The organism is Devosia sp., from assembly GCF_014860165.1.
In the GTDB taxonomy this organism is placed as follows: domain Bacteria; phylum Pseudomonadota; class Alphaproteobacteria; order Rhizobiales; family Devosiaceae; genus Devosia.
Window position 1 is genome coordinate 1 of the sequence record NZ_JACZKG010000027.1, and the last position, 55,499, is coordinate 55,499.

57 protein-coding genes and 1 pseudogene (1 of these 58 running past the window's edge) are annotated in these 55,499 nt (G+C 63.3%); 25 read left to right on the forward strand and 33 right to left on the reverse strand.

Features of this window, described 5'->3' with window-relative positions; all coding sequences use genetic code 11:
* The 4 genes and pseudogenes from IH615_RS05910 to IH615_RS05925 form a co-directional block, all read left to right on the forward strand.
* A pseudogene (locus IH615_RS05910) lies at positions 1-607 on the forward strand (cytochrome b); the annotation flags it as partial.
* 17 nt (positions 608-624) lie between these two features.
* A complete protein-coding gene (locus IH615_RS05915) occupies positions 625-1,497 on the forward strand; it encodes a cytochrome c1 (RefSeq protein ID WP_291360615.1) in 873 nt (290 codons plus the stop codon).
* A 143-nt stretch (positions 1,498-1,640) separates the two neighbouring features.
* Positions 1,641-1,835 (forward strand): hypothetical protein, encoded by a 195-nt coding sequence (locus tag IH615_RS05920; RefSeq protein WP_291360616.1) that lies wholly within the window; start codon positions 1,641-1,643, stop codon positions 1,833-1,835.
* 35 nt (positions 1,836-1,870) lie between these two features.
* Positions 1,871-2,404, forward strand: coding sequence for an adenine phosphoribosyltransferase (locus tag IH615_RS05925; protein WP_291360617.1), 534 nt, complete (start codon positions 1,871-1,873; stop codon positions 2,402-2,404).
* A 156-nt stretch (positions 2,405-2,560) separates the two neighbouring features.
* On the opposite strand, the gene IH615_RS05930 is transcribed toward IH615_RS05925, so the two are convergent.
* The 3 genes from IH615_RS05930 to IH615_RS05940 form a co-directional block, all read right to left on the reverse strand.
* Positions 2,561-2,965, reverse strand: coding sequence for a GFA family protein (locus IH615_RS05930; protein WP_291360619.1), 405 nt, complete (start codon positions 2,963-2,965; stop codon positions 2,561-2,563).
* A gap of 87 nt (positions 2,966-3,052) precedes the next feature.
* Positions 3,053-3,445: a VOC family protein gene (locus tag IH615_RS05935; RefSeq protein ID WP_291360620.1), complete on the reverse strand. Its 393-nt coding sequence runs from the start codon at positions 3,443-3,445 to the stop codon at positions 3,053-3,055.
* A 92-nt stretch (positions 3,446-3,537) separates the two neighbouring features.
* Positions 3,538-4,761 carry an MFS transporter gene (locus IH615_RS05940; protein ID WP_291360621.1) on the reverse strand — a complete coding sequence of 408 codons (1,224 nt, stop codon included), beginning with the start codon at positions 4,759-4,761 and terminating at the stop codon, positions 3,538-3,540.
* 128 nt (positions 4,762-4,889) lie between these two features.
* Between IH615_RS05940 and IH615_RS05945 the strand changes: the two genes are divergently transcribed.
* The gene (locus IH615_RS05945) at positions 4,890-5,498 is read left to right on the forward strand and encodes a TetR/AcrR family transcriptional regulator (RefSeq protein ID WP_291360622.1); all 609 of its coding nucleotides are present in this window, start codon (positions 4,890-4,892) and stop codon (positions 5,496-5,498) included.
* A gap of 45 nt (positions 5,499-5,543) precedes the next feature.
* Here IH615_RS05945 and IH615_RS05950 read toward each other — a convergent pair whose 3' ends face one another.
* The 5 genes from IH615_RS05950 to IH615_RS05970 all read right to left on the reverse strand — a co-directional run bounded on the left by IH615_RS05950 (position 5,544) and on the right by IH615_RS05970 (position 8,670).
* Positions 5,544-5,714: a hypothetical protein gene (locus IH615_RS05950; RefSeq protein WP_291360624.1), complete on the reverse strand. Its 171-nt coding sequence runs from the start codon at positions 5,712-5,714 to the stop codon at positions 5,544-5,546.
* A 346-nt stretch (positions 5,715-6,060) separates the two neighbouring features.
* Positions 6,061-7,080, reverse strand: coding sequence for a TerC family protein (locus IH615_RS05955; RefSeq protein ID WP_291360625.1), 1,020 nt, complete (start codon positions 7,078-7,080; stop codon positions 6,061-6,063).
* A gap of 179 nt (positions 7,081-7,259) precedes the next feature.
* Complete coding sequence (locus IH615_RS05960; RefSeq protein WP_291360626.1) at positions 7,260-7,604, reverse strand: hypothetical protein; 345 nt, start codon at positions 7,602-7,604, stop codon at positions 7,260-7,262.
* Positions 7,605-7,636: 32 nt separating this feature from the next.
* A complete protein-coding gene (locus IH615_RS05965; RefSeq protein WP_291360627.1) occupies positions 7,637-8,194 on the reverse strand; it encodes a MaoC family dehydratase in 558 nt (185 codons plus the stop codon).
* Positions 8,191-8,670 (reverse strand): MaoC family dehydratase, encoded by a 480-nt coding sequence (locus IH615_RS05970; RefSeq protein WP_291360628.1) that lies wholly within the window; start codon positions 8,668-8,670, stop codon positions 8,191-8,193. Before IH615_RS05970 ends, IH615_RS05965 begins: the two co-directional genes overlap by 4 nt.
* 160 nt (positions 8,671-8,830) lie before the next feature.
* On the opposite strand from IH615_RS05970, the gene IH615_RS05975 reads away from it, so the two are divergent.
* Positions 8,831-9,751, forward strand: a complete 921-nt coding sequence (locus tag IH615_RS05975) for a homocysteine S-methyltransferase family protein (protein ID WP_291360629.1) — start codon at positions 8,831-8,833, stop codon at positions 9,749-9,751.
* Positions 9,752-9,755: 4 nt separating this feature from the next.
* Here the strand turns inward: IH615_RS05975 and IH615_RS05980 are convergent, their stop codons facing one another.
* On the reverse strand, positions 9,756-10,628 hold the full coding sequence (locus tag IH615_RS05980; protein ID WP_291360632.1) for a helix-turn-helix domain-containing protein: 873 nt from the start codon (positions 10,626-10,628) through the stop codon (positions 9,756-9,758).
* Positions 10,629-10,765: 137 nt separating this feature from the next.
* On the opposite strand from IH615_RS05980, the gene IH615_RS05985 reads away from it, so the two are divergent.
* A complete protein-coding gene (locus IH615_RS05985; RefSeq protein WP_291360633.1) occupies positions 10,766-12,220 on the forward strand; it encodes an alpha-glucosidase/alpha-galactosidase in 1,455 nt (484 codons plus the stop codon).
* Positions 12,221-12,315: 95 nt separating this feature from the next.
* Positions 12,316-12,909 (forward strand): LysE family transporter, encoded by a 594-nt coding sequence (locus tag IH615_RS05990; protein WP_291360635.1) that lies wholly within the window; start codon positions 12,316-12,318, stop codon positions 12,907-12,909.
* Positions 12,910-13,125: 216 nt separating this feature from the next.
* Here IH615_RS05990 and IH615_RS05995 read toward each other — a convergent pair whose 3' ends face one another.
* The 5 genes from IH615_RS05995 to IH615_RS06015 form a co-directional block, all read right to left on the reverse strand.
* Positions 13,126-14,493, reverse strand: a complete 1,368-nt coding sequence (locus IH615_RS05995) for an alpha-glucosidase/alpha-galactosidase (RefSeq protein ID WP_291360636.1) — start codon at positions 14,491-14,493, stop codon at positions 13,126-13,128.
* 12 nt (positions 14,494-14,505) lie between these two features.
* Positions 14,506-16,176: an ABC transporter ATP-binding protein gene (locus tag IH615_RS06000; RefSeq protein WP_291360638.1), complete on the reverse strand. Its 1,671-nt coding sequence runs from the start codon at positions 16,174-16,176 to the stop codon at positions 14,506-14,508.
* A gap of 10 nt (positions 16,177-16,186) precedes the next feature.
* Complete coding sequence (locus IH615_RS06005; protein ID WP_291360781.1) at positions 16,187-17,320, reverse strand: ABC transporter permease; 1,134 nt, start codon at positions 17,318-17,320, stop codon at positions 16,187-16,189.
* 59 nt (positions 17,321-17,379) lie between these two features.
* A complete protein-coding gene (locus IH615_RS06010) occupies positions 17,380-18,390 on the reverse strand; it encodes an ABC transporter permease (protein ID WP_291360640.1) in 1,011 nt (336 codons plus the stop codon).
* A gap of 68 nt (positions 18,391-18,458) precedes the next feature.
* Positions 18,459-20,540, reverse strand: coding sequence for an ABC transporter substrate-binding protein (locus IH615_RS06015; protein ID WP_291360641.1), 2,082 nt, complete (start codon positions 20,538-20,540; stop codon positions 18,459-18,461).
* A 161-nt stretch (positions 20,541-20,701) separates the two neighbouring features.
* On the opposite strand from IH615_RS06015, the gene IH615_RS06020 reads away from it, so the two are divergent.
* From IH615_RS06020 to IH615_RS06040, 5 genes are all read left to right on the forward strand, one after another.
* Positions 20,702-21,625: a helix-turn-helix domain-containing protein gene (locus IH615_RS06020; protein WP_291360642.1), complete on the forward strand. Its 924-nt coding sequence runs from the start codon at positions 20,702-20,704 to the stop codon at positions 21,623-21,625.
* A 131-nt stretch (positions 21,626-21,756) separates the two neighbouring features.
* Complete coding sequence (locus IH615_RS06025; protein ID WP_291360644.1) at positions 21,757-22,317, forward strand: hypothetical protein; 561 nt, start codon at positions 21,757-21,759, stop codon at positions 22,315-22,317.
* A gap of 54 nt (positions 22,318-22,371) precedes the next feature.
* The gene (locus IH615_RS06030) at positions 22,372-22,710 is read left to right on the forward strand and encodes a hypothetical protein (RefSeq protein ID WP_291360646.1); all 339 of its coding nucleotides are present in this window, start codon (positions 22,372-22,374) and stop codon (positions 22,708-22,710) included.
* A 263-nt stretch (positions 22,711-22,973) separates the two neighbouring features.
* Positions 22,974-23,669: an HAD family hydrolase gene (locus IH615_RS06035; RefSeq protein WP_291360647.1), complete on the forward strand. Its 696-nt coding sequence runs from the start codon at positions 22,974-22,976 to the stop codon at positions 23,667-23,669.
* A 196-nt stretch (positions 23,670-23,865) separates the two neighbouring features.
* A complete protein-coding gene (locus IH615_RS06040; RefSeq protein ID WP_291360650.1) occupies positions 23,866-24,240 on the forward strand; it encodes a hypothetical protein in 375 nt (124 codons plus the stop codon).
* Between the two features lie 280 nt (positions 24,241-24,520).
* Here the strand turns inward: IH615_RS06040 and ychF are convergent, their stop codons facing one another.
* The 12 genes from ychF to lgt form a co-directional block, all read right to left on the reverse strand.
* Positions 24,521-25,618, reverse strand: coding sequence for a redox-regulated ATPase YchF (ychF, locus tag IH615_RS06045; protein WP_291360652.1), 1,098 nt, complete (start codon positions 25,616-25,618; stop codon positions 24,521-24,523).
* A 93-nt stretch (positions 25,619-25,711) separates the two neighbouring features.
* Complete coding sequence (locus IH615_RS06050; protein WP_291360653.1) at positions 25,712-26,242, reverse strand: dihydrofolate reductase family protein; 531 nt, start codon at positions 26,240-26,242, stop codon at positions 25,712-25,714.
* A gap of 5 nt (positions 26,243-26,247) precedes the next feature.
* Entirely contained in the window at positions 26,248-26,946 is a 699-nt protein-coding gene (gene pth, locus IH615_RS06055; RefSeq protein ID WP_291360655.1) for an aminoacyl-tRNA hydrolase, read from the reverse strand.
* 75 nt (positions 26,947-27,021) lie between these two features.
* The gene (locus tag IH615_RS06060) at positions 27,022-27,648 is read right to left on the reverse strand and encodes a 50S ribosomal protein L25/general stress protein Ctc (RefSeq protein WP_291360657.1); all 627 of its coding nucleotides are present in this window, start codon (positions 27,646-27,648) and stop codon (positions 27,022-27,024) included.
* A 127-nt stretch (positions 27,649-27,775) separates the two neighbouring features.
* Positions 27,776-29,014, reverse strand: a complete 1,239-nt coding sequence (locus IH615_RS06065; protein WP_291360783.1) for a DUF6596 domain-containing protein — start codon at positions 29,012-29,014, stop codon at positions 27,776-27,778.
* Complete coding sequence (locus IH615_RS06070) at positions 29,014-29,364, reverse strand: YciI family protein (RefSeq protein WP_291360659.1); 351 nt, start codon at positions 29,362-29,364, stop codon at positions 29,014-29,016. The genes IH615_RS06065 and IH615_RS06070 overlap by 1 nt, the downstream gene beginning before the upstream one ends.
* A 91-nt stretch (positions 29,365-29,455) precedes the next feature.
* A complete protein-coding gene (locus tag IH615_RS06075; protein ID WP_291360661.1) occupies positions 29,456-29,818 on the reverse strand; it encodes a hypothetical protein in 363 nt (120 codons plus the stop codon).
* A 9-nt stretch (positions 29,819-29,827) separates the two neighbouring features.
* A complete protein-coding gene (locus IH615_RS06080) occupies positions 29,828-30,169 on the reverse strand; it encodes a YciI family protein (RefSeq protein WP_291360663.1) in 342 nt (113 codons plus the stop codon).
* 222 nt (positions 30,170-30,391) lie between these two features.
* On the reverse strand, positions 30,392-31,324 hold the full coding sequence (locus tag IH615_RS06085) for a ribose-phosphate pyrophosphokinase (RefSeq protein WP_291360665.1): 933 nt from the start codon (positions 31,322-31,324) through the stop codon (positions 30,392-30,394).
* A gap of 202 nt (positions 31,325-31,526) precedes the next feature.
* Positions 31,527-32,297 carry a peptidoglycan editing factor PgeF gene (gene pgeF, locus IH615_RS06090; RefSeq protein WP_291360667.1) on the reverse strand — a complete coding sequence of 257 codons (771 nt, stop codon included), beginning with the start codon at positions 32,295-32,297 and terminating at the stop codon, positions 31,527-31,529.
* Complete coding sequence (locus tag IH615_RS06095; protein ID WP_291360669.1) at positions 32,294-33,379, reverse strand: SAM-dependent methyltransferase; 1,086 nt, start codon at positions 33,377-33,379, stop codon at positions 32,294-32,296. Before IH615_RS06095 ends, pgeF begins: the two co-directional genes overlap by 4 nt.
* Positions 33,372-34,199: a prolipoprotein diacylglyceryl transferase gene (gene lgt / locus IH615_RS06100; RefSeq protein WP_291360670.1), complete on the reverse strand. Its 828-nt coding sequence runs from the start codon at positions 34,197-34,199 to the stop codon at positions 33,372-33,374. The genes IH615_RS06095 and lgt overlap by 8 nt, the downstream gene beginning before the upstream one ends.
* A gap of 110 nt (positions 34,200-34,309) precedes the next feature.
* Between lgt and IH615_RS06105 the strand changes: the two genes are divergently transcribed.
* The 4 genes from IH615_RS06105 (at position 34,310) to proC (ending at position 36,834) form a co-directional block, all read left to right on the forward strand.
* The gene (locus tag IH615_RS06105) at positions 34,310-34,564 is read left to right on the forward strand and encodes an accessory factor UbiK family protein (RefSeq protein ID WP_291360672.1); all 255 of its coding nucleotides are present in this window, start codon (positions 34,310-34,312) and stop codon (positions 34,562-34,564) included.
* 2 nt (positions 34,565-34,566) lie between these two features.
* Positions 34,567-35,295: a metallophosphoesterase family protein gene (locus IH615_RS06110; RefSeq protein ID WP_291360674.1), complete on the forward strand. Its 729-nt coding sequence runs from the start codon at positions 34,567-34,569 to the stop codon at positions 35,293-35,295.
* Positions 35,296-35,512: 217 nt separating this feature from the next.
* On the forward strand, positions 35,513-36,013 hold the full coding sequence (locus IH615_RS06115; protein ID WP_291360675.1) for a YbjN domain-containing protein: 501 nt from the start codon (positions 35,513-35,515) through the stop codon (positions 36,011-36,013).
* A gap of 29 nt (positions 36,014-36,042) precedes the next feature.
* Complete coding sequence (proC, locus tag IH615_RS06120; protein WP_291360785.1) at positions 36,043-36,834, forward strand: pyrroline-5-carboxylate reductase; 792 nt, start codon at positions 36,043-36,045, stop codon at positions 36,832-36,834.
* A gap of 77 nt (positions 36,835-36,911) precedes the next feature.
* Here the strand turns inward: proC and IH615_RS06125 are convergent, their stop codons facing one another.
* Positions 36,912-37,121 (reverse strand): cold-shock protein, encoded by a 210-nt coding sequence (locus IH615_RS06125; protein ID WP_046105238.1) that lies wholly within the window; start codon positions 37,119-37,121, stop codon positions 36,912-36,914.
* A gap of 529 nt (positions 37,122-37,650) precedes the next feature.
* Here IH615_RS06125 and IH615_RS06130 point away from each other — a divergent pair.
* Positions 37,651-38,622 carry a methyltransferase gene (locus IH615_RS06130; protein WP_291360679.1) on the forward strand — a complete coding sequence of 324 codons (972 nt, stop codon included), beginning with the start codon at positions 37,651-37,653 and terminating at the stop codon, positions 38,620-38,622.
* A 65-nt stretch (positions 38,623-38,687) separates the two neighbouring features.
* Positions 38,688-39,707, forward strand: coding sequence for a low-specificity L-threonine aldolase (ltaE, locus tag IH615_RS06135; protein WP_291360680.1), 1,020 nt, complete (start codon positions 38,688-38,690; stop codon positions 39,705-39,707).
* A gap of 141 nt (positions 39,708-39,848) precedes the next feature.
* Here ltaE and IH615_RS06140 read toward each other — a convergent pair whose 3' ends face one another.
* The 3 genes from IH615_RS06140 to IH615_RS06150 form a co-directional block, all read right to left on the reverse strand.
* Entirely contained in the window at positions 39,849-40,646 is a 798-nt protein-coding gene (locus tag IH615_RS06140) for a phytanoyl-CoA dioxygenase (RefSeq protein WP_291360682.1), read from the reverse strand.
* 212 nt (positions 40,647-40,858) lie between these two features.
* Positions 40,859-44,170 (reverse strand): carbamoyl-phosphate synthase large subunit, encoded by a 3,312-nt coding sequence (gene carB, locus IH615_RS06145; RefSeq protein WP_291360684.1) that lies wholly within the window; start codon positions 44,168-44,170, stop codon positions 40,859-40,861.
* Positions 44,171-44,377: 207 nt separating this feature from the next.
* Positions 44,378-45,361 carry an AraC family transcriptional regulator gene (locus IH615_RS06150; RefSeq protein ID WP_291360686.1) on the reverse strand — a complete coding sequence of 328 codons (984 nt, stop codon included), beginning with the start codon at positions 45,359-45,361 and terminating at the stop codon, positions 44,378-44,380.
* A 238-nt stretch (positions 45,362-45,599) separates the two neighbouring features.
* Between IH615_RS06150 and IH615_RS06155 the strand changes: the two genes are divergently transcribed.
* The 4 genes from IH615_RS06155 to IH615_RS06170 all read left to right on the forward strand — a co-directional run bounded on the left by IH615_RS06155 (position 45,600) and on the right by IH615_RS06170 (position 50,444).
* The gene (locus tag IH615_RS06155; RefSeq protein WP_291360687.1) at positions 45,600-46,973 is read left to right on the forward strand and encodes an FAD-binding oxidoreductase; all 1,374 of its coding nucleotides are present in this window, start codon (positions 45,600-45,602) and stop codon (positions 46,971-46,973) included.
* A 144-nt stretch (positions 46,974-47,117) separates the two neighbouring features.
* On the forward strand, positions 47,118-48,470 hold the full coding sequence (locus tag IH615_RS06160; RefSeq protein WP_291360688.1) for an HD domain-containing protein: 1,353 nt from the start codon (positions 47,118-47,120) through the stop codon (positions 48,468-48,470).
* Positions 48,471-48,533: 63 nt separating this feature from the next.
* A complete protein-coding gene (locus IH615_RS06165; protein ID WP_291360690.1) occupies positions 48,534-49,202 on the forward strand; it encodes a helix-turn-helix domain-containing protein in 669 nt (222 codons plus the stop codon).
* A gap of 96 nt (positions 49,203-49,298) precedes the next feature.
* Positions 49,299-50,444 (forward strand): epoxide hydrolase family protein, encoded by a 1,146-nt coding sequence (locus IH615_RS06170; RefSeq protein ID WP_291360692.1) that lies wholly within the window; start codon positions 49,299-49,301, stop codon positions 50,442-50,444.
* 57 nt (positions 50,445-50,501) lie between these two features.
* Here the strand turns inward: IH615_RS06170 and IH615_RS06175 are convergent, their stop codons facing one another.
* Positions 50,502-51,605 carry a class I SAM-dependent RNA methyltransferase gene (locus tag IH615_RS06175; protein WP_291360694.1) on the reverse strand — a complete coding sequence of 368 codons (1,104 nt, stop codon included), beginning with the start codon at positions 51,603-51,605 and terminating at the stop codon, positions 50,502-50,504.
* 158 nt (positions 51,606-51,763) lie between these two features.
* Here IH615_RS06175 and IH615_RS06180 point away from each other — a divergent pair, with 158 nt between their 5' ends.
* Positions 51,764-52,813, forward strand: coding sequence for a TIM barrel protein (locus IH615_RS06180; protein ID WP_291360695.1), 1,050 nt, complete (start codon positions 51,764-51,766; stop codon positions 52,811-52,813).
* 9 nt (positions 52,814-52,822) lie between these two features.
* Entirely contained in the window at positions 52,823-53,956 is a 1,134-nt protein-coding gene (locus tag IH615_RS06185; protein WP_291360696.1) for a Gfo/Idh/MocA family oxidoreductase, read from the forward strand.
* 4 nt (positions 53,957-53,960) lie between these two features.
* Here IH615_RS06185 and IH615_RS06190 read toward each other — a convergent pair whose 3' ends face one another.
* Both IH615_RS06190 and IH615_RS06195 read right to left on the reverse strand, forming a co-directional pair.
* Complete coding sequence (locus IH615_RS06190; RefSeq protein WP_291360698.1) at positions 53,961-54,692, reverse strand: hypothetical protein; 732 nt, start codon at positions 54,690-54,692, stop codon at positions 53,961-53,963.
* Positions 54,689-55,499: the 3' portion of an aminotransferase class IV gene (locus IH615_RS06195; protein ID WP_291360700.1), read on the reverse strand. Its footprint extends 119 nt past the window's final position; only the last 811 of its 930 coding nucleotides appear in the window; its start codon lies off the right edge, out of view — the gene reads right to left on this strand; it ends in the stop codon at positions 54,689-54,691. The genes IH615_RS06190 and IH615_RS06195 overlap by 4 nt, the downstream gene beginning before the upstream one ends.

Genomic DNA, 55,499 nt, shown 5'->3' on the forward strand with positions numbered 1-55,499 from the left:
GCATGTCCCCGGCAACAACAATCCCACCGGGATCGATGTAAAGTCGCCTAAGGAGACAGTGCCGTTCCATCCCTACTACACGATCAAGGACGGCTTCGCGCTGGTCGCCTTCATCCTCGTGTTCGCGGCAATCGTGTTTTATGCGCCGAACATCCTCGGCCATCCCGACAACTACGTCCCGGCCAACCCGCTCCAGACCCCGCCGCATGTCATGCCGGAATGGTATTTCCTGCCGTTCTACGCGATCCTGCGCGCCATCGACTTCAACATCCTGTTCATCGACTCCAAGCTCGGTGGCGTGATCTTCTTCGGCGGCTCGATCCTGATCCTGTTCTTCCTGCCCTGGCTGGATACGTCCAAGGTTCGCTCGGGCAATTTCCGCCCCATGTTCAAGTGGTTCTACTGGCTCTTCGTGGTCAACTTCGTGGCGCTCACCTATCTGGGTGCGGCACCGGCCGAAGGCATCTACGTGGTTCTAGCCAAGATCTGCACCGCCTATTACTTCATCCACTTCCTCGTCATCCTGCCGCTCCTGGGCCGCATCGAGACGCCTCGGCCTTTGCCGACCAGCATCTCCGAGAGCGTCCTCGGCAAGTCGCACGCGTGATGGGAGGGGCAGGAACCATGTTCAACACCAAGACTATCCTCGCCTCGCTGGCTCTTTGTGCCGGCCTCGTGTTCGGTGCCCAGGCACAGGCCGCCGAAGCCGGCGTCACCATCCAGAAGCAGAGCTGGTCGTTTGCCGGTATCTTCGGCACCTATGACGAGCACCAGCTGCAGCGCGGCTTCCAGGTGTTCCGCGAAGTGTGTTCGAGCTGCCATGGCGCCCGCCTGATCGCCTTCCGCAACCTTGCGGAAGAAGGTGGCCCGGGCTTCTCGGAAGAGCAGGTCAAGGCCCTGGCGGCCGAGTATGAAGTGGCCGATCCGACTGCCGATGGCGGCGTGCGCGCCGGCGTCCCGGCCGACCGCTGGCCGTCGCCCTTTGCCACCGAACAGGATGCCCGCGACGCCAATGGCGGCGCGCTGCCGCCGGACTTCTCGGTGCTGGCCAAGGCGCGCGGCGTCACCGATGCCTTCCCGTTCTGGGTGTTCAACTACTTCACCGGCTACTCGGAAGGCGGCCCGGATTATATCCACGCGCTGCTCACCGGCTACCATGAGGAAGTTCCGGAATCGGCGCCGCACAATTCGGACGGCACGCCCTTCCAGTTGCCGGAAGGCAAGTATTACAACGACTACTTCCCCGGCCACGCCATCGGCATGGCGCCGCCGCTGTCGGACGAGCAGATCAGCTACGAAGTGGGTGAGGGCGAGACCGCCGTCCCGCTCACCGTAGACCAGTATGCCACCGACGTCGCCGCCTTCATGATGTGGATGGCCGAGCCGCACCTGGCCGGCCGCAAGCAGACCGGCTTTGTCGTGCTGCTGTTCCTCGTGATGTTTGCTGGCCTGATGTATGCCACCAAGCGCCGCATCTGGCAGGGCATCGAGCACTAGTCGTCGGTTTTGCCGTGATTGATTGAAAGGGCCCCTTGCGGGCCCTTTCGCTTTGCGGCGTTCACGGGCGTATCAACCCCTTGCCATTCGGCGCGCGGACCGCAATATTCCATCCTACCAAATCAGGTGACGAGGGAGCCGACATGTCCGCCATTCGCATTGCAGTGACTGTCATGGGCGCCGCCATCACCATGAGCCGGCATCCGGTGGTCCGTGCAGGCATCAATGCCGTTGCCACCAATCCCAAGGCGCGCGAGACAGCGATTAGCGTAACGCGCAGCGCCGCCTATAATGCCGGCGTGATTGCGCGGCATCTGGTCGGCCGCCGCCAGGGCTGACTGTTCGTCCTTCCACTCCCCTCCCAAGGCTTGCCATGTCGCTCGACCTCAAGGCTCTCGTGCGCACGATTCCGGACTATCCCCACAAGGGCATCCTGTTTCGCGATATCACCACGCTGATCGAGCATCCTGAAGGGTTCAAGGAGAGCATCGAGCGCATTGCCAGCCAGTATCGCGGCAAGGGGTTTACGCATGTGGCGGGCATCGAGGCGCGCGGCTTCATCTTCGGCGCAGGCGTCGCCATTGCGCTGGGCGTCGGCTTCATCCCGGTGCGCAAGAAGGGCAAGCTGCCCGGCGAAACCATCGGGCAGAATTACGCGCTGGAATATGGCGTCGACACGATCGAGATTCATGCCGGCGTGCTCGACAGCGATGACAAGGTATTGCTGGTGGACGATCTCATCGCCACTGGCGGCACCGCCATTGCCGCGGTTGGCCTGCTCCGGCGCACCGGTGCCACGGTGGACGACGCCGCTTTCGTCATCGACCTGCCCGACCTGGGCGGCGCCAGCAAGCTCAAGGCCGAGAATGTTGCCGTCACGGCGCTGATCGCGTTCGAGGGGCATTGAGGGGCCAAGCCTTGCCAATCTCCCCACGCCCACCGGTCGCACCCTCGGGCATGACCCGAGGGCACCGTACTTGCCGGGCGATCGTTTTGGTACAGAGCCCTGGGGTCAAGCCCGAGGGTGACGTGCGGTGGGCTTTGCGGCGTCGGACGAAAAGCCCTACCAGCTCGCCCGCCCGTCCACCTTTTCCACGGCAATGGCCGACCAATCCAGCTCATCGATCAGCCGCAGGTTGACCGCATAAGTGCGCTCGGTCGGCATGCTGCCTTGCGTGTAGCCTGGCTTGGGCGTGCCGTCATTGTTGTAGACAGAGGCCCAATCGGGTGAATCGCCCCAGGTCTGCATGCCGCATTGGCCACAGAAATGGTGCTGGTTCATGCCGTCGCTGGCCGAATAGGTCTTCTCGTCCTGCTGCGACAGGAAGTGCATTTCGCCGGGGCCGTAATAGCCCCAGACAGCGCCAGTGCGGCTGCAATAGCTGCAGTTACACTCCTTGGCATGAGCTGGCGGCTGCGGCAGCTCTATCCTGGTGGCGCCGCAATGGCAGGAGGCGATGAGGGGCATGACGGAACTCCGGTCTTGTCTGCGCTAAGCATGCGCAGGGCCGCTGACAGGCCCTGTCAGCATCGGCACACCGCCCTGTACGGAGTTTCAGGCGGCCATGGCTTCGCGGATATCGACCAGGCAGAACTGGTTGCCCTCGGGGTCGCGCATGACGGTATAGGTGGGCAGCACCCGCACCGTCTCGGCACCCTGTTCGCGCAGGTGCTCCACCGTACCGGAGCGATCGGTCACCTCGATATCGAAATGCACCCGGTTGTTGTCGTAGCGGCGGCCCTCGACATTCTGGAAGCAGATCGAGGGGCCGGGGCCGTCGACCATGACGGTGGGGTCGGTTTCCGGGGTGAAGCCGAGCGCTGCCAGGCGGGCGATCTCGGCCTCGTCATAGGCACGGATGGCATAGCCATCGAGCAGGGCTACCCAGAAGGCAGCGAGCCGGGAGGGTTTGTCGCAGTCGAATACGATCTCGTGGATCTTGCCCATGGGTCGTCTCCTTGATGTCACAATCGGACGGTTAACGGCCAATTGCGGCAAGACTGGGCACTCCGTGCGCCCAGTCTGCAGGCAGTCGGGCTCTACTCTGCCGCTCGGGGATGCAGTTGTGGCGCCGTGGGCGTTTCGGGCTGGCCCGAAAGCGTTTTCTGACTCAACAGCACAGTGAGTAGCGCCAGAGTCCCCGCGACCACCGAGACCCAGAAGCCATCGCTAGCGCCGAAGGTGTCGACAACCCAGCCCGAGGCGAAGGCGCCCAGGGCGACGCCGATGCCGATACCCGTCATCACCCAGGTCACGCCTTCGGTCAGCATGGCGGCCGGGACGCGCCGTTCGATCAGGCCGAAAGTGGTGATGAAGGTGGGCGAGATGGCGATGCCGCTCACGAATACTGCCAGGGCCAGCAGCGGCACCGAATTGACCATCAGCAAGGGAATTGTCGTGATCGCGATCACCGCCACGGCGATGGCAAGCTGCTTTTGCAACGCCAGCCTGAGGTTGAGGGCGCCGATGATCAGGCCCAGCACGAAGGAGCCGATGGCGTAGACGCCGACGACGAAACTCGCCGCCTCCGGATGACCCAGCTGCTCGGTAATGGCAACGGCACTGACCTCGGCGGTGGCGAAGATCGAGCCGATGAAGATCATGGCCAGGGTGAGCACCTGCACCGGCCGCAGCCAGAAGGCGGACCCCGTCGACCGCTCACCGATCGGGCGGATGGCGGGTTCGGTCGAACGCTGCGCGATAAAGGCCGTGGAGCCCATCGCCAACAGCACGGTGCTGATGGCGAGTCCGGCTTCGGGGAATAGCGAAACGCTGAGCCCAACCGACAGGGACGCCCCGGCAATATAGACCAGTTCGTCCATGGCTGATTCAAAGGCGAAGGCGGTGTTGAGCTCGGGGCGGCCGCTGAACAGTTCGCTCCAGCGGGCCCGCAGCATGGCGGGAATGCTCGGCATGGCAGCAGCCAGGAGGGCGGAGGCGAAGAGGGTCCAGGTCGGCCAGTGCTGGTTGGCGGCCAGGATCAGTGCGCCAAAAGCCAGCACGGAGACCAGGGTGGTTGGGGTAAGCACGCGGGCCTGACCAAGGCGATCGACCAGGCGGGAAATCTGCGGGGCGACAAGGGCGCTGGTGAGGGCGAAGGTCGCCGATACGGCGCCTGCCAGCCAGTATTCACCGTGCGTCTGTGAGAGCATGGCGACGATGCCGATCGGGGCCATGGCAATGGGCATGCGGGCGAAAAAACCTGCGGCTGCAAAGCCTTTGGCGCCGCGGGCGCGGAAAATGGCGCCGTAGGGATTGGACAATTGGAAGACTCCTCGACATTTAATGAGGCGCCACCTAAATGATAAGCATACGTGGCGTATGTGAATGAGATAGAGACATACGCGCCGTATGTCAATTAGCATACGATGCGTATGTGAAATGGATAGATATGGCACGCAAACCCCGCACTGAAATGATCGCCGAAACCCGCGCCAAGCTGATTGCCGCCGGCCGCAAGGCTTTCGCCTCGGTTGGCTATGCAGAGGCATCGATGGATGATTTCACGGCCGAGGCCGGGCTCACGCGCGGCGCGCTCTATCACCATTTTGGCGACAAGAAGGGGCTGCTCGAGGCGGTGATCGTCCAAATCGATGCGGAGATGGCCGAGCGTCTGCGCGAGCGCGCCGCCAAGGCACCCAATGCCTGGGAAGGCTTCGTCGAAGAGGGTATCGGCTATATCGAGATGGCGCTTGAGCCCGAGGTCCGGCGCATCATGCTGCGGGATGGGCCGGCTGTGCTGGGTGATCCGGCGGCCTGGCCCACGGCCAATGACTGCATCACCACCCTGCAGGAAAGTCTCAGGCGACTCGCCGCCGACGGCGTGGTCTCGACCACCATCGATTTCGAGGCAGTGGCGCGGCTGTTGAGCGGGGCATCGACCTATGCCGCGCAATGGGTCGCCAATGCCGCCGATCCAGAGTCCGCCTCCATGCGCGCCAGTTCCGCCTATCGGCAACTGGTCGATGGACTGCTCTGCGAACCCAGGACTGGCGGCTGAGGCGATACAGATCGGGCCCGGCGCCGGTAGCGCCGGGCCCTGGCGTCAGTGTCGCTTGCCGAGCAGCGCCTCGAGCGTCGGGAGCGGCAACGCCTGCTCCTTGGGCTGGACGACCTTCCTGGCTTCCACCTTGCGCATCGGGAGCGGTGCGCCGTGGCGGGGGACATTATGCTGGCGGGCGACTGTCTGTTGTCGCTGGAACTGGTTCTTTGGCATGAGCAAAACCTTTCTCTGCCCCGTCCTGGCGCTCTCGGCGCAGCGGCGGGGTGTGATCATGTGGGGCGCAGCACAAGGCCGCGCGATGAAGCGGGGTTTTGATCGGACGTCAGGGATGGTGCTGAGGGGACAGGTCGGCGGGCCGCCGGGGGCGGGCGCAATTTTGACCTGATCTTGCTCGGAACGGCATCCACAACCGACCGGTCACGCGCAGGCGCGGAACGGCGATTTGTCGGGCGTCCGGGGCAAGTTCTCAGATCATTTCTGGCGCAGACCTCGTCTTGGAGAGGCGCGAAACATAAAAAAACAGCGGGCACCCGTCAACCGGGTGCCCGCCATAGGCCGGTCAGGGCTCCAACTGACCCGATTTCGGCACCGTCTCGGCCCCGATATCGGGCTCGTCGCGGGTCTTCCACAGCGAGAAGAGCACACCGCCGCCCAGGATGGCCAGCGTCACCAGGAGGCTGAGCAGCGTGTCGATCTTGATGCCCATGGGCACAAGGAAGATCTTGAAGCCGACCAGCACCAGGATGATGGCCAGCGAGGTCTGGAGGTAGCGGAAGCGGTTCATCGCGGCTGCCAGGGCGAAATACAGCGCCCGCAGGCCCAGGATGGCGAAGATGTTGGAGGTGTAGACGATGAATGTGTCCTGCGTCACCGCGAACACTGCCGGCACCGAATCCACGGCAAAGATCAGGTCGACCGTTTCCACCATGATCAGCGCCACGGCCAGCGGCGTCAGCCAGGTGACCAGCTTGCCGGTCTTGGGGTCGGGCGCCTTTACCGTGAAGTTGCGGCCATGCAACTGCTTGGTCACACGGAACCGTCTGGTCAGGAAGCTATAGACCGGGTTGTGCTCGATATCGGGCACATCGTCCTGGTGGCGGAACATGCGGATACCGGTAAACACCAGGAAGGCGCCGAAGCCGAACAGGATCCAGCTGAACTGATAGACCAGGGCGGCGCCCAGCCCGATCAGGATGGCGCGGAAGGCGATGACGCCAAGAATGCCCCAGAACAGCACGCGATGCTGGTAGAGCCGGGGAATTTTCAGGAAGCCGAAGATGGTGGCGATGACGAACATGTTGTCCATCGCCAGGCTCTGTTCGATCAGATAGCCGGTATAGAATTCGAGCCCGGCCTCGGAGCCGCGCTGCCACCAGACCCAGGCGCCGAAGGCGAGCGCTATAGCGACGTAGAAGCCATAGAGCGTGAGGCTCTCCTTGGCGCCGATCTCGTGTTCATCCTTGTGCAGGATGCCGAGGTCGAAGACCAGGAGACCAATGACGATCGCGACGAACGCGACCCAGAAATAGACGGGAGTACCCAGAAATTCGCCCATGAGGGCGCCAAGCAGCGATTCCATCGCCGGACCTTTCTCCATGAAGTTTGGAGCAGCTCCGACATCACGAGGACATAAGTCATCCTCGCCAGAGGGGCCCGGCGCTGCACAACCAAAATGCAGCATTGGCAAAAAAGTTCAAGCGGGGAGTGGCGGAATGTCGCTTGCGGTGCTCTCGGTTTGGGAGCCCCTGTATTTCCCGCCTACCTGGGCGTGCACAGCATGACGATGGCTTCGGCCGTCTCCAGCTGGATCGCGGTGCCATAGGTGGGATCGGGGATAATCCGCCCGGCCTGGATTGCCTTCGACGTCCGCAGGTTGCCGTCGTTGAAGCTGACCCCGTCCTCGTAGCCGGTAATGGTGCCGGTGCCCGAGCTCGGATCGCCCCTGGTGGTCGAGGCGAAGCCATAGACGTTGCCATAGATGGTGAGGATGCCAGCCTTGCTGGTGGTCGCGTCGCGGCAGGCCCAGTTGCCCGTGAAATTCTGGGCAAGGGCTGGCGCGGCGGACAAGACGGTGATGGCAGCTATGAGGGCGATTCGGCGCATGTTGCAGAGAGTGCAGGTGCGCCCGGCCGCTTTCAAGAGCCGCGCTTGAGCAAGGGTCCGATGACGGGCAGTTTGGTGAGCGCGAGCAACAGTCGAAGCCGCAATGGCATGGAATAGTCGCGGAGCTTGGAGAAGCCCACCAGGTCGGCGCGATAGACCAGTTCGCCGCGCTGGTTGACCGCCGTCAGCTTGTTGAACAGCAGGCCCCAGCCGGGAATGGAGTTCGACGCCCGCTTGCCGGTGACCACCAGTTCGTAGCTCACGGTGTCGCCGGGGCGCACCGGCACCTTGAAATCCATCGAATTGACGCCGGGGGAGGGGCCGGACAGGCCTGGTTCCTTGCCCAGGCCGCGCAGGCGCTCCTCTTCGGCGAACAGCGCATCGACCATCTTGCGGTGGCCGACGCTCACCGTGTGCCAGCCACTCGCCACCAGCCCGCCGAAATGGCTGTGTTTGGCCGCCTCGGCGTCGAGGTGGAAATATTGCGGGTCGTAGAGCGTGGCGAAACGGATGATTTCCTCTTCGCCGAAGGTGTGGCTGCCAAGCGGAAACACCTCGTCGATGACGATGTCCTCGAACCAGCGGGTCATGCTGCCACTCCCGGCTCGCGCGCCTCGACCAGATTGGCCAGCCGCATGGTCAGCACCGGCTGATCCTTCTGGTTCCTGATGTCGAAATCGAGGGTCACGATGCCCCATTGCGGGTGGCTGCCGGAGCGGCGCAGCTCGGCGATGGTCACCGTGCCGCCGATGGTGTCGCCGACCATGACGGGGTTCTTCCACTTCAGATCGGTAAAGCCCAGCCCGCCGGCCGAGGCGACTTTGCCGAGGAAGCTGTCCACCAGCATGCGCAGGCTCAGCGCGCCAGTCTGCCAGCCGCTCGATGCCAGCCCGCCCAACAGGCTCGCCTTGGCGGCGGCTTCGTCGAGATGAAAGGGGAAGGGGTCGAATTCGCGGGCAAAGGTGATGATCATCTCCTTGCTCACTTTGGTATGCCCCAGGTCGATGACCTCGCCAATGCGAAGGTCCTCGAAATGCCGCCGATCTTTCGTGACAGGATTGGTCATTTGCTTGCCCTATACGTCAACGTGGGTTTTGCCCGTTTTGGGGCGGGTTGGCAACCCGGTTTTGCGTCGGCAGCGCGCCGCGTTTGTGAGTTGAACCTTTGCCGCAGAAGGCCGAATATATGGTGTGCCGTCCTGATCGCTGCATTGGCGGAGGCGTATAATGGCTCGTCCACAAGACCTGACCACCGGTGACCGTCGCTGGCTTGCATGGACGGGGATGGAAACGGATCTGATCTTCAACCAGAAGTGGGATCTGCCCGGATTCGCGGCGTTCCCGCTTGCGTTGTCCGAACCTGGCCGTAGCCGCATCAGCGATTATTATGACGCTCAGATGACCCTGGGCCGCGAGAGCGGGGTCGGGGTCATACTGGACAGCGCAACCTGGATGGCCAATGCTGATCGTGCCCGGCCGCTGGGTTTCGAAGGTGAAGCTCTCGCGCGCGCCAATGCCGAGGCAGTGGCCCTGGCTCGATCTGCAAGCGAGCGTGCCGGCGGTGTGCCGGTGCTGGTGAGCGGACAGGTCGGACCGCGCGGCGATGCCTACCAGCCCGGCGCCACCGGTGCTGCGGAGGCCGAGGCATATCACGGCGAGCAGATCAGGGCGTTGGTTGCCGCCGGGGTGGACATGATCTCTGCCTATACCCTGGGGTCCGCCGAGGAGGCGATCGGCATTGCCCGCGCCGCCGCAACAGCCGGCGTACCGGCAATGATTTCGTTCACCGTGGAGACGGACGGCCGCTTGGCCGATGGTTCGTCCCTTGGCGACGCGGTAGAGGCCGTGGAGGCCCACACGGGGCAGGTGGTCCTGGGCTATTGCATCAACTGTGCGCATCCTGATCACTTCAGGCCGGCCCTGGACAAAGGGGCATGGATGAGCAGGTTGATTGGCCTCATCCCAAATGCTTCCCGGCGTAGCCATGCCGAACTCGACGAAGCCACGGAACTGGATGACGGCAATCCGGCGGAACTTGCAGCCGACCTGGGCGCGTTGCATGCCGAGTTGCCTGGGCTCAAGGTGTTTGGCGGGTGTTGCGGGACAGACATGCGCCACCTCAAGGCGACTTCCGCCAGCGTAGCGTGACGCGCTAGGTCCCCGCCGCCAGCCGCCCGCGTTCGCGAAACTCCAGCGGCGCCACGCCGCGTTTCCGTCGAAAGGCCTTGGCCAGATAGTTGGCATCGGCAAAGCCGGTGGCCCTCGCGATCGCCACCACGCTCATGTCCGTCGCCAGCAGCAGGCGCTCGATGCGCTCGATCCGCCGCTCCAGCACGAAGTCCGAGGGTGGGGTGCCGGTTGCGGCGCCGAACTGGCGCACGAAGTGGCCACGGCTCATCTCGGCAATGGCGGCGAGCCGTTCGACCTGCAGAGGCCCGGCCAGGTTGGCCTCTACATGGGCGATGACGCGAGTGATGGCAGCGGGCAGGGGGCGTTCGGGCACGGTCGCGGCGCTGAAGACGCCATCATGCAGTGCCGCCATGGCGGCATAGGCGGCGCTCGAGGCTTCGCCGGGCGTGATGTCTGGCCTGGATATCAGCATGTGGCAGGCATGGGCCAGGCGGTCGATGACCTGCGCCGGCAGGCTCACCACCGGCCCGGCCGCGTCGATGATCTCGCGGGCCAGCCGCAGAGCCTCACGGCCATTGAGCACCATCCAGAAATATTCCCAGCGCCCGCCCCGCTCCAGCCAGTAGCGATGCGCATGGGGCAGGCTCAGCACCATGGTCTGGCCGGGCGTCAGGCGATATTGCGTGCCGACAAAATCGAGCCGCCCCTCGCCGACCAGGGTGTGCTGGACGATCAGGAACGGGGCGGTGCCGCGCTGCAACCCGTCCCAGGAATAGACTTCGTTGAGACGCTGTTCATAGCCGGCGCTGATGGCCATGCAATGCAGCGGCACCGCGCTGCGCGGCAGGGTCAGCGCGCGGAGGTTATGGCCGGACTCGATCAGCTGGTTGAGCACAAAATTACCCGCAATGGCACAAGCTTTCTCTAACACGCTCCGACGTGAACAGGCTAGGCAATATGCAGGGCACGCCGGCAGCAAAAGCCAGGCAAAGTGCAAGCATTCTTGCAGCATTGCTGCTCGGGAGAACAACGATGTCATTTAAAGTCACGGTCATCGGCGCCGGGTCGATCGGCTTCACCAAGACGCTGATCTCGGACCTGCTCAAGGTGCCGGAATTCGTCGGCTGCGAGTTCGCACTAACCGATATCAATCCGCATAACCTGGACATGGTCAAGCAGGTCATCGACACCATCGTCTCGAGCAACAAGCTGCCCGCCAAGGTCACCGCCACCACCGACCGCCGTGCCGCCATAACCGGCGCGCGCTACATCATGAGTTGCGTTCGCGTCGGTGGGCTCGAGGCCTTCGCGACCGATATCTCCATCCCGCTCAAATATGGCGTCGACCAGTGCGTGGGTGACACGATCTGTGCCGGCGGCATTCTCTATGGCCAGCGCAACATCCCGGTCATTCTCGATTTCTGCAAGGATATCAGGGAAGTCGCCGAGCCCGGCGCGTTGTTCCTCAACTATGCCAACCCCATGGCCATGAATACCTGGGCCGCCGAAATGTATGGCGGGGTCAACGTTGTCGGCCTCTGCCACGGCGTGCAGCACGGTGCCCACCAGATTGCCGAAGTGCTCGGCGTGACCGATGACGAGCTTGACTATGTCTGCTCGGGCATCAACCACCAGACCTGGTATATCGACATCCGCGCCAAGGGCCGAAAGATCGAAAAGGAAGAGCTGATCGCCGGCTTCGAGGCCCATCCGGTCTATTCCAGGACCGAGAAGGTCCGCATCGACGTGCTCAAGCGCTTCGGCGTCTATTCCACCGAGAGCAACGGCCATCTCAGCGAATACCTGCCCTGGTATCGCAAGCGTCCGGACGAGATCAATCGCTGGATCGACATGAGCCACTGGATCCATGGCGAAACCGGCGGCTACCTGCGCTACTCGACCGAGCGCCGCAACTGGTTCGAAACCGACTTCCCCGTCTTCAAGGAAGAGGCCACCAAGCCGCTCAGCGACTACAAGCGCACCAGCGAGCACGCCAGCTACATCATCGAGGCCATGGAAACCGGACGCGTCTATCGCGGTCACTTCAACCGCCGCAACAACGGCATCATCACCAACCTGCCCGATGACGCCATCATCGAAAGCCCCGGCTATGTCGATCGCTTCGGCATCAACATGATCGAGGGCGTCACCCTGCCGACGGCTTGCGCCGCCACCTGCTCGGTGTCGGTCTCGGTGCAGCGCCTGTCGGTCGAAGCGGCGATGACTGGCGATATCGATACGCTCAAGCTGGCCGTGCTGCATGATCCGCTGGTCGGCGCCATCTGCACGCCCGACGAGGTCTGGGCGATGGTTGACGAAATGGTCGTGGCCCAGGCCCAGTGGCTGCCGCAATATGCCCATGCCGTGCCTGATGCCAAGGAACGCATGGCCAAGTCGACGGTCAAAACGTCAGATTGGCAGGGCGCGGCCCGCAAGCAGGTGCGTTCGGTCGAAGAACTGCGCGAAGTGGTGGGTGGCCACAACTAAGCCGCGCCAGCGGTCTTCACTAAGCCACTGCAGAAGCGAGGAGATTTGGGGCAGGCAGTGATGCGCCTGCCCCTTTTTCTTGCTACCAACCAGGCATGGACAACCTTCTGCCCTTCATCCTGGCCGTGCTCGCTTTGCTGGCGACGCCCGGCCCGACCAATACGCTGATGGCGGCTGCCGGGGCGCAGCGCGGCGTCGGGCGTTCGTTGCCGCTGCTGGCGGGTGAACTGGGCGGCTATGCCATCGCCATCACGGTCTGGATCGAACTGGTGGGCGCGGCGGCCGCGGCCCAGCCACTGGTGCCCGTCTTCGCCAAGCTCGTGGCTGTCGCGTTCCTCGTCTGGTCGGCCTGGAAGCTCTGGGCCAATGCCGGCCATGCCGATCTCAACCAGCGTGGCATCACGCTGGGACGGGTGTTCATCACCACGCTGGTCAATCCCAAGGCGCTGGTCTTTGCCTTCGCCATCTTCCCCCATGTCGGCTTCATGGCCCGGTTGCCCTATGCCGGCATGTTCGCACTTCTGGTCATCGCCACGGCCATCGGCTGGGTGACCCTGGGCACGGCGGCGGCCAGGTCGTCGGCCGGGTCACTGACCTCGTCGCGCATCGAGCGCATCACGGCGGTGGCGCTGGCGGTGTTTGCGATGCTGCTGGCCGTGCAGACAGTGCAGGGAATGCTGGCAGGCTGAACTGCGCCAGTCCTGTCTACCGCGTCATCCCCGCGAAGGCGGGGATCCATTCTCACGTGGCATTTCTCAAGAGTGGATTCCCGCCTACGCGGGAATGACATTGTTGATTTGGATAGCTCCACACAGCGCGGCGCCACCCCCCACAAACCCAAACGGCCCCGACGCTTGCGCATCGGGACCGTCCTTGGAAGCAGGGGAGGACTGTTGCGCCGCGGATTACGCCACGCGCTGCTTCCGGGAGCCACGGGCCCATTCGGGCAGCATGCTGCCATGGGCCTCTGTCAGGTCGTCGACGAGGTTCCAGATCTGCTCCAGATCCAGCTCGGCGGCGGTATGCGGATCCATCATGGCGGCATGATAGATGTGTTCGCGGTTTTCCGTCATCAGGGCCGCGACCGTCAGTTCCTGCACATTGATATTGGTGCGGATCAGCGCAGTCAGCTGCGGCGGCAGGTCGCCGATAAAGGTCGGCTGCAGCCCGTTGTCATCGACAAGGCAGGGCACTTCCACGGCAGCGTTGTTGGGCAGGTTGGTGATCACGCCATTGTTGCGCAGGTTGCCATAGATCACCGAAGGCTCGCCCGTCCACACCGAGTTGACGATGGAGCTGGCATATTCCTTGGACTGCTTGACCTCGATGCGGTCGGCCTTGCGATAGTCGTCGGAGGTCTGCTTCCACTTGGCGATCTGCTCGACGCAGCGCTTGGGATATTCGTCCAGCGGAATGCCGAATTTCTCGATGATGTCCTCGCGCCCTTCCTTGATGAAGTAGGGGGTATATTCGGCGAAGTGTTCCGAGCTTTCGGTGACGAAATAGCCCAGGCGCGTCATCATCTCGTAGCGCACCTTGTTTGGGCAGCGTGGATTCCAGCCTGGCTTGGGCGCGCGGCCTTCGGCATAGGCGCGATGCAGGGCCGGGTAGAGATCCTTGTAGGAGCCGTCCGGCTGGCGGTGCTCGAACTTGAGGTAGAAGGCCATGTGGTTGATGCCGGCCGAGCGGTAGCGGATGTCCTCGTAGGGAATGTCGAGGTCATGCGCCAGTTCCATGGCCGTGCCCTGCACGGAGTGGCACAGGCCAACCTGCTTGATGGTGGGATATTTCTCGGAAATGGCCCAGGTGTTGATGGCCATCGGGTTGACGTATTGCAGCATGATGGCGTCGGGCGCCACCTGCAGCATGTCCTCGCAGATGCTCCACAGGTGCGGCACGGTGCGCAGGCCGCGCATGATGCCGCCGACGCCCAGGGTGTCTGCAATGGTCTGGCGCAGGTTGTACTTCTTGGGCACGTCGAAATCGATGACGGTGGACGGCTCGTAGCCGCCGATCTGGAAGCAGACGACGACGAAGTTGGTGCCATCGAGCGCCTGGCGCTGGTTGGCATAGGTTTCGACCGTTGCCGGAACACCCAGCGTGGCGATCAGCTTTTTGGCGATGACCTCGCTCTCTTCCAGCCGCGTGGGATTGATGTCCATCAGGCGGATGGTGGCGCCCGCCAATGCGGGGCGCTGCAGAATGTCGCCGACGATATTCTTCATGAACACCGCCGAGCCGGCGCCGATAAAGGTGATTTTTGGATTTGCCATAAATGAATGCTCCTAGGCGGCTATCTCGAACGCTGCCCGAACCAGGCGGCGCGTATATTCGGTTTGAGGGTTGGTGAGGACTTCGGCGACAGGCCCCTGTTCGACGATCTTGCCGTATTGCATCACCATCACGCGGTGGCAGAGGGCACGAACGACTTTGAGGTCGTGGCTGATGAAGAGGTAGGAGAGGCCCTTTTCGTCCTGAAGCTTGCGCAGCAGGTCGATGATCTGGGCCTGGACGGAGAGGTCGAGCGCCGAGGTCGGCTCGTCGAGCAGGATGAATTCCGGCTCGAGCGCGATGGCCCGGGCGATGGCGATACGCTGCCGCTGGCCGCCCGAGAATTCGTGCGGAAAGCGCGCAAGGATATTGTCGGGCATGCCGGCATCCTTGAGCGCCTGCTGCACGCGGTCATTGCGCTCGCGGCCATTGGCGCCGATGCCGTTGACGATCAGGCCTTCCTCGATGATCTGGCGGATCGACATGCGCGGATTGAGCGAGGCAAACGGGTCCTGGAAGACGATCTGCATGCGACTGCGCAGCGGACGCATGGCCTTGCGGTCCTTGTCATGGATCGGTTCGCCATCGAACCAGATCTGGCCGCCCTGATTGCCGATCAGGCGGATCAGGGCCTGTCCGAAAGTGGTCTTGCCGGAGCCGGACTCACCGACAATGCCCAGCGTTTCGTGACGCATCAGCTTGATATCGAGATTGTCGACGGCCTTGAGCTCGAAGAAATCGGGCTTGAAGAAACCGCCGCGCTTGAGGGTGAAGCTGACCTTCACGTCCTTGCCTTCCAGCACCGTCTCATGCGCCCCCTCTTCGAGCGGCAGGGCGACGCCCTTGGGTTCGGAGGCCAGCAGATGCTTGGTGTAGGCATGTTGCGGATTGGCGAACAAAGCCTCGGTGGCGTTGTGCTCCTGCACCCTGCCGTTCTGCATCACATAGACATACTCGCTGAACTGGCGGACCACCGTCAGGTCATGGGTGATCAGGATCACCGCCATGCCATACTTGTCCTTGAGGTCCTTGATCAGGTTGAGAATCTGGGCCTGCACGGTGACGTCGAGCGCCGTGGTTGGCTCGTCGGCGATCAGCACGTCGGGCCGGTTAGCCAGGGCCATGGCGATCATCACGCGCTGGCGCTGCCCGCCCGAAAGCTGGTGCGGATAGTTGTTCAAACGTGCCCGGGGCTCGGGGATCTGCACTTCCTCAAGCAGCGCCTCGGCCTTGCTCATGGCCTCGGCACGGCTCATCCGGTTGTGCAGGTGCAGCACCTCGCAGATCTGCTGGCCGATCGTATAGACCGGGTTCAGCGAGCTCATCGGCTCCTGGAAGATCATGGCGATGTCGTTGCCGCGCAGCTTGCGCATGTCCTTGTCCGACATGGTCACAATGTTCTGGCCCGACAGAGTGATCTGCGTCTCGGGCAGGATGGTCGCCCGCTTGGTCAGCAATTTCATCAGCGTTCGGGCCGTCACGGATTTACCCGACCCGGATTCGCCCACCAGGGCGATGGTCTCGCCCTTGTGGAGCTGGAAGGAAACATCGCGCACGGCGTTGACGGTGCCGCCCTCGACCTTGAAATTGACCCCGATCTTGCGGGCATCAAGGATCAGTTCGCGGCCGTGGCTGCCCAGATCGTGGCGGGTGTCGGAGACAGGCGTATGCGGTGTGTTGCTCATGGCCTGTTCCTCAATAGGGGTCGATAGCGTCGCGCAGACCGTCGCCGAGCGCATTGAAGGCAAAGACGGTGATCAGCACGAAGATGACGGGCGACAGGATCCAGGGATAGGAGCCGATCACCGAGAAGGTGCCGGTATCCTGCAGCATCAGCCCCCAGGAGATCAGCGGCGGCTTCACGGCAAAGCCCAGGAAGCCGAGGAAGCTTTCCAGCAGCACCACCGATGGAATCGCCAGCGTGATGGACACGATGATGTGGCTCAGCACGTTGGGCAGGATGTGGCGCGTGATGATGCGGGCATCCGATGACCCCACCGCGATGGCGGCACGCACATATTCGATGCGGGCCAGCGACAGCGTCTTGGAGCGCACCTCGCGGCTCAGTTGCGCCCATCCCAGCACCGCCATGACGAAGATGACGAAGGACAGGAACACGTTGGAGGGTGCCGTCACCGGAATGAGCGATGTCAGGGCGAGGTAGAGCGGCAGTTGCGGGAAGGCCAGCACGAACTCGACGAAGCGCTGCACCCAGTTGTCCAGCCGGCCACCAATGTAGCCTGACGTGATGCCGACCAGCGTGCCGACAATGGTGGTCAGCGTCACCACGGCCAGGGCGATCATCAGGGAGATGCGCGAGCCGACGATACCGCGCGACAGGATATCGCGGCCAAACTTGTCGGTGCCGAGCAGCTGGATCGGCCGCCCATCGGTGGTGCCGAAGAAGTGGATGTTGGACGGAATGAACCAGAAGAAGTTGTAGCTGTAACCTTCGACGAAGAATCCGGTTGGCGTTGGATTGTCCTTGATGAGGCCGGTCAGGGGCTGGAAGGTGATGGCGTCAAACTCACCCGTATCGCCAATGGGATAGACGTAGGGGATCAGGCTGAAATTGCCGTCCTTGTCCTCGAAGGCGATAACGTCAGGCGGCGCGAAGGGCAGGTTTGCCTCTTTGGGATCCATCGGCGCGAAGAAATCGGCGAAAATGGAAATCACCAGCAGCAGCGTGATCAGCACCAGGCCGATCATGCCCATGGTCGAGCGGCGGAAGCGCCGCCAGACCAGCGTGGCATAGCCTTCGTTGCCGGCGCCGAAGCGTCCAATGGTCGGGGCAGGGGGCACATCTGCCTCCTGGGCAGGCGTTGGCATCGGGCCGACGCTGGCGTCTGTCGGCAGGGGAATGGACGAGTGGGTATCGACGGTCTTGGTCATTCGTTGCCTCCCCCAAGCCGGATGCGGGGGTCGAGGGCGACCAGCAGCACGTCCGAGATGATATTGCCGATGATCAGCGTGGCGGCGAGCACCAGCATGAAGGTGGCGGTGACATAGACGTCGCCGACGCCCATCGAGCCGACGATGGCGGGGCCGACGGTGGCGAGGCCGAAGACGATGGCGACTTCGATTTCACCAGTCAGCATATAGGGCAGCACCACGCCCTGATAGGCGACCAGCGGATGCAGGGCGTTGGGCACGGCATGCTTCATGATCACGGCGCCTTCGGGCAGGCCCTTGGCACGGGCGGTCTCGACATATTGGCTGTTGAGCACATCGAGCAGGTTGGCCCGCATCACGCGCATATTGTAGGCGAGACCGCCGAAGGTGGCGATGAAGATGACCGGCCAGATATGGGTCATCAGATTGACGAACTTGTCCCAGCTCCAGGGTGCCCCGCCATAGCGGGCGGAGAAGAACATGCCCACTTCACTGACATTGAGCCGGAACACCAGGAAATAGAGGATGATGATCGCCAACAGGAAACGCGGGATCGTCATGCCGAGGAATGAGATGATGCCCAGGGTCGTGTCGACCCAGGAATATTGCCGCGTTGCCGCGAGGATGCCCAGGCCGATGCCGAGGAAGGACGCGAGAATGTGGCAGGTCAGCGCCAGGATAATGGTAGCGGGCAGGCGCTCGGCCACGACCTGGCCAACTTCCTTGTTATAGAAGAACGAGTGGCCGAAATCGAAGCGGGTGACGATACCGGTGATCCAGCGCACGTATTGCACGATGATCGGGTCATTGAGGCCGTTGGCTTCACGGTAGATTTCCGCCTGTGCTTCGGCTTGCTCGGCGGGAACACCGCCCTGATTCATCAGCATGGAGCGGATGGTGTCGCCGTAGTCGCCCGGAGGCGCCTGGATGATGGCGAAAGTCACGATGCTGAGCAGGAACAGCAGCGGGATCGCGCCAAGGACGCGGATGGTCAGAAATCGAAGCATGGCCGCAAGCCTTTCATCTGGTGGGCAGGGGGATCGCTCCCCCTGCCGAGGTTCATGCTGGCGTCAGATCACATCGGGCCAGCCGATCCCGGAGCGCCAGGAAGCGTCTCGGGATGCAGCTCGAAGTCGCCCTGTGCGTCGGCCGGTACGAAGACACGCTCGCGGATAATGTTGTCTTCGGCCCAGTTGAACATGAAGATCGGGGCACCCGCCGGGATATTGGCGAAGCGCTTGTTGATGATCAGCGCACCCGGATACTGGGTGAGACCAACCGAGTAGACATTCTCGGTGAAGGTCCGCTGATACTTCTTCATCAGTTCGACACGTTCGGCATTGTCGCTGGTGGCGATGAATGCGTTCACGGTATCGACCAGTTCCTGTTCGAACGGGAGCAGGTCGAGCGTGCCGTCAGTGCCGGCGCGGTGGAACGGGTGGGTGCGTGGGCCGGTCGGTGCAAGGGCAGATGTGCCCTGGACTACCGAGACGACTTCCGAACCCTGGCGTTCAACCGACCAGTCAAACTGACCAGCTTGCGCCATGTCGTCACGTGCCGTGCCTTGCTGGAAGTTGGCGATCACACGGATGCCAAGCGGTTCCATCTGCTGGATGACGCCTTCAGCCAGATTGGTGTCGGTGCCGTAGTCGGTATTGGCCAGCAGGGTGATCTCGACGTCGCCGCCGCCTGCAGTTCCCGCCGGGAAGTTGCGGACGCCGTTGCCGTCGGTATCAACCAGCCCGATGCCGTCGAGCAGGCCGTTCGCTGCGTCCACATTGTACTGGTAGTACACGGTGGAAGCCTTGTCGTAGTAGGTCGTGCCGGCATAGAGACCGCCGGGATAGATGGCAGTGAACGGGCCGCGAACCAGCGAGTCACCCAGACGCTGACGATCGAGGCCAATGGTGATGGCCTTGCGGAAGTCCAGGTTCCGGTTGAGTTCACGGACGGCCTGAGCGCGCTCGTCGGGTTCGCCCCAGCCATTGGCCGAGAAGTTCATGCGAATGGTATAGCCGATGGTGCGCGCACCGAACTGCAGGCGGGCCGGTGCAGATTCTTCTGCGGAGCGCTTGAGCGCTTCGATGAAGCTTTCGGCCTGTTCAAGGTTGGAGAAGTCGCCCGAACCGGCAACAGCCTGCACGTCGCGATCAGCCCAGGTGCTGAGGCGATAGTGCATTTCGTTGAGGTAGGGGAGCTGGTTGCCGGCCTCGTCGACCTTCCAGTAATAGGCGTTACGGCGCAGCACGATGATATCGTCAGGACGGTACTCGACCGGCACCCAGGCGCCCATGACCGGTATGTTCATATATTCCGGCGGGAAGGCGTTCTTGTATTCTTCGTAGGTATTGTCGGCGTTGTACTTAGGATGCTGCGGCTTGAGGATATGGCTCGGGCCGGGGCAGAACGTGCCATAGGCCATCGCGTACAGATACTGGGTCGGACGGACTTCCTTGAAAGTCCATTTGATGGTGTAGGGGTCGAGCGCTTCGAGCGTCGTGCCCACGCCGAACGTCTCGGGCGTACCGCCGTTCAGCGGAGAGACGTTGGTGTCCATGATGTTGTCGTTCCAGTAGAACATCACGTCGTCGGCGTCGAAGGGGTCGCCGTCGGACCACTTGGCACCCTCGATGAGCTTCATCGTGAGCACGTGGCCATCCTCGGACCATTCCCAGCTCTTGGCCAGGTTCGGCAGGGGCTCGAGTTCATCGGCCTTGACCGTGAACAGCGGGCCGGTGCGCGTCAGGCACTCGGACATTCCGATATCGATGCCGCCCCAGCCCTGGGACTGGCCGCCAATGTAGTTCCAGCCTTCCGGGCGGCCGCCAATGACATGGCGCATGGTGTCGCCATAGACGCCGATGCCATCGGGCATATTGGCGGTCTTGTAGACCATCGGCTCCTTGGGGAGACGCTCGGCGACGGGCGGCAGCGTGCCGGCCTCGACATATTTCGAGGTTACCCAGTCAGGTTCGTGGTATTCCGGCAGCGCCTTGTATTCAAGAATGTCGGAAACGCTGACGAAGATGGGTTCGCTCTGCGCGGAGAATTCCGGCGGTTCCGGAAGTTCGGCCGTCAGTTCCTGGGCCGGAATCGCCAGCAGCGAGACGCCCAGCATCAATCCTGCCCCGCCTAGGGCAATCGTGTGTCTTTTCATAAAACCTCCCATAGCATCGGGCCGGCATTGATTGCCGCCGTCCGGACACTCCCATCCGGTCTCTTCCCGTGCATGAGACTAAAACGTACGCCTTGCCATGGCCGAAGCAATCCGGAATGATAGAGACTTATTCCGGTTTTCTAAGAAAATGGCGGATAAGTATGACTGTTGATATTGCGTTACGTACGCCAGGGCAGCGGGAGCGGGCGCCGCGCCCCACTCCGCGCCCAGACCGCAGCTTCTATTCCTCGGGCAAGGCCTTTGGGCGGTTCGGGATCCGCTCCTTCGCACCCCAGATCATGCCCTATGCGCATACCCACGGGCATATCGAATTCAACTGGCTGACGCGCGGCACCATGGATTACGTCTTCGATGGCGGCCCTGTCACGGTGGGGGCAGACCGGCTGGTGGCCTTCTGGGCTGGCATTCCGCACCAGACGATAGGGTTGAGCCCGGACACGCTCATGGGCCGTCAACTCAACATCTACCTGCCGATGGATGCGTTTCTCGAAATGCCGCAACTCGGTCGACTCACCGAGACGCTGATGGGCGGCGGGGTCATCCAGCTCAACCCTGACTGCATTGGCCTGGAATCCCTCGACCGCTGGCATCAGGATTATCGCAGCGGCAATGCGCTGCGCACCGACATCGTGCGCGCCGAGATCGGCACCATGTTCCGCCGCGCCGCCATTACCGGCTGGGATACGCTGCTGCCCGCCTGGGTGGAGGGCACAGGCACGCGCACGCGGACCGGCTCGCCCGTGCGCTACGTGGTGCGCATGGTGCGCCATATCGTGGAAAACATCACCGATCCGCTCAGCGCCGAGGACATTGCCAGGGTGGTGGGGCTGCACCCCAACTATGCCACCAACCTCTTCACCAAGGTGATGCATATCTCAGTGGTCAAATTCGTCACCCGCATGCGCCTGATCCGGGCCCGGTCGCTGCTGTTCGACGGCAGCCTCTCGATCGCAAACGTGGCGTTTCAGGCGGGGTTCGTCAGCCAGACCCAGTTCTACGAGCACTTCCGCAAGGCGTACGGGATGACGCCGAGCCAGATGCGGAAGGACACGATCGAGGGCTGAGGGGGCTGGAATGGGGTGGAATGCGGACTGGCTGGTATTAGTCCGGAAATCTCATAAGCTGACATGGTCGAGCGCCCAAAATACCTCGGCAAGAATCGCCAGGGTGGACAACAGATGACTGGCGGATCCCTATGAAAATGAAGATCCGGCATTATGTGGCCGTCGTCGTATTGATTGGAGTCGCCGTTGGTGTGCTTGTCCTGCACGCCAACGTTTTGTCGATCTCACTGAACGGATATTCGTTCGCCTACCACGACATTGCCAGACACTTCCTTGGAATGCCGCCTCTATATGTCCGCGACAGGGGAACGACCCCAGACAATGCCTTCTGTGGCAACCCGAAGCTGATAGAGGAACTGCGGAAGCCGCCCGAAGACATGGTGTGCATCGCAGATTTCCTAGACGTACGCGCCCGAGAAAATTGCAGTCCGGTTGCCACCGCCCAAATTGTCCCGCCCTATGTCTTTCCATACTCCGACACGCTGGTCACAAACATTGCCGTAACGGTGGATAATGCTAGTGATGTAGCCCTATTTATCGAAAGTTCGTCGGAACAGGCGCTTCTGGATATGCGAGCTAATGTGCAACGGGCCGGTGGATTCCTACCGCGAGGAAACAAGAAGGTGCTGTTCAATCAGTGCGTCGGTTACGGCACCATTTCGGTAATCCAGAGCTATTTCGGACAATGGTAGCCCAAGGGGGCCACCTCGGTATGGGCGCGATTGCAAGCTCGTAGGGCGCACTAGATGACGATTCTTGAAATAGCAAAAAGTAACGCTTACCTAGTAATCCGCGCAATATGCGGTGGTTCTCTTCTTCGTCAAATTGCTCTGGCCGCAATTACTTTTTTGGTTAGTACAGTGGTTACTATACTTGTTGGTTTGACGATGGATTTCCTATTCAAAGGGACGCTCTTGGTTGCGCCTGTAGTCATATTGCTTTTGCTTCCATGCCTTCCTTTTCTCATGTTGTCGATGAGCATGATCGTGGATTTTCTTTGGACGGTGACCGGTGTGTATCGCTCACTCTCACTAGAGGATCGCCATATGGCGAAGGCGCTCATTCGAAGAATCCCTGCGCAATAGCGGCAATCACCTCCATGGATCGTCTGAGGATTCCGGGCAAATGTTCGCTGCTGTCGAGATGCAAGGCATGGCTGGAGCGACCGTCCGAAACGGGGCGATAGCGGTCTAGGTCCCTGATCCCGTTTCGCCAGTGGCCGCAGTGGGGTGGATTGCGGACTGGCGGCCATTAGTCACAGGCTGGTCGAAAGCAGACACCCATCGCGCTGGCGTCGTGCAGAAAGACCAGCCAAGATGATGGCCTCCCGAAGCACCCTGGCGGCACCATGCTTTCAAAGAACTCTGCAGTCTTATTCGATGTGGGCGGTCCCCTGGACACAGAGGTGCGACTGGTCGAGACAATGGCACACTCCATTATCGATGCCCTTCACCGCCGAGGAATCGAAGCCGATGCTGCACGATACGCAAGAGCAGTTGAATATGCGGTGTCCACCTATGCACCAGAGGATTTTCCAGCCATCGTCTGGCACATGACTGGCGGTGACGCCGCCGCCAGCGTTGAAATTTGGAGCGAAGTGTCTGGGTATCTTCAGTCTGAACGCCGAGCCGCCCTGTTCACCCCAAGGGAGGGCATGAGGGAACTGCTGGTGAGCTTGCAATCGCGAGGGGTCGCGTTGGGGCTGGCAGCCAATCAACCCCCATCGGCTCTTGAAGCGCTAGACGCTGCACAACTGGGCCAGTTTTTCGCATGGCGCGGGGTAAGCGGCACATTGGGATACCGCAAGCCTGACCATCGTCTTTTCTTAGCCGCGTGCGCTGGCCTAGGCGTTGCGCCAGAAGCATGCGTCATGATCGGTGATCGCATTGACATAGATATCGCCCCAGCGTCGCAACTCGGCATGGCCACGGTTCTCTTCAAAACGGGTCACCACCGGGCCCAGCGCCCGCGCTCGTGGCTTGAGATGCCAGATTACGAAGTATCGTCGGTTGACGAGTTGGCGAAGCTCTTCTCTGCATGGTGACTGCTTCGTAGTCTCTGAACAGCTCGACCCAAAGGCGGCAATGGGGTCGCCAGCGGTCCGGCGGCTTTGACGGCACGATGATTGCCAGTGCCCGTGGCTCGGAGGGGGTGGGTTGCGGACTGGCGGCTTCTCGCTATCTTCGGAAGAAAAGAGCCAGCATAGTAACCCAGCATAGTAACATTGGATCGGTGTTGGGGTGTCCGTCAAAGTCTGGTTTCAGCCCCTTCCTTACATGTTGGCAGTGCTTTGCGCGGTGATCGTCGCTACTGGCGGATTCGGACCACCATTGGTAATCATTGTGATGGTGCTGGTGATCCCAGTGGCCTGGCTGGTCTTTCTTCCATCCACCTTATTGTGCCTCTGGCTGCTGCGTCAGCGTCGTTGGCGCGCGTTGTGGGCTTATCTGCTCATGTGGTCATTATCAGCGGTGTCAACCGGAGCGATCATGCTGCTAATTACACACTGGCCGATCCAGAATTCCAACCTCGAGCAATTTGGACAGAAATTAATCGCCATCGCGGTTGGTGGGCTTGTGGCCGGTTACGTGTACTGGGGGACCGAAAGGCGCTGACGCCAACGGCGGCTTTGCGGAGCCAGTCGAATATGCGGGAACGACCGAAATGGGGTCGATAGCTGCCATAAGCAGCAGGTTGGCTCACCGCCCGGCGCCCCCAACCACGATGTCATCCCGGCGAAGGCCGGGATCCATCCTGAGGTCTGGCGGCGACATCGATGCCTGGGCGGGCGGGAGAGTCCGAGCTCGGCACCTCCGTGCCATTCGGGCATAGCCCTCATGGCCTTAGGACCTGAAATCGCCCCACCGGAGCGATTTTGCCGCGAAGCGGCCGGTCCTAAGTATTGAACTTGAACAGCATCACGTCGCCATCCTTGACGACATATTCCTTACCTTCGTCGCGGGCCTTGCCGGCTTCCTTGGCTGCGACTTCGCCGCCCAGGGCCACGAAGTCGTCATAGGCGATGGTCTGGGCGCGGATGAAGCCGCGCTCGAAATCGGAGTGGATGACGCCGGCCGCCGCGGGGGCCTTGTCGCCCTTGTGGATGGTCCAGGCGCGTGATTCCTTGGGGCCCACGGTGAAATAGGTCTGGAGGCCCAGCAGGTCATAGGCTTCGCGGATCAACCGGTTGAGGCCGGGTTCATGCAGGCCCAGCGATTCGAGATATTCGGCCTGCTCGGCGTCGGGAAGCTGCGCCAGCTGGCTTTCGATCTCGGCGGAGATGATGACGACGCCGGCGCCATTGGCGTGGGCATAGTCTTCCACCGCCTTGCTCATGGCATTGCCGGTTCCGGCGGAGGCCTCGTCGACATTGCAGACATAGAGCACCGGCTTTGATGTCAGCAGCTGCAGCTCCTGGAAGGCCTTTTCCTCCTCTGCCGAACGCTCGACGAAGCGCGCCGACTTGCCCTCCCGCAGCAGCAGCAGCGCGCGATCGATCAGCTCGAGCGTCTGCTTGGCGTCCTTGTCATTGCCCTTGGCCTTTTTCTCGACGCCGGTGCGGCGCTTTTCGAGGCTTTCGAGATCGGCCAGCATCAGCTCGGTCTCGACCACTTCGGCATCGGCCAGCGGATCGACCTTGTTGGCGACGTGGATGATGTTGCCATCCTCAAAGCAGCGCAGCACATAGGCGATGGCGTCGCATTCGCGGATATTGGCGAGGAACTGGTTGCCCAGGCCTTCGCCCTTGGAAGCGCCCTTCACGAGGCCGGCAATGTCGACAAAGCTCATGCGGGCCGGCTGCACATTGATGGACTTGCCGATCTTGGCCAGCCGATCCAGTCGCGCATCGGGCACCGGGACCTCGCCCACATTGGGCTCGATCGTGCAGAACGGAAAGTTGGCGGCCGCGGCGGCAGCCGTGCGAGTCAGCGCATTGAAAAGCGTCGACTTGCCGACATTGGGCAAGCCGACAATGCCCATCTTGAAACCCATGGGGAAGCTCCGGAAACTGTTGGCCTCCACTTGGTTCGGATCGGCGCGGATGTCAATGCAAGGCGGCGCACTTCGCCTCCCTTGGGGTGCAGGCTACCCCCGGAGATAAACCTCTTTCGTCACGCCATTGGCAAAATTGGTGCTGCCGGCCAGCGCAAGTCCCGGCAGATGATGGCGGTCGATATGCTCGGTGCCCCGCCCCAGCGTCACCGGCATGACGAACAGCTCCAGCCGGTCCACCAGTCCCGCCGCCATCAGCCGCATGGCGAGGTCAGTGTCGCCCTGCACCCAGACCGTGCCATCGCCTCTTGCCCGCGCTGCGGCGACCATGGCTGCCGGTTCGTCGCTGACTGCCGTCACCGGGGCGCCGATATCGGCAAGCGGCGTGTCCGCGGGGATGATGCCCGGGATGGCGCCATAGGGCCATTTGCCCCCGGCGGCGATCTTGTCATAGGTGGCGCGCGACAGGATCACCGCGGTGACCGTGGCGATGAAGTCGTGAAAGCCCAGCTCTGGAATGAAATAGGGGCCCTGCCAGGCGGCCGAACCGTCAGAGTCGGTGACGAAACCATCCTGGCTCAGCGCCTGGAAGAAGACGACCTCGTGGTTCGACTGACTCGCCATGGCTTTCACTCTCCCCGCAGTTTTCTCAGCATGTCGGCCATCGGGCCGGTCTTGGGCAGTTCGACCTGCGGCTTGCTCGGGCGGGCCTGCCTTATATGGCTCTGCGCCTTGGGCGCGGGCTTGGCCTCAGCTTCGTCGGCGGGCCTCGTGGCGAGTGCCAGCTTGTTCATGAAGCCGCTGTCGTCGCCCTTGACCAGCATGTCGGCATGCTTGCCCACCGCGTCCAGCAGCGGCACGAGCCAGGCCTGGTCGGCCTTGGCAAAGTCGCCCAGCACGTGGTGGGTGACGAATTCCTTGCCCGGATGGCCGATGCCCAGGCGTACTCGCTTGTAGTCGAGCCCGATCTGCGGATCGATGGAGCGCAGCCCGTTGTGCCCGCCATTACCGCCGCCGATCTTGACGCGCACCTTGCCGGCGGCCAGGTCAAGCTCATCGTAGAGCACGATGATGTCCGAGGGCGGGAGCTTATAGAACTGGGCCACCTGCTGCACGCTGTCGCCCGAGCGGTTCATGAAGGTCTGCGGCTTGAGCAGGATGACCTTCTCGCCGCCGATATTGCCTTCGGCCAGCAGGCCACCATGCTTGGAGCGGAACTGGGTGATGCCATGGGCGCGCGCAATCGCGTCGAGGGCCATGAAGCCGATATTGTGGCGGTTGCCCTCATATTGTCCGCCCGGATTGCCCAGGCCCACAAGCAGCTTCATTCAAGCACTCCGGAAAACGAAAGAGGCGACCCGGAGGCCGCCTCAAACTCATAGCAGAAAATCGAGACGGCGCGATTACTCGGCCTTGGGCTCGGCAGCTGCTTCCGCTTCGCCTTCATCGCCAGCCGACTTGAGCGCCGACGGAGCAACGATGGTAGCGATGGTCACGTCGTCTTCGTGGCTGTGGTCGGAAACGCCGGCCGGCAGCTTGATCGAGGAGATGTGGATGGTATCGCCGATATCGAGACCGGTCAGGTCGACGGTCACTTCTTCGGGGATGTTGTCGGCACTCACGGTCAGGTCGAGCGTGTGGTGCACGATGTTCAGCGTGCCACCGCGCTTCAGGCCCGGGCTTGCTTCTTCGTTGATGAAGTTCACATGCACCTGGACGTTGAGCTTGGTGCCCTTGCCGACGCGGAGGAAATCCACGTGGATGGGGAAGTCCTTGACCGGATCAAGCTGGTAGTCGCGCGGAATCACGCGGTGCTTGGTGCCGTCAACATCGAGCTCGATGATGTGGCTCAGGAAGCCGCCAGCATAGATGTACTTGTGTGCATCCTTGTAGGCGAGGGCGATGGTGACGGGGGCTTTCTTGTCACCGTAGATAACAGCGGGAACGAGTCCCTGACGACGCATTTCGCGAGCGGCCCCCTTGCCCACTCCCTCACGCGCCTGTGCCTTGAGCACTTTGGTCGCAGCCATGGAAATATCCATTCTGGGTTGGTGTATGCGTCACTACAACAGCATACGCGCCCGTCCTCCAGGGGTGACGAGCGCTTCATGGCGCGGGCTATAGCTCAAAGGGGGGCGGCGGGCAAGCGGGAAGGGCCTAATCGTCCCGCAGCGTTGCCCGCTGTGCGATCAGATAGTGGCGCACGGCGTCGTCGGTGGCGAGGCCAATGGCCAGCGTGAGCGCTTCGTGGGCCTCGGTCTTGCGGCCGGCCCTGGCCGCCAAGTGGCCCCTGGCGGCCCAGTAGGGCTGATAGTTTTCCATGCGCCGGTCATCGGCGATGGCATCGAGGCTGGCCAATGCTGCTTCGGGACCGTCCGTCTCGGCCAAAGCCGCGGCGCGGTTGAGCAGGGCGACGGGTGAATGGGTCAGGTTCAATAGCACGTCATAGAGCGCCACCACCGAATCCCAATTGGGCCGTCCACTCACCCGGCGCGCGACATGCGCGGACTGGATTGCCGCCTCGATCTGGTAGCGGCCGGTCGACCCGGCCGCCCGGTTGGCCTCATGCAGCAGGGCCTCGGCCGCCAGGATCTGCGCCTCGTCCCACAGGTCGACATCCTGTGCGTTGAGCGGCACATAGGCGCCGTTCGCGTCGCGTCGCGCCTGTCGCCTGGCTTCGGCATAGAGCATCAACGCCAGCATGCCCTTGGCCTCGGCCTCGTCGGGCAACAGGCTCACCACCAGCCGCCCAAGCCAGATCGCCTCATCGGCCAGCCGCTCGGCCGCGGTGTCGCCGATTTCGGTCCAGCCCTTGGCATAGGCGGCATAGATGGCTTCGAGCACGGCATCGAGCCGCGCCGCCAGGTCCTCACGCTCGGGCACGGCGAAGGGGATGCCGGCTTCCCTGATCCGGGCCTTGGCCCGTACCAGTCGCTGGCCCATCGTCGTCGGCGGGATGAGGAAGGCGGCGGCGATGTCGATGGCCGACAGCCCCAATATGGTCTGCAGGATCAGCGGCGCCCGCATGCCCCGTTCGATGTCGGGGTGGGCACAGGCGAACATCAGCGCCAGGCGGCGGTCGGGGATCGCCTCGGGTTGGGCGCTGGCTTCTTCGAGTTCCTCGGTCATGAGCTGGATATGAACCTCCCCGGCCGTGCGGGTCTGCCGCCGCCGCGCCGCATCGGTCTGGCGGCGGCGGGCGACGGTCAGCAGCCACGCATCGGGGTTGGTCGGAATGCCGTCTTCCGGCCAGGATTTGAGCGCGCTGGCAAAAGCCTCCGCCAGCGCGTCTTCGGCGCCCGACACGTCGCGGGTGCGGGCAGCGAGAAAGGCGACGAGCCGGCCGTAGCTGTCGCGGGCCACCCGCTCGGCCGCCCGATGCGCCGCTGATGTCATCAAGGCGCGTTCTGCTCGACGATGGGCCGGATTTCGATGGCACCATATTTTGAGCTGGGGCAGCGGTTTGCCCATTCCACTGCCTGCTCGATGCCATCGACGTCGATGAAGAAGTAGCCGGCCAGTTGTTCGCGGGTATCGGCATAGGGACCGTCGAGCACATCGCTCTTGCCAGCCCGGTTGCGAACCACGGTCCCTTCCTTGCCCGGGGTCAGGCGCAGACCACCGGAAAAGCCGGCTCCGGCCTTGTTCAGTGCCTCGTTGAAGGCGGCCCATTCGGCCCACAACTCCTTCTGCGGCGCCTTGGCCATGGCTTCGTGGTCGTGGTGGATGATCATCATGTAACGCATTTCGAAATCCTCATGCTGGTCGGTGCGACATGCTCCGATGCAACAATGTCGGAGCGCCACGACGGCTTTCGACTTTTCGACCACAAAATATTCAAGCCGGCGCGGCCGGCATAGGCAGACATTCCATGACCTCCACCGAATCCCCCGGCATGAGGGTAAAATGCGGGTGGCTGCGGAACATCTCGGCGGCCGCCTCATGCGTCTCGGCCTGCACAAGCACATAGGCGGTGCAGGCATTCTGCGTCGGCGCGATGCCGTCCGGTGAGATGCGCAGGGTCTTGCCGAGTGGGGTGCCCTGGTCGACGATGGCGTCGCCGAGGCCAGCCGCCCATTTGCTCCACGCTTCCACCCCCGCCATCGTCCGTTGCTGCCTGGTAGGGCTGTCATCAGCGTCCCAGCGCGCCTTTTCCCTGGAGGTAGTCGAGCCGATATAGAGCGCCAGGAAATGCTTCATGTTCGTCTCCTAGGCGAAGGTGCGGATTTCGATCTTGCCCCAGCTCGCGGCAGGGCACAAAGCGGCCAGCCGGATGGCCTCGTTGATGTCGGGCGCCTCGATCAGGAAATAGCCGCCGAACTGCTCGCGGGTGTCGGCGTATGGGCCATCATGTACCTGCAGGTTGCCGTCGGCATTGGAAATGGTCTTGGCCGTGGTGGTGGGAAGCAGGCCGGCCGTGCTGACAAAGGCGCCCGCCTTCTGCAATGTCTCCTGATAGGCCATGAGCTGGCCCATGAAGCCTGCCATGTCCTCGGGCGAAATGGCGGCGCCGGCTTTTTCGTCGGCATACAGCATCAGCATGAACTTCATCGCATCTCTCCTTGCGGGCACCATAGCCCCTCAGGGCAATGTCGGGCGAGATGGGGGGGTTTCGACAGGGGACGCCAAACTTCCACCAACTACCGAGCTCCCTCCGGCTTGCCCCGAGGGCCATTCGCCGCTCGAGCCGTGCTGAGAGTGGTCCTCGGGTCAAGCCCGAGGGAACGCCGTGCGCATGACAACTGCGGCAGACTAGGCGGAAGCAAGAGAAGTCTAGTCGAATAGGCTCGAAACGCTCTGTTCGCTGGCCGTGCGGGCCACGGCTTCGCCGATCAGCGGGGCGATGGACATGCGGCGGATATTGCCGGCATTGCGTTGGGCTTCCGTCTCTTCGATGGAGTCGGTCACGACCAGTTCCTTGAGCATGGAGGCGGCGATGCGCTCGGAGGCGCCTTCGGACAGCACGCCATGGGTGATATAGGCCGACACTTCCTTGGCGCCGGCCTTGAGCAGCGCCTCGGCGGCGTTGACCAGGGTGCCGCCACTGTCGACGATGTCGTCGATAAGGATGCAGGTCTGCCCTGAGACGTCGCCGATGATGTTCATCACTTCGCTGACCCCGGCGCGCGGGCGGCGCTTGTCGACGATGGCGAGATTGGCGCCGATGCGGCCGGCGACATTGCGCGCTCGCACCACGCCGCCGACGTCGGGCGACACGATCATCACGTTCTTGATGTCGTAATTGTCCTGGATGTCGCGCACCATGACGGGTGCAGCGGTCAGGTTGTCGGTCGGGATATCGAAGAAGCCCTGGATCTGGCTGGCATGCAGGTCCAGCGTCAGTACGCGGTTGGCGCCCGCCTGGGTGATGAGGTTGGATACCAGCTTGGCCGAAATGGGCGTGCGCGGCGCCGATTTACGGTCCTGCCGCGCATAGCCGAAATAGGGGAGAACCGCGGTGATCCGGCGGGCCGACGAGCGGCGCAGCGCGTCCGTCAGGATCAGCAATTCCATCAAATTATCATTTGCCGGATAGCTGGTCGACTGCAGGATGAAGGCGTCTTCGCCGCGCACATTCTCATGCACCTCGACATAGACTTCCTTGTCCGCGAAGCGCTTGACCGTACAATCGGTGAGGGGCAATTCGAGATAACTGGCGACGGCCTGGGCAAGGGCTCGGTTGGAGTTGCCGGTCACCAGCTTCATGGGCGCGATCCTGTCTCAACCAATCCCCGATATCCGGGGATCATCCAGTTTCGCGGGCACCTTTATCGAGTCGCTCTCGGCGGCGCAACGCAACAAATGGATGAGGGGCGAAATGGGTAAACAGATCCGCTTGGTGCGGTTGCGGCTCCAGTCGTCCTTCCCTCCCCCTCGAGGGGGAGGGAGGCCCCGGCCCACTACTCTCTCACATCAGCCCGATAACAGCGATCTGCCGCCCGGTCGTGCCGCCCTGGTGGGTGGCGTAGCGATGGGAGAAATACTGCTCCGGATTGCCATAGGTACAGCTGCCGATCCGTTCGGCATCCTTCACGCCGGCTCGCTCCAGTTCCGCGGCCACAAAGCCGGGCAGATCGAAATGGGCACGACCGCCATTGCGGGTGGAGAAATGCCGCCAGCCATCGGGCCGCAGCTTGGTGAAATCTTCCATGAAGTGCGGCCCCACTTCATAGTTCTCGCCTGAAATGGTCGGGCCAATGGCGGCGACGATATTGGCGGGGTCGGCACCCAGCTCCACCATGGCGGCTACGGTATTGCCGACGATGCCGTCGACGGCGCCGCGCCAGCCGGCATGGGCCGCGCCCACCACGCCGGCCTGTTGGTCGGCGAGCAGGATGGGGGTGCAGTCTGCGGTCAATATGCCCAGCGCCAGCAGGGGCATGCGGGTCACCAGCGCGTCTGCCTCGATGGCCACATCGGCCACCGGGCGCTCGTTGAGTCGGTGCACCCTTGCGGAATGGACCTGCTTGAGCAGGAAGAGCTGGTTGCGGCGAAAGCCCAAAGCCTCGGCCGCACCGGTGCGGTTGATATCGACCGCGCGGGGCTCGTCGCCCACTGATATCGACATGTTGTTTTCGGCGAACTGGCCGAGCGAGCTGCCGCCCTTGCGCCCGAAAAATCCGTGCCGGACGCCCGCCAGGTCGGCAAGCGCCGCGCTTTGCTCGAAATGCTGGGTCATGGCGAAAATCCCTGTGGCAGCAGGCCGGGGCTGGCGGCGCAGAAAGCCTTGAACAGATTACCCATCTGCTCGGGGGCGACCAGCCTGGCCTTGGCTGTCGCAATATCGTCCGCGGATGCCGGATTGGCGGCGCTCAGCGCCCGAGCGCGTTCATTGATGCCCAGCCGCGTCAGGAACTGCCCCTGCGTGGCCAGCGGCTGCACGGCGAGGCCGGCATTGGCGGCCACATTGCCCAGCGCCTCGAAATCGACATGGGCCGACAGGTCGGTCTCCCCCGGCGCGTCGAGCACATCCGCATATTGATGGCGGCGCACGCCCTGCAGGGTTTCGCCGGTCTGGGTCCGCGCATAACCATAGTCGATGGCGAGGATGGCCCCGCCCTGGGTCGAGATGATGGCGGCCAGCCGCTTCATCACTTCGCCACTGGCCAGGCCCACCTCGAACACACTATTGGTTTCGGCATTGGCCACCGCCTCGGGCATCGCCGTTGCCGGGATGGGCGTCGGGTTAAGGCCGAAGCTGCGCTGGCCGTCGGTCAGGCCGACGACGCGTTCATGCCAGCCATCGTCCATGCGGACGAACTGGCGGATGGGCAGGGCGTCGAAGAATTCGTTGGCGACCACCAGCAGCGGGCCCTGGCCGACCTTGTCGAAGCTGTCGATCCACTTGGGCTCATAGGGTTCGAGCCGCGCATTCTGCTCGGCAATCAGCGCCGGATTGGTCTCGAACAGGCGCAGGTCGAGCGCGTCGCGGAAGCCCTCGGCGCGGCAGGCGACGCGCAGCATGTCGGCCATCAGCGTGCCGCGACCGGGCCCAAGTTCGAGCAGGGTGAAGGCCTTGGGGCTGCCCATCTGCTGCCAGAGATTGACGAAGAAGAAGCCGATCAACTCGCCGAACATCTGGCTGATCTCGGGCGCGGTGACGAAATCGCCCTTGATGCCGAGCGGGTCGTCGCTCTTGTAGTAGCCCTTGGTCGGGTGGGTCAGGCACAGCGCCATGTAGCTGGCGACCGACATCGGCCCGCTGGTGCGGATCTGCATGTCGATCAGTTCGGGGAGGGTGGGGGCTGGTTGATCAACCACGGACCAAACTCTCCCGCCTTGTCCCGGCCCACACCACCAGGCCCAGCCCCGCCAGCACCAGCGGCAGGCTCAGCAGCATGCCCATGGTCAGCCAGCCGCCATAGAGGTAGCCGAGCTGGATGTCGGGCAGGCGCACGAATTCGACGGCAATGCGCGACAGGCCATAGCCGATGCCGAAAATGCCGGCGACCATGCCGGGCCGGCGCAGCGCGTAAAAGACATGGGTGAACACCCGTATGACCAGGAACAGCAGCAGCCCTTCCAGCGCCGCTTCGTAGAGCTGGCTGGGGTGACGCGGCAACTGCTCGGGATCGGTGGGAAACACCACGCCCCAGGGCAGGGTTGTCGGGGCGCCATAGAGTTCGGCATTGATGAAATTGGCGATGCGCACCAGGAAGATGCCGATGGTCGCCACCGAGGCGATGAGGTCCAGGCCGCTCAGCCAGTTGCCATTGCCCTTGCGCCAGGTGAACAGCACCACGGCCAGCATCAGGCCGAGCATGCCGCCGTGATAGCTCATGCCGCCATCGAGCGTGTTGATGATCTCGGTGGGGTTCTGCAGGTAATAGGGCAGGTTGTAGAACAGCACATAGCCCACCCGGCCGCCGATCACGATGGCCAGCATGGTCCAGAAGGCAAAATCCCAGATATCCTTGGCGGCGAAGGGCGGCTCGCCCTTGTGCCAGAGCCTGCTATTGGCCAGCAGCAGATAGCCATAGGCGGCGCCCAGGCCGACGCCAAACAGATAGCCCAAGGCATACCAGCGCACGGCAAACGGCCCGATGGCAAAGGCGATTGGATCGATATCGGGGAAGGGCAAAACCAGCTCCTGCGGCAATCGGCCGGACCATTGCCGCTTCGGCCTCTCTGGTCAAGTCGGTGAGCGTATCCTAAGTAATGGCGTAAGGGGCCGAACCGAATGGGTATGCGATGAGCCAGAATAACAGGATCTTCGACGATCTGGGCCGATTGATGAACGAGGCTGCCGGCGTGGCCGATGGCGTGCGCCGCGAGGTCGAGACGGCCGTCAAGGGCCAGGCCCAGCGTTTCGTCGCCGATATGGACCTGGTCAAGCGCGAGGATTTCGACGCGCTGCGCGAGCTGGTGCAGGTGCAGGGCGAAGAGATTGACGCGCTTCGCAAGGAACTGGCAGCCCTCAAGGGCGCTGCGCCCAAAGCGAACTGATTTTGCGCTTCGCCGTTATCTCGGATGTGCATGGCAATGCACTGGCGCTCGACGCCGTGCTGGCCGACATCGCCCATCAGGGCGTCGATGCCACGCTGTGCCTTGGCGACCATGTCAGTGGACCGCTCGATCCCGCCGGTGCCGCTGACCGGCTGATGGCGCTCGACGGCCCCGTCATCGGCGGCAATCACGACCGCTGGCTGGCGCAGGGCCGCCGCGACGACCGTGATCTTGATGCCACCGACAGTTTTGCGCGGCAGCAATTGCGGGCCGACCAGCTTGCCTGGCTCGCTGCCCTGCCAGCCACATCAGTCTTCAATGGCGAAATCTTCCTCTGCCACGGCACGCCTGATAGCGATGATGCGCCTTGGCTCGATGGCTGGTATCACGATCGCCAGACGACCCTGCCTTCCGAGGCGGCCGTGACCCAGGCCGCAGCGGGCGTCGATTATCCCGTCATGCTCTGCGGCCACACCCATATCGCTCGATCGGTTCGCCTGCGGGACGGGCGGCAGATCATCAATCCGGGGGCTGTCGGCCTGCAGCTTGTGCACGGCTCGCCCGATGCGCGTTATGCTGTGATCGAGCGGCGCAATAGCCAGTGGTTCACCAGCCTGCGCGTGGTCCAATACGATCACCATGCCGCGAGCCTGCAGGCGGTCGGCAACGGCTTTCCCGGCTGGAAAGAAGCGCTGGCAACGGGTTGGGCCGATGCACATGGCCTGTTCTGATACCCAATAGCCTGTGAACGCGCAGTCGATGTTAACAGTCCGTTAACCTTAAGCCGCCCATCGTCATCCACAAGAGATTGCCGTCCGTGGCCCGCGTTGCGTCCCCTGAATCAGTGGGGCGGTGTAGGGTCTTTCATCAGGACGATTCGTAAGCCCTTGTGCGTGCGTACAGTTCCCTGAGTATCCAAAAACTGCCGGTCAACGGACGGAACCGTCGATGTCACTTCTGCAAGTCGAGCCCGATCGCAATGTCCACCCGGTGGACATTATCGAGCACATCGCTTCGATCAACGACTGGACCTTTGAACGGCAGGATGCCGACGAGATCTCGATCTCGGTCCGGGGCGGCTGGTCCGACTACCATGTCTCGTTCAACTGGATGGAAGATCTGGAGAGCCTGCATATTGCCTGTGCCTTCGATCTCAAGGTGCCCGAAGGCCGGCGGGCCGAGATCAAGCAGTTGATATCGCTCATCAATGAGCAGCTGTGGATCGGTCATTTCGACATCTGGAACAAGGAAGGCGTAGTGCTGTTCCGCAATTCGCACCTGTTGACGGGCGGCGCCGACGTCTCGCCGCAGCAATGCGAGGCGCTTCTGCGCTCGGCCACCGACAGCTGCGACCTCTATTATCAGGCGTTCCAGTTCGTGGTCTGGGCCGGCAAGTCCGCCGCCGACGCGCTCAGCCACGTCATGTTCGAGACGGTCGGCGAAGCGTGAGCGGCGCGCTCCGCCATATCGGCCCGGTCATGCTGGTCGGCGCTGGCAAAATGGGCCTGGCCCTGGCCCGCGGCTGGCTCGATGCCGGCCTGCCACCCAATCACCTGCTGCTGGTCGACCCGGCGCCAAGTCTGGCGGCGCGGCAGCTTGCCGAGGATTATGGCCTCAACCTCAATACCGATGCCAGCGGGCTGCTGCCCAATGTGCTGGTGCTGGCGGTCAAGCCGCAAGTCATGGACCCGGTCATGGAGTCGCTGCAGCCCATTGTCGGGCGGCATACGCTGGCCATTTCCATCGCCGCGGGCATCGATATTGCCCGGCTGTCGCGCGGGCTCGATATGGGCCGGGTCGTCAGGACCATGCCCAATACCCCGGCGCAGATCGGCAAGGGCATTACCGGCGCCGTTGCCGGCTCCGAGGTCAGCGCGGAGGACCGCGAGGTCGCCGAGGCCCTGCTGCGCGCCGCCGGCCCGGTGGTCTGGTTCGAGGACGAAGCACAGCTCGACGCGGTGACCGCCGTCTCCGGCTCCGGCCCGGCCTATGTGTTCCATCTGGTCGAGGCCTTGGCCGAGGCGGCGCGGCGCCAGGGCTTGCCCGATGCCATTGCCGAGCAACTCGCCCGGCAAACCGTTATCGGCTCGGCCGCCCTGCTGGAGGCCGATCCGGCGCCGCCGGCAGTGCTGCGGCAGAACGTGACGTCGCCCAATGGCACGACACAGGCCGGGCTCGCCGTGCTGATGGGGGAGCCGGGCTTGACCGATCTCATCGATCGAACGGTCGACGCAGCCCGCAAGCGCAGCGAGGAACTTGGCCGCGGCTAGCGGCCTGCCGACCGGCATATAAAAAGGGCGCGTCCCTCCAAGTTGGACGCGCCCCTCGATTGTTCAGGCTTGATCGTTCAAGCTGCCGTCAGGTTGTCGGCGGCGGACTTGCCCGTCCGCTTGTCCTTGACGATTTCGTAGGTGACCTTCTGGCCTTCGTCGAGGCCGTTCAGTCCCGAGCGCTGGACGGCGGAGATATGGACGAACACGTCCGCCCCGCCTTCGTCGGGCTGAATGAAGCCGTAGCCTTTTTGGCCGTTGAACCACTTTACGGTGCCAGTTGCCATGATGCGCGTTCCCTCGTGCAGTCGCTGCTGTAGGCGGTCCGGGGCCACTATTGACCAAGGACAGAGTGATATCGAAATATCGGAAAGTGACGTCAGCAGGCGGCGAATGGAATTCGCAGGATCAGATCGGTCGGCCGCAATATTCGATCAGGGGAGCGTAGCCCGAAAAAAATCTGTGTTCAATATCTGTTTACACATGACAAAGCGCCCGCCAGGAAAGCGCTTCCTGCCAGGACAAAACATAACGTCGTCAAGTATTTGCGCCAGACGGTCGTCATCCGGCGCTGACGCGGAACCGGCGGGCGGGACATCAGAAAGGTCTCGTGCCGGAGCGTCCTGTCGCAGCGCGACGCCAAGGCATCGAACCGGACAACAGCCACAATACTCCAAAACCGCGGCTTGCAAACTGGCACTATGGTCGCAGCTGCGTTTTTGCACTGCTGCCATGTGCTTGCTTTCCGTACCGATTTGCGTCAAATCCCCGCGCGCCGGGCGATCGGGCCCGCTTGCCCCCAGAGTTCACTTCGTCTTGACCAAGGCGTTTCATTCTTCCGGCGATGTCATCGCCGACCGTCGTGCTGGCTATGCCAGGATGCTGGCAGAAAGCGGCGACCATGCCGCTGCTGCCGATTTGATGGGCCAGGCGCTCGATATCGTGCCCGCCTGGGCCGCCGGGTGGGACCTGCTCGGCAATTACGCTGAAAAGGCCGGCGACGTGGCCGGCGCGATTTCGGCGTGGCGGCATCTTGAGGCGCTCGATGATGCCGGGGTGTTCGGGGCGCGGCTGAAGCTGGCCGCCCATGGCGCCGGGGCAGCGAGCGATGGCACTGCGCTGAGCTATGTAGAGGCGCTGTTCGACCAGTATGCGCCCCAGTTCGAGCAATCGCTCGTGGACCGGCTGGGCTATCGCGTGCCCCAGATGCTGGACGATCTGGTGAACGAGGAGATGGCGCGGCTGGGCATCGACCGCTTCGCGCGGGCGCTGGACCTGGGCTGTGGCACCGGCCTGATGGGGCGGCAACTGCGCGACAAGGTCGCCTTCCTCGAGGGCATCGACGTATCGGCGGCGATGATCGCCGAGACGACGCGCACGGGCATCTATGACAGCCTGCACAAGGCCGAGCTGGTGGCGACGCTGGCCGCCCGCCGTTCCGATGCCGATCTGGTCACCGCCGCCGACGTGTTCATCTATTGCGGCGCGCTGCCGCCGGTCTTGGCGGCCCTCGTGCCGGCTTTGCAGCCTGGCGGGCTCCTCGCCTTTTCACTCGAAGCCCATGACGGGCCCGAGCCGCTGTTCCTGCGCCCGTCGCTGCGCTACGCCCATGGCATCGAGGCGACGCGCGACGCGCTGGTCGTGGCGGGGCTCGAAATCCTGCGCTTCGAGACGGCCGTGCTGCGGCAGGATCGGGGCGCACCGATAGTGGGCATGCTGATCGTGGCGCGACGGCCGCTGATAGAATTGGTCGCGGCCAATGAGGGGCAGGGCGGCGTGGCCGCCTGACGGCTAGGCAAACGCCGCGGGGCTTGGCACAAAGGCTGTCCCTCCGGTGTCCCGAGTCTGCTGCCATGAATGCCATCCGCTACGACTTTCGCTCCGACACTGTCACCCGGCCCTCCGCCGGCATGCGCGCCGCCATGGCCAGCGCGGAGATGGGCGATGACGTGTTCGGCGACGATCCCACGGTCAACCTGCTGGAGCAGCGCATGGCGGCGATGCTGGGCAAGGATGCAGCGATCTTCGTGCCATCCGGCACGCAATCGAACCTGCTGGCGCTGATGAGCCATTGCGGGCGTGGTGACGAGTTCATCGCCGGCCAGGATGCGCATCTTTATTGCCACGAAGCCGGTGGCGCCGCTGTCCTCGGCTCGATCCAGCCCCAGCCTATCGCGCATCAGGCCGACGGCACGATGGACCTCGGCGATATCGAAAAGGCGATCAAGCCGGACGACAACCACTATGCCCGCACGCGCGTCATTGCGCTGGAAAATACCTTCGGCGGCAAGGTGCTGCCGGTCGACTACATGGCGCAGGTCGCCGAGATTGCGCGGCGCCGGAGCCTGGGTCTCCATCTCGATGGCGCCCGCGCCTTCAATGCCTGCGTGGCGCTCGGCACCGACATCAAGACCTTCACGGCGCCGTTCGACACGGTCTCGATCTGCCTCTCCAAGGGGCTGGGCGCGCCTGTCGGCTCGGTGCTGGTTGGCAGGCAGGACCTGATCGCCCTGGCGCGACGGCACCGCAAGATGCTGGGTGGCGGCATGCGCCAGGCCGGCATTCTCGCTGCGGCAGGGCTCTATGCCCTCGACCACAACATTGCGCGCCTGGCCGAGGATCATCGCCGGGCGCGCCGGTTGGCCGAGGGGCTGGCAGCGTTCCCCGCGCTCAAGGTCGTCATGCCCGATACCAACATTGTCTTCGTCGATGTCGAGGAGCGGCTGGGTGAGCGGTTCACCGATTTCCTGCAGGGGCGGGGCGTTGGCATGCTGGGCTATGGCCGGCAGCGCTGGGTCACCCATCTCGACGTGGATGACGACATGGTCGAGGGCGCGCTGGCCGAGGTCGCGGCGTTCTTCCGGGCAGGGTGAGGGGCGGTTTTCGCATCGTAGCCACCTATCCCACAACGTTATCCCCGCGAAGGCGGGGATCCATTCTTGGGTGGAGTGGATTCCCGCCTTCGCGGGAATGACGCAATGGCGAGAAGGGCGGGCCGGAGCCCGCCCGACAGTTCAGCCCTGATCCAGCGCCACGCGGATCGCCAGTTCCACCGGGGAATGGACCCCGTCGGGGCGATCGAGTTCGAGCTGCCCGCGTGGCATCAGCGGGGGCTGGGCCATGAACTTGACCGTCTTGCCGCGATGCTTCTGGGCGGCATGCACGAGGAAGGGATGGCAGAGATAGACAGTCCCCGCTGGCCCCGTCGCCAAGGCCTCGCGGCCGGTATCGAACCAGTCCGGCCGGTCGGTGATCATGTGTCGAAGTGATCGCCCGGCGTCGCCTGATGGCGCAAGGTAGCGGGCGACCTCCAGATGCGAGCCGACCCTTATGCGGGTCGGCGCATCGTCCTCCCCGACATCGGAGAACAGGAACAACATCAGCAATGCCCGGCCTTTGGACACGATGTTGGCGCGGATATCGAGGAAGTCCCTGTAGTCGTCGCCGGTAAAGCTGCCATCGATGTGCCAGCCATCGTCGCCCGGCTCGTCGGGCGAGGGGAAGCGCACCGGGAATGTGCCGAGGCCCTGCGGCGGCACCCAGCGGTCCTTGCCGACGACCTGGTCATAGGCCGAGACGAGCGTGGGCGTATTGGCGGCCAGGCGAAAGGGCAGGTCGGAATAGCCGCCCAGCCGGATGACCGGCTTGGTCCAGGTGGCCGGATTGTCCGGATCGCAGCCGGTCGCCCGCCACAGGATGGCGCGGCCCTGTTCGGCCAGTTCGCGCGGAAAGGCGTTGTCGATGCGGACGAAGCCGTCGGTGATGAAAGAGTCGATCTGCGCTTCGGTGAGCGCGGGAATGCTGTCAGGCATTGGAAAGTCCATAAGTTCGCAAGGCCGCTGCCGCGGCCGGTTGGAGCGGCAAACCGCTCAGCGAGTGCCCGAAAGGGGCGCCGTCAGGCGCCGAGGAACACTGCGAACTTGGTGGACTGGATCATCATCATGATGGGCGAAATATAGGGGACGGGTTCGGGGTGTCAATTGGGCAGTCTTCACCTCTCCCTTGGGGGGGAGAGGTAAGAAAGCTAGGCCGCGAAATAATCCTGCAGCGGACGGACCACGAGGCTCCCCTTCTGCAGCGCGACGATCCCCTCCACCGCGGCGAGGGCGCCGTCGATGGTGGTGTAATAGGGGATCTTGCTCAACAGTGCCGTGCGGCGGATGTCGCGGCTGTCGCTGATCGATTTCATGCCATCGGTGGTGTTGATCACCAGCTGCACGCCGCCATTCTTCATCGAATCCACGATATGCGGCCGGCCTTCGAGCACCTTGTTGATCTTGGTGGCGGCGACGCCGTTTTCGACCAGGTATTTCGCCGTGCCGCCGGTGGCGAGGATGGTGAAACCGCCCTCGACCAGGTGGCGCGCCATATCGACGATATACTGCTTGTCCTCATCACGCACCGAGATGAAGGCGGTGCCCGATTGCGGCACCTTGGAGCCGGCGCCCATCTGCGACTTGGCGAAGGCCATGGCGAAATCGGTATCGAGGCCGATGACTTCGCCGGTCGATTTCATCTCCGGCCCCAGCACGGTGTCCACGCCCGGGAAGCGGTTGAAGGGGAACACGGCTTCCTTGACGGCGATGTGCTTGAACTGGCGCTCCACCAGCCCGAAGCTGGCGAGGCTCTCGCCCGCCATGATGCGGCTGGCGATCTTGGCGATCGGCTGGCCGATCACCTTGGCGACGAAGGGCACGGTGCGCGAGGCGCGCGGATTGACTTCGAGCAAGTAGATGACGCCGTCCTTGAGCGCATATTGCACATTCATCAGCCCGCCGACCTTGAGGGCGAAGGCCAGCTCGGCCGTCTGGCGCTTGAGCTCGGCAAGAATCTCAGGCGACAGGTTGCGCGGCGGCAGCGAGCAGGCCGAGTCGCCCGAATGGATGCCGGCTTCCTCGATATGCTCCATGATGCCGGCAACGAACACGTCCTTGCCGTCGCAGAGCGCATCGACGTCGATTTCGGTGGCGCCCGAGAGATAGGCATCAAACAGCAGCGGGTTGTCCGACAGCACCGAGTTGATCTGGCCGGTCTTGTCGTTGGGGTAGCGCTGCAGGATGTCGGGCGGGACCAGGCCGGTCAGCGTATCCTGCACATAGCGCTCGAATTCATTGGCCGAATGGACGATGGCCATGGCGCGGCCGCCCAGCACGTAGCTGGGGCGGATCACCAGCGGATAGCCCAGGCGCTCGGCGACGAGGCGGGACTGCTCTAACGAATAGGCGATGCCGTTCTTGGGCTGGGTCAGTTCGAGCTTGTTGAGGAGCTTGGAAAACTGGTCGCGGTCTTCGGCCAGGTCGATCGCATCGGGCTGGGTACCCAGGATCGGCACACCGGCCTTGAGGACGGCTTCGGCCAGGTTCAGCGGGGTCTGGCCGCCGAACTGCACGATCACGCCATGGAGCGTGCCGTTCTGCTTTTCGGTCAGCAGGATTTCGATGACGTCTTCCTCGGTCAGCGGCTCGAAATAGAGGCGGTCGGAGGTGTCATAGTCGGTCGAGACGGTTTCCGGGTTGCAGTTGACCATGATGGTCTCGTAGCCGGCGTCACTCAGCGCGAAGGCGGCATGGCAGCAGCAATAGTCGAACTCGATGCCCTGGCCGATACGGTTGGGGCCGCCGCCGAGAATGACCACCTTCTTGCGGTCGGACGGGCGGGCCTCGTCATCCACCTTGCCGTTGAACGGCACTTCATAGGTCGAATACATATAGGCGGTGGGCGAGGCGAATTCGGCCGCCGAGGTATCGATGCGCTTGTAGGCAGGGCGCACGTCGAGCGAATGGCGCAGCTTGCGCACATCGGATGGCTTGATATTGGCGAGCTGGGCCAGCCGCGCATCGGAAAAGCCCATGGCCTTGAGCGAGCGCAGGTTCTGCGCATCATCAGGCAGGCCGAACTGCTTGACCTTGTTCTCCGTCTCGACAATGCCCAGCATCTGCTCGAGGAACCACGGATCGATCTTGCAGGCGTCGTGGATATCCTCGACGCTCATGCCCAGCCGCATGGCCTCGGCCACATGCAGCAGGCGATCCGGCGTCGGCGTGCCGAGCGCGGCCTTGATGGCGTTCTTGTCCTCGCCCTCGCCAAGGCCCGGAATGCCGATCTCGTTGAGGCCGGTCAGGCCGGTTTCGAGCGAGCGCAGCGCCTTCTGCAGCGATTCCTGGAAGGTGCGGCCGATGGCCATGGCCTCGCCCACCGATTTCATCGCCGTGGTCAGGCGGTTGTCGGCGCCGGGGAATTTCTCGAAGGCAAAGCGCGGGATCTTGGTGACGACATAGTCGATGGTCGGCTCGAAGCTGGCCGGGGTCATGCCGCCGGTAATGTCGTTGTCGAGCTCGTCCAGCGTGTAGCCGACCGCCAGCCGCGCCGCGACCTTGGCGATGGGGAAGCCGGTGGCCTTCGACGCCAAAGCCGACGAGCGCGACACGCGCGGGTTCATCTCGATGACGACCATGCGGCCATCGGCGGGGTTGATGCCGAACTGGACGTTCGAGCCGCCGGTTTCGACGCCGATCTCGCGCAAAACCGCCAGCGAGGCGTCGCGCATGATCTGGTATTCCTTGTCGGTCAGCGTCAGCGCCGGCGCGACGGTGATGGAATCGCCGGTATGGACGCCCATCGGGTCGATATTCTCGATCGAGCAGACGATGATGCAGTTGTCCTTCTTGTCGCGGACAACTTCCATTTCATACTCTTTCCAGCCGAGCACGCTTTCCTCGACCAGCACTTCATTGGTGGGCGAGGCGTCGATGCCGCTCTCGCAGATATTGAGATATTCCTCGCGGTTATAGGCAATGCCGCCGCCGGTGCCGCCCAGGGTGAAGCTGGGGCGGATGATGCAGGGCAGGCCGATCACCTCGAGCGCCTGCAGCGCCTCGATGGTGTTATGCGCCAGCATGGAGCGCGGGGTTTCGAGCCCGATCTTCTTCATGGCGTCGCGGAACAGTTCGCGGTCTTCCGCCTTGTCGATGGCCTCGGCGGTGGCGCCGATCATCTCGACGCCGAATTTCTCCAGCACGCCCATCTTGCGCAGGGAAAGCGCACAGTTCAGCGCCGTCTGGCCGCCCATGGTGGGCAGCAGCGCATCGGGGCGCTCCTTCTCGATGATCTTGGCGACCACTTCGGGGGTGATCGGCTCCATGTAGGTCGCGTCGGCCAGGTCCGGATCGGTCATGATCGTGGCCGGGTTCGAGTTCACCAGGATGATCCGGTAGCCCTCTTCCTTGAGCGCCTTGCAGGCCTGGGTGCCGGAATAATCGAACTCGCAGGCCTGCCCGATAATGATCGGACCCGCACCGATGATGAGGATCGACTTGATATCGGTACGTTTTGGCATGGTGCTCGCTCGGCTCTAGGACGCAGGGTCGGGCGAAGGAGAATCGCCCGGGCGCACCCGTCCGCGCGAAACCCGCGTAGCAGTTGAGCACTGCGGCGCGGGGGTAGAGACCGGACATGGTGGTTAGGTGGGCTGTCTAGCGGAGAAGCATCAGAAAGCCAACCCATATAGCCGCAACTTTACGTCTCGCCCTACCTGTCCACCGCCCTAATGCGGTGCCCCAAGAGCCGTCGTCGGTTCGCCGCTGCTATTGTTGCGCCGCCAGGTTCCCGGCGGGATACCCATGAGCTTCTTGAAGGCACGGTTGAAGGCGGCCTCAGATTCGTAGCCTACTTCGACTGCGGCCTGGGCGATGCTGACGTGGGGGTTCTCCAGCCGCCGGGCCGCGAGCTGCATCCGCCACTTGCCGACATAATGGATTGGGGAGTCGCTGGTGAAGTGGGTGAAGCGCTTGGCGAAGACCGAGCGTGACATGCCGACCGCGGTGGCCAGCGACTCGATTGTCCAATCGCTGGCAGGGTGAGCATGGATCAAATGCAGGGCCTGACCGATCTGCGGGTCGCGCAAGCCTGAAAGCCAGCCCCGCGACCCCGCTGGCAGGTCCTGCGCGTATTCGCGAAGCACCTGGACAAACATCAGCTCGGCCAGCTTGGCGCGTATCGTCTCTCCGCCCGCCTGATGCTGCTCTGTTTCCGCGACGGCATGTTGCACCATGTGCGACAGCCAGCCATTTGCGGTGGACTTGCCGTGCAGCACCCGCGGCAAGGTCTTGATGAAGGGGTTGTAGGGGCGGATGTCGCAACCGAGGTATCCACAGATGAAGCGGCAGGCGTCCGGCCCGTCTCCCTCGTTCAAGATGTAGGGAAGCTGGTGATCCGCGGGGCGGGTGTAAACTGCCAGATTTGGTTCCGCCCGCATGCCGATAGCGGAACAGAAGGCATGGGCGTCATCCAGCGGAAAGACGATGATGTCGCCGGCATTGAGCCGCATCGGCTCTGCCGAGCCGTCGATCATCTCGGCCCAGCAGGATCCCTCGAGCAGGGTGTGGAAAGAGAAGACGTACTGGGATTGGGGCATGACACTGCTGGCAATGACCGACGCACGCGGAGTCTCGGCCACCCAGGGGGCATGAAAGGTGTTGTCGAAGAAGATTGCGCCGGTCAGGCGGACTGCGCTCAGAACATCGGACATTACATCCATCGCGCTACCCCTCCAGGTCGCACTGTCACAGTATCCCTCGCGGCCACGGTGCACAAGCGAGCCTCGGTTTCACAAGTCTCACCCTGCTGCCGGGGAAAATATGACAGTATTGATGACGTTTATTCACCTCAGGACTGAGCACGGTTGAGCAATAGACTAGGACGATCAGCCATTTCAGTGCCGCTCCGGCGGTCCTAGTTTCGGGCAGCATCTTTTGCGGGAGGCATTGATGACCAATGACGAACTCGACAAATTCGCCGCCAGCTTGCGCGGCGCCGTTATCCGCGCCGGCAGTCCGGAATATGATGAGGCGCGCAAACTCTACAACGCGATGATTGACAAGCGGCCGTTGCTGATCGCGCGCTGCGCCGACGTCAGTGACGTGATCGCCTGCGTCAATTTCGGGCGCGACTCCAAGCTGCCCATCGCCGTTCGGGGCGGCGGCCACAATGGGCCTGGTCTGGGCAGTGTCGACGATGGCCTCGTCATCGATCTCTCGCAGATGACCGGCGTGCGGGTGGATGCGAAGGGGAAAACGGCCCGCGTCGGGCCAGGATGCACGACCGGGGACGTTGACCACGCCACCCATGCCTTCGGGATGGCCGTGCCGTTCGGCATCATTTCGACCACTGGCGTCGCCGGGCTGACCTTGTCGGGAGGACACGGCTACCTGAGCCGACAGTATGGCCTGGCAGTGGACAATCTCATCGAGGCCGATGTGGTGCTCTCCGATGGCAGCTTTGTCACGACCAGCGATACCGAGAACCCGGAGCTCATGTGGGCACTGCGCGGTGGAGGCGGCAATTTCGGCATTGTGACGAGCTTCGTGTTCCGGCTCAGCCCCGCCAAGGTGCTCTATGGCGGGCCGATCGTCTTTGAAATCAGCGAGGCGGCGGAGGTCATGCGGTGGTACCGTTCGTTCCAGGCCACCGCGCCCGATGATTTCTACATCTTCCTCGGGCTGCAATCGGTTCCGGCCACCGATCCGTTCCCGCGCGAGCACTGGAATAAGCGCATGTGCGTGCTCCTTGTCGCGCATAATGGCGAGGGTGCCGAGGCGGCCGTCAATGCGATCCGCGGGCAATTGCCCAAGCCAATCATCGACTGGGCGGCGCCGATACCCTATCCGGCCCTCCAGGCCATGTTCGATCCGTTCTACCCAAAGGGCATGCAGTGGTACTGGAAAGGCGACTTCGTGAAGACGCTGCCGGACGCTGCCATAGAGGCTCATATCGAACATGCCGTTGCGGGCAACGAGTTCTCCTGCATGCATCTTTATCCCATTGACGGGCAGGTGCAGCGGAAGCGGCAGGATGAGAGCGCTTGGTCCACGCGCGATGCGACGTGGTCCATGGTGATCGTCGGGGTGCATCCGGAGCCGTCGGAGGCCGCCGCGATCAAGAACTGGGCCACGGGCTATTGGCAGGCTGTACACCCGTACAACCTTGCCGGAGCCTATCCCAATTTCATGATGGCCGACGAAGGCGAGGCGCGGGTCCGGGCGAGCTTTGGCAACAATTATGCGCGGCTGGCGGCCCTCAAGCAGAAGTTCGATCCACACAACCTGTTCCATGTGAACCAGAACATCCGGCCAGCGGCCTGACATTCTCGACCGGCAGCGCCAGTTGCCGGTCCCCGCTGTGCTTGCCTGCATGGCGCCAGGACAAGGCAGTAATCGGGATCGTCCTCGGCAAACGCCCCTTAAGCATTTCCCCGCTATTCTCCCGTCACCACGGGAGCCCCGCCCATGACCACATCCACCACCATCCACCTTTCCGAAGTCGTCGGTGCGCTCAGCTATGCCCTTGATATCACCGAGGGCCAGCCGGTGGGCCACAGCCTGCGCTGCTGCTGGATTGGCATGCATGTGGGGATGCGGCTGGGGCTGGCGCCGGCGGAGTTGTCGGACCTCTATTACACGCTGCTGCTCAAGGATATCGGCTGCAGTTCCAATGCGGCGCGAATCTGCCAGCTCTATCTGGCCGACGATCTGCGCTTCAAGGCCGGCTACAAGAGCGTCGATAGCGGGCTGCCGGAAATCCTGAGGTTCCTCTTGGCCCATACCGGGCGGGATTCGGGGCTCGTCGAGCGGCTGCAGGCCATGGTCCACATTGCCCGCAATGGCGGCGAAATCTCGCGCGAGCTGATTGAAACCCGCTGCCAGCGCGGCGCGGAAATCGCCCGCAGCATGCGGTTTTCCGAGGCCGTGGCGCAGGGCATTCTCGATCTCGACGAGCATTGGGATGGCAGCGGCCAGCCGCTGGGGCTTGTTGGTGCGCAGATATCGCTGTTCGGCCGCATTGCCCTGATGGCCCAAGTGGCCGATGTGTTCTTCATGCGCGGCGGGGCGCAGGCGGCGATTGCAGAGGTGACCTCGCGTGCCGGCCGCTGGTTCGACCCTGAACTGGCTTCTGTCCTCGCCGAGCTGGGGCAGGATGCGCAATTCTGGGCGCCACTGCTGGCCGATGACCTCAATCGGCAGGTGGTTGATCTCGAACCCCGGTCGCTGATGCGCGCGGTCGACGAAGACTATCTCGATGCTATCGCCGCCGGCTTTGCCCGGGTGGTCGATGCCAAGAGCCCGTTTACATCGGGGCATAGCGACCGGGTGGCCCTGTTTGCCGATCTGATCGCCGAGGAGCTGGGCTATACGCCCGAGCGCCGCCGCTGGATCCGCCGGGCGGCGCTGCTCCATGATATCGGCAAGCTGGGCGTGTCCAATTCGGTGCTCGACAAGAATGGCAAGCTCGACGAGACCGAATGGGCCGCCATCAAGCGGCATCCCGAGCTGGGCCGCACCATCCTCTCCAAGATCGCGGCCCTGCGCGATCTGGCCACGGTGGCGGGCGCCCATCACGAGCGCCTCGATGGCAAGGGCTATCCGCTCGGCCTTGTGGCAGAGCAGATCGACGGCGATACCCGCATCGTCACCACAGCGGACATTTTCGACGCCCTCACCGCCGACCGGCCCTATCGCAAGGCGATGCCGGTCAGCCGGGCCTTCGAGATCATGGACGCCGATGTGGGCACCGCCATCGACCCGGATTGCCTCGCCGCGCTCAAGCGCGGCTTCGCCCGCATGGAAGGCGTTGCCGCCTGAGAGGGTGGACAGAACCACCACCTTGGTGAACATTGGGGTGTGTCCGGCGTAACGGTTGCGGCAATGCCAATCATCAAGCAGGCTATCGAGTTGCGGTCGCCGCTGGTTCACAGCGTCAATTTCACCACCTTTACCGGCCCCACAAGCCAGCCCATGCATCCCGATGGCTGCTGGGACATCGTCATCCTCAAGCAGCGCGACCAGCTGATGGTGCTGCGCACGGGGCTGACGACGCGCACCGTGACGCATGAGGCCGAGGCCGGCGACGAGATGCTGGCGATCACCTTTAACCCCGATGTATTCATGCCGCTGATGCCGGGCGAGCGGATGCGCGACGAGGGCGTGCTGCTCGACATGATCGGCAGGGACCGGTTCTGGCTGGGCACCGATGTCATCGAGATGCCGCGACCCGATACGGTCGACAGCTTCGTGGCCAAGCTCGTGCGCGAGGAGATCGTGCAGACCAATCCGCTGGTGCAGTCGGTGGTCAGCGGCCGGCCGATGGCGATGTCGGAGCGGACGCTGCAGCGGCATTTCCTGCGCACCACGGGGCTCACCTACAAGGCCTTCACCCAGATCGAGCGGGCGCAGAAAGCGGTGGCTTTGCTGCAGATGGGGCGCCCCGCCGCCGATGTTGCCTTTGCGCTGGGCTATTCCGACCAGCCGCACATGATCCGCTCGCTGCGCGCCATCATGGCCCGCACGCCGGGGCAGATTTCTCAGGGCAGCTGACAGGCAAACTGTCGGATTTCTTCAATCCTGCTTGGGCCGCGATGGCTACAACAAGGGGGTCAGCGTTTAGCGCAACCCCTTGCAGGAGAACAGAAAATGTCCGCCATCACCCCATTCTCGATTACCATCCCCGAAGCCGCCCTCGCCGACCTCAAATCCCGCCTGACCCACTCCGTGCTGCCCTCGACGGGTGGTGAAGCGGGTTGGGCCCAGGGCCCGCAACTGGCCTGGGTGGAGGCGCTGCGCAGCCGGCTGCTCGATGGTTATGACTGGCGGGCGCAGGAGGCGGCGATCAACCGCCACCCCCAGTTCACCACCGAGATCGATGGCCAGACCATCCACTTCATCCATGTCAAATCGCGCGAGGCCAATGCCACGCCGTTGCTGCTGATCCATGGCTGGCCCGGCTCGATCGTCGAATATCTCGGCGTCATCGATGCGCTGACCGATCCGGTGGCGCATGGCGGCACGGCGGCCGATGCCTTCGACGTCATCATCCCCTCGCTGCCCGGCTTCGGCTTTTCGGGCCCGACCAAAGAGGCCGGCTGGAACAATGGCCGCATTGCCAGGGCCTTCCTCGAGCTGATGAGCCGGCTGGGCTATGAGCGCTTCGGCGTGCAGGGTGGCGATGCCGGCGCCATCATCGCTCCCGAAATCGGCCGCCTGGCGCCGCAGCGGGTCATTGGCGTGCAGGTCAATGCCGCAACCCTGGGCTTCATTCCGCTGGGCCCGATCGAGCCGGAGGTCTTTGCGTCGTTCAACGAGCGCGAACTGGTGCGGGTGCAGCGGCTGCAGCGCTTCATGGCCGAGCATTTCGGCTTCAACGCCATCCAGTCGAGCCGGCCGCAGGCTTTGGCCTATGCGATCTCGGATTCCCCGATCGGGCTCCTCGCCTGGATCAGTGAACTCTTCACCAGCTTCGGCGATCGGCCGGACGCCATCGACCAGGACGTGTTCCTCACCAATTTCATGATCTACTGGTTCACCGGCACCGCCGCTTCGTCGATCCGGCTCTACTACGAGAATGCCCATGATCCGGCAGCGTGGGCGCCCAAGGCCAATTCGGGCGTGCCGACCGGCGTAGTTGTCTATGGCTTCGACGAAGTACCGCTGCGCCGCTTTGGCGAAGAGGCCAACACCATCGTGCGCTGGACCGAGCTGGACGAGGGTGGCCACTATGCGGTCATCGAAGTGCCCGGCCTCTGGACCGCCGAAGTCCGCGCCTTCTTCGCCGGGCTCTAGGGAAACAGCAAAGCCGACCAGGGCCGGGGCGAATGCTCCGGCCTTTGGTTTTTCGGGCTACGGCCTCCGCCACAGACCGACGCGCAGGCCGCCATGCAGCACGGTCGGCTCCACCAGTTCGAGGCCAAGCCCGGTTGCCCTGGCGAGGTCCTTGTCTGACGTGATGATGCCGACACTCCAGCCGGGGAACTTGGAGCGGATCACCGTGCCCATGGTCCGATATAGCCCCAGCAGTGGCGCCTTGTTGCCAATGCGGGTGCCATAGGGTGGGTTGACGATGATGATGCCCGGCGGCCCCTCTGGGGGCTCGAGCATTTCGATGCTTTGCTGCTCGAAGCGGACGCGGTCGGTGACGCCGGCGCGCTCGGCGTTTTCGTTGGCCATGCGGATGGCGCCGGCATCGCGGTCGGAGCCGAAGAAACGGACGGTTGTGGGGGCAGAGGGGCCGGGCACGCGCATCGCCTCCCAGGCCCTGGCGTCGAAACCGGCAAGCTGTTCGAAAGCAAAGCGGCGCTCCCGCCCGGGCTTGAGGCCGAGGGCAATCTCGGCGGCTTCGATGATGAACGTTCCCGAGCCGCACATCGGGTCGAGCACAGTCTGCGTGCCGTCAAAGCCGCATTGGCGGAGAAACATGGCGGCCATGGTTTCCCGCATCGGCGCCTTGGCCACGCCTTCCTTGAAGCCGCGCTTGTGCAGGGACTCGCCCGTCGTATCGAGGCTGATCGTGACCAGGTCATCCTCGATCCGCACCATCACGCGGACTTCGGCATCGTCGGTGATGGGGGCGCCCAATTCCTCGGCGATGGCCTTGGCTACACGCTGGCTGGCGGCGCCGGCATGATAGATGCGCGAGCGCTTGCAACTGGCCTCGACCTTTACCGGCACATCCGGGCGCAGCACGCTCGCCCAGTCTACCTTGCGGGCCCGCTTGTCGAGCTGGGCGAGGTGCATGGCGCGGAAGCTGCCTGTTCGGGCCAGGACGCGGGTGGCGCCGCGCAGCTCCAGGTTGGCCCGCCACACATCGGGCCACAGGCCCATGAAGGCGACGCCGCCTTCGACCACCTTGGCATCGAACCCGGCCGCGCATGCCTCCTCGCAGAGCGGGGCTTCGAGCCCCGGCGTGGCGACGAGGTAGATTTCGAATGGCACTGGTTCGGTCATGGCGCAGCACTAGCTTGGCGGGGTGCGCCGGGCAATGGGCGGGAGCGATATGAGGAGATTGCGCCAATTTGAGATGCGCGTATCATATTGATACGGACGTATCGAAAACCGGCAGAGCAGGGCAACAAGCCCGGCCGCGGTGTGAGGGGGGAGTTGAGGTGGAACGCAACAATTATCCGCGGCTGCACAATGCCACGTGGCCGGGCGTGGTGGGCAAGGGCACCCCTGGTGGCGAGCCGATCATCGGGCTCGATACGCTGCTCAAGCTCACGGCCGGCGCCGAGCATGAGGGGCAGAAGTTCGACGGCATCGATCTGTGGCTGGCCGACCCGCACATCTCCATCGATTCCAGCCAGGACGACATCAAGCGGGTTGCCGACCACATTGCCAGCTTCGGGCTCAAGGTCGGCTCGTTTGTGGCGCCCATCTGGGGCGGGGCCGGCGGCGGTTCGGCCATGGGCGACGATGAGGAAGTCGGCCGGTTCCTGAGCCAGGTGGAGAAGGCCTGTCGCATCGGGCGGTGGATGCGCGATATCGGCATTCGCCCCAGCGGCGGTGTGCGCATCGATTCCTCCGTCGGCGTCGGGCCTTGGGATGCCGACCCCGAGAGCAATACCAGGCGCATTGCCGAGACGTTCCGTGCCGCGGGGAAAATCGCGCAGGAGCATGGCGAGTTTCTTGTCGCCGAGGGCGAGATTTGCTGGGGCGGCATGCATTCGTGGCGCGAGAATGTGAAGCTGCTCGAAATGGTCGGCATGCCCGGTGTCGTTGGCTACCAGGCCGACATGGCTCATTCCATGCTGTTTGTGCTGGGTGCCAATGCCGAGAAGGATCGGCTGTTGCCTGCCGATTTCGACTGGTCGGACACAGCAGCGCTCGATGCGGCCTACAAGAAGGTTGCCGATGCCCTGCGGCCATGGACGCTCGATTTCCACTTGGCCCAGAATGACGGCACGACCTTCGGTTCGGGCGACCACGAAAAGACCGGGCGGCATTGCCAGATCGACGATCCTAATGGCCGGCTCGATGTCACCAAGCATGCCGGATACTGGCTGCGTGACGCGGCGGGCAACCTGACCAAAAGGATGCGCCACATCTGCTGGGACGGCTGCATGTTCCCCAATGCGGTGATGGAGCGGCAGGAGACCTGGAACAAGGTGCTGGGCGCCATGGTGGCGGTTCGCGATGCGCATGGCTGGCGCGAATAGGAGTGTGCCGTGACCAAACAACTCAATATCGGCATGGTCGGCTATGGCTTCATGGCCCGCGCCCATTCCAATGCCTGGGCCAATGTCTCGCACTTCTTCGACACCGGCTATCGGCCGGTGCTCAAGGCCGTGGCCGCCCGCAATGTCAGCAAGGTCAGGCACTTTGCCGAGGCCTGGGGCTATGAGAGCCAGGAGAGCGACTGGCGCCACATGATCGCGCGGGCCGATATCGACGCCATCGACATCTGCGTGCCCAATGACCTGCATGCCGAAATCGCCATCGCGGCGGCCGGGGCCGGCAAGATGGTGCTGAGCGAAAAACCGCTGGCCCGCACCGAGGCAGAGGGCAAGCCGATGGTGGAGGCGGTCGAAACCGCCGGCGTCGCCAACATGGTCTGGTACAATTACCGGCGCGTTCCGGCGGTGATGCTGATCAAGCACATGGTCGAGCAAGGCCGGCTGGGGCGGATCTTCCATTACCGCGCCAAGTTCCTGCAGGACTGGACGATTTCTCCCGATGTGCCGCAGGGCGGCCAGGCGACGTGGCGGCTCGATGTCGAGGCGGCCGGCTCGGGCGTCACGGGGGACCTGCTGGCCCATTGCCTCGATACCGCGATGTGGATCAATGGCGGCATCACTTCGCTCACGGCGATGACCGAGACCTTCATCAAGGAGCGCAGGGACGCCACGACCGGCCAGAGCAAGCCGGTCGGCATCGACGACGCAGCGGCAGTGCTGACGCGCTTTGCCAATGGCTCGCTGGGCACGTTCGAATCCACCCGCTACGCGCGGGGCCACAAGGCCGGCTACACGCTGGAAATCAACGGCGAGAAGGGCTCCCTGGCCTGGGACCTGCATGATCTCAACCGGTTGCAGTATTTCGATCACTCCGTGGCCGGGGCGCAGCGCGGCTGGACCAATATCCTGGTCACGGATGGCGATCACCCCTATCTCGGCAAGTGGTGGGTGCCCGGGCTCATCATCGGCTACGAGCATTCCTTCACCCATCAGGTGGCCGATTTCCTCAGCGGATTGCGCGATGGCAAGCCGGCCGCGCCGACCTTCCGCGAGGCGCTGGAGACCAACCGCGTCTGCGACGCGATCCTGGCCTCGGGCAAATCGGGGCAGTGGGTAAACCTCTGACCCGTCAGGCCTTGTGCGCGGCCATTTTCTCATAGAACGGCCGCGCCTGGTCGGCGATAGCCAGCAAATGCTTGGGCAGGGCTACCGGCTTGTCGTCTGGCGGGGCGAAGCCGGTGCTGTTGAAGATGGCGCCATACCAGTGCGGCGCCCAGACGCCGTCATCGGGATGTTGGCCTTTGGGCCAGCTCAGCATCGTCTCGATGAAGGGCAAGTCGATTGCCGCGCAGAGTGCTGACAAAGTGCCGCGCGGATCGCGGCGGACATCCTCGGAATCGACCACTATTGGCGCCCGTCCCGTCCGGTCGGCCACACGGTCGAACAGCATGGCCTGCTCGGCGAAGCCGATGTCGCGCAGCGTTACGTCCTCGCGCTTCTGCGCATAGGAGGCGAGCACGCGCTCGGGGCTGCGCAGCAGGAAGACATTGGTGACATGATCCATCCAGTCGAGGGGGAAGCCGTCGATCATGTGGTGGGCCATGTGCTTCTGGTACCAGACCGGCTTGCCCGACGGGACCGGGCCGAGCAGGTCGGCCGCCACCTGATGCGGGTCCTGCTTCTGGCTGGCCAGCACTTCTGCATTCATCGGGTGAACGATGCCCGTGGCGGCCAGGTAGGCGGCATAGAAGGGCTCGTCGCTGACCGCACAATCGGGCCGGGACGAGAAGGCGCGCATCATGGCGGTCGAGAGGTTGCGCGGACCAGACCACATGGCGATACGGCGGACGGGCTCGCTCATGGCCGGTAGATCTCCCGCTCGATCAGGTCGCGATAGAGGCCTTGCAGGCGCAGGGTCATCTCGCCGGGAATAGGGCCCGGCCCGGTCAGCGGGTGGCCCATGCGTCGGCCATCGACTTCGCGCACCGCAGTCAATCCGGCAAAGGTGCCGGTGACGAAGGCTTCGTCGGCGCCATAGACGTCTGTCAGCGAGAAATTCTTCTGCCTGATGGTGATGCCGGCTTCCTCGGCGACCCGGATGATATTGCCGCGGGTGATGCCGCCCAGGCAGTAGTCGCCGGTCGAGGTCCAGACTTCGCCACGGCGGACGATGAAGAAATGGGTCGAGTTGCAGGTGGCGACGAAGCCTTGCGGGTCGAGCATCAGGGCCTCGTCGGCACCGGCCTTCGCTGCCTGGATGCAGGCCTGGATGCAGTTGAGCTTGGAATGTGAATTGAGCTTCTGGTCCTGCATGTCAGGCGCGGTGCGGCGGATGGTCGAGGTGAAGAGCGAAATGCCGTCCGGCTTGGGCGAGGGCGCCTTGTATTCAGGGATGATGACGATGGTGGCGTCGCCAATGGTGACGCGCGGATCCTGATAGGGCGTCGCCTTGATGCCACGCGTCACCATCAGGCGGATATGCACGCCATCGGTCATGCCGTTGGCGGCGAGGCAATCGAAGATGCGCTTGACCAGGGCGTTAGGCGACAGGCCGACGGAGAAGTCCAGCGCCTTGGCGCCTTCATAGAGGCGCTCCAGATGCGCCCATAGAAAGGGTATGCCGCCCCTATGCAGCCGCAGCCCTTCCCAGACGCCGTCGCCCAGCACG

What these genes read in the sequence shown, in the direction of transcription:
- IH615_RS05915 (WP_291360615.1), top strand. Translation starts at nt 625, where the DNA reads ATGTTCAACACCAAGACTATCCTCGCCTCGCTGGCTCTTTGTGCCGGC.
- IH615_RS05920 (WP_291360616.1), top strand. Translation starts at nt 1,641, where the DNA reads ATGTCCGCCATTCGCATTGCAGTGACTGTCATGGGCGCCGCCATCACC.
- IH615_RS05925 (WP_291360617.1), top strand. Translation starts at nt 1,871, where the DNA reads ATGTCGCTCGACCTCAAGGCTCTCGTGCGCACGATTCCGGACTATCCC.
- IH615_RS05930 (WP_291360619.1), bottom strand. Translation starts at nt 2,965, where the DNA reads ATGCCCCTCATCGCCTCCTGCCATTGCGGCGCCACCAGGATAGAGCTG.
- IH615_RS05935 (WP_291360620.1), bottom strand. Translation starts at nt 3,445, where the DNA reads ATGGGCAAGATCCACGAGATCGTATTCGACTGCGACAAACCCTCCCGG.
- IH615_RS05945 (WP_291360622.1), top strand. Translation starts at nt 4,890, where the DNA reads ATGGCACGCAAACCCCGCACTGAAATGATCGCCGAAACCCGCGCCAAG.
- IH615_RS05950 (WP_291360624.1), bottom strand. Translation starts at nt 5,714, where the DNA reads ATGCCAAAGAACCAGTTCCAGCGACAACAGACAGTCGCCCGCCAGCAT.
- IH615_RS05955 (WP_291360625.1), bottom strand. Translation starts at nt 7,080, where the DNA reads ATGGAATCGCTGCTTGGCGCCCTCATGGGCGAATTTCTGGGTACTCCC.
- IH615_RS05960 (WP_291360626.1), bottom strand. Translation starts at nt 7,604, where the DNA reads ATGCGCCGAATCGCCCTCATAGCTGCCATCACCGTCTTGTCCGCCGCG.
- IH615_RS05965 (WP_291360627.1), bottom strand. Translation starts at nt 8,194, where the DNA reads ATGACCCGCTGGTTCGAGGACATCGTCATCGACGAGGTGTTTCCGCTT.
- IH615_RS05970 (WP_291360628.1), bottom strand. Translation starts at nt 8,670, where the DNA reads ATGACCAATCCTGTCACGAAAGATCGGCGGCATTTCGAGGACCTTCGC.
- IH615_RS05975 (WP_291360629.1), top strand. Translation starts at nt 8,831, where the DNA reads ATGGCTCGTCCACAAGACCTGACCACCGGTGACCGTCGCTGGCTTGCA.
- IH615_RS05985 (WP_291360633.1), top strand. Translation starts at nt 10,766, where the DNA reads ATGTCATTTAAAGTCACGGTCATCGGCGCCGGGTCGATCGGCTTCACC.
- IH615_RS05990 (WP_291360635.1), top strand. Translation starts at nt 12,316, where the DNA reads ATGGACAACCTTCTGCCCTTCATCCTGGCCGTGCTCGCTTTGCTGGCG.
- IH615_RS05995 (WP_291360636.1), bottom strand. Translation starts at nt 14,493, where the DNA reads ATGGCAAATCCAAAAATCACCTTTATCGGCGCCGGCTCGGCGGTGTTC.
- IH615_RS06000 (WP_291360638.1), bottom strand. Translation starts at nt 16,176, where the DNA reads ATGAGCAACACACCGCATACGCCTGTCTCCGACACCCGCCACGATCTG.
- IH615_RS06005 (WP_291360781.1), bottom strand. Translation starts at nt 17,320, where the DNA reads ATGCCAACGCCTGCCCAGGAGGCAGATGTGCCCCCTGCCCCGACCATT.
- IH615_RS06010 (WP_291360640.1), bottom strand. Translation starts at nt 18,390, where the DNA reads ATGCTTCGATTTCTGACCATCCGCGTCCTTGGCGCGATCCCGCTGCTG.
- IH615_RS06015 (WP_291360641.1), bottom strand. Translation starts at nt 20,540, where the DNA reads ATGAAAAGACACACGATTGCCCTAGGCGGGGCAGGATTGATGCTGGGC.
- IH615_RS06020 (WP_291360642.1), top strand. Translation starts at nt 20,702, where the DNA reads ATGACTGTTGATATTGCGTTACGTACGCCAGGGCAGCGGGAGCGGGCG.
- IH615_RS06025 (WP_291360644.1), top strand. Translation starts at nt 21,757, where the DNA reads ATGAAAATGAAGATCCGGCATTATGTGGCCGTCGTCGTATTGATTGGA.
- IH615_RS06030 (WP_291360646.1), top strand. Translation starts at nt 22,372, where the DNA reads ATGACGATTCTTGAAATAGCAAAAAGTAACGCTTACCTAGTAATCCGC.
- IH615_RS06035 (WP_291360647.1), top strand. Translation starts at nt 22,974, where the DNA reads ATGCTTTCAAAGAACTCTGCAGTCTTATTCGATGTGGGCGGTCCCCTG.
- ychF (WP_291360652.1), bottom strand. Translation starts at nt 25,618, where the DNA reads ATGGGTTTCAAGATGGGCATTGTCGGCTTGCCCAATGTCGGCAAGTCG.
- IH615_RS06050 (WP_291360653.1), bottom strand. Translation starts at nt 26,242, where the DNA reads ATGGCGAGTCAGTCGAACCACGAGGTCGTCTTCTTCCAGGCGCTGAGC.
- pth (WP_291360655.1), bottom strand. Translation starts at nt 26,946, where the DNA reads ATGAAGCTGCTTGTGGGCCTGGGCAATCCGGGCGGACAATATGAGGGC.
- IH615_RS06060 (WP_291360657.1), bottom strand. Translation starts at nt 27,648, where the DNA reads ATGGCTGCGACCAAAGTGCTCAAGGCACAGGCGCGTGAGGGAGTGGGC.
- IH615_RS06065 (WP_291360783.1), bottom strand. Translation starts at nt 29,014, where the DNA reads ATGACATCAGCGGCGCATCGGGCGGCCGAGCGGGTGGCCCGCGACAGC.
- IH615_RS06070 (WP_291360659.1), bottom strand. Translation starts at nt 29,364, where the DNA reads ATGCGTTACATGATGATCATCCACCACGACCACGAAGCCATGGCCAAG.
- IH615_RS06075 (WP_291360661.1), bottom strand. Translation starts at nt 29,818, where the DNA reads ATGAAGCATTTCCTGGCGCTCTATATCGGCTCGACTACCTCCAGGGAA.
- IH615_RS06080 (WP_291360663.1), bottom strand. Translation starts at nt 30,169, where the DNA reads ATGAAGTTCATGCTGATGCTGTATGCCGACGAAAAAGCCGGCGCCGCC.
- IH615_RS06085 (WP_291360665.1), bottom strand. Translation starts at nt 31,324, where the DNA reads ATGAAGCTGGTGACCGGCAACTCCAACCGAGCCCTTGCCCAGGCCGTC.
- pgeF (WP_291360667.1), bottom strand. Translation starts at nt 32,297, where the DNA reads ATGACCCAGCATTTCGAGCAAAGCGCGGCGCTTGCCGACCTGGCGGGC.
- IH615_RS06105 (WP_291360672.1), top strand. Translation starts at nt 34,310, where the DNA reads ATGAGCCAGAATAACAGGATCTTCGACGATCTGGGCCGATTGATGAAC.
- IH615_RS06115 (WP_291360675.1), top strand. Translation starts at nt 35,513, where the DNA reads ATGTCACTTCTGCAAGTCGAGCCCGATCGCAATGTCCACCCGGTGGAC.
- proC (WP_291360785.1), top strand. Translation starts at nt 36,043, where the DNA reads ATGCTGGTCGGCGCTGGCAAAATGGGCCTGGCCCTGGCCCGCGGCTGG.
- IH615_RS06125 (WP_046105238.1), bottom strand. Translation starts at nt 37,121, where the DNA reads ATGGCAACTGGCACCGTAAAGTGGTTCAACGGCCAAAAAGGCTACGGC.
- ltaE (WP_291360680.1), top strand. Translation starts at nt 38,688, where the DNA reads ATGAATGCCATCCGCTACGACTTTCGCTCCGACACTGTCACCCGGCCC.
- IH615_RS06140 (WP_291360682.1), bottom strand. Translation starts at nt 40,646, where the DNA reads ATGCCTGACAGCATTCCCGCGCTCACCGAAGCGCAGATCGACTCTTTC.
- carB (WP_291360684.1), bottom strand. Translation starts at nt 44,170, where the DNA reads ATGCCAAAACGTACCGATATCAAGTCGATCCTCATCATCGGTGCGGGT.
- IH615_RS06150 (WP_291360686.1), bottom strand. Translation starts at nt 45,361, where the DNA reads ATGTCCGATGTTCTGAGCGCAGTCCGCCTGACCGGCGCAATCTTCTTC.
- IH615_RS06155 (WP_291360687.1), top strand. Translation starts at nt 45,600, where the DNA reads ATGACCAATGACGAACTCGACAAATTCGCCGCCAGCTTGCGCGGCGCC.
- IH615_RS06160 (WP_291360688.1), top strand. Translation starts at nt 47,118, where the DNA reads ATGACCACATCCACCACCATCCACCTTTCCGAAGTCGTCGGTGCGCTC.
- IH615_RS06165 (WP_291360690.1), top strand. Translation starts at nt 48,534, where the DNA reads ATGCCAATCATCAAGCAGGCTATCGAGTTGCGGTCGCCGCTGGTTCAC.
- IH615_RS06170 (WP_291360692.1), top strand. Translation starts at nt 49,299, where the DNA reads ATGTCCGCCATCACCCCATTCTCGATTACCATCCCCGAAGCCGCCCTC.
- IH615_RS06175 (WP_291360694.1), bottom strand. Translation starts at nt 51,605, where the DNA reads ATGACCGAACCAGTGCCATTCGAAATCTACCTCGTCGCCACGCCGGGG.
- IH615_RS06190 (WP_291360698.1), bottom strand. Translation starts at nt 54,692, where the DNA reads ATGAGCGAGCCCGTCCGCCGTATCGCCATGTGGTCTGGTCCGCGCAAC.